Source organism: Marinobacter sp. LV10R510-11A (assembly GCF_900215155.1).
Classification (GTDB): domain Bacteria; phylum Pseudomonadota; class Gammaproteobacteria; order Pseudomonadales; family Oleiphilaceae; genus Marinobacter.
The window spans coordinates 1,489,384-1,547,054 of record NZ_LT907980.1 but is presented as its reverse complement, the minus strand read 5'-3'; the positions used below and the strand labels follow the sequence as shown (position 1 = coordinate 1,547,054).

51 protein-coding genes, 2 tRNA genes, 1 pseudogene and 1 CRISPR repeat array (2 of these 55 only partly in view) are annotated in these 57,671 nt (G+C 53.8%); of the genes and pseudogenes, 25 read left to right on the top strand and 29 right to left on the bottom strand.

Features of this window, described 5'->3' with window-relative positions:
• Positions 1-495, top strand: the 3' portion of a protein-coding gene (locus CPH80_RS07400; protein WP_096276545.1) for an MbcA/ParS/Xre antitoxin family protein. 186 nt of this gene lie to the left of the window's left edge; the window shows 495 of its 681 coding nt (coding positions 187-681); its start codon lies beyond the left edge, outside the window; its stop codon occupies positions 493-495.
• Positions 496-842: 347 nt separating this feature from the next.
• Here the strand turns inward: CPH80_RS07400 and CPH80_RS07395 are convergent, their stop codons facing one another.
• The 4 genes from CPH80_RS07395 to CPH80_RS07380 all read right to left on the bottom strand — a co-directional run bounded on the left by CPH80_RS07395 (position 843) and on the right by CPH80_RS07380 (position 4,708).
• Positions 843-1,160: a helix-turn-helix domain-containing protein gene (locus CPH80_RS07395; RefSeq protein WP_227520395.1), complete on the bottom strand. Its 318-nt coding sequence runs from the start codon at positions 1,158-1,160 to the stop codon at positions 843-845.
• 36 nt (positions 1,161-1,196) lie between these two features.
• Positions 1,197-1,526 (bottom strand): type II toxin-antitoxin system RelE/ParE family toxin, encoded by a 330-nt coding sequence (locus tag CPH80_RS07390; RefSeq protein ID WP_096276541.1) that lies wholly within the window; start codon positions 1,524-1,526, stop codon positions 1,197-1,199.
• A gap of 326 nt (positions 1,527-1,852) precedes the next feature.
• Positions 1,853-4,198: direct repeats of the CRISPR family, unit length 28 nt; unit sequence GAAACACCCCCACGGGCGTGGGGAAGAC.
• Between the two features lie 47 nt (positions 4,199-4,245).
• The gene (gene cas2e / locus CPH80_RS07385; protein ID WP_096276539.1) at positions 4,246-4,533 is read right to left on the bottom strand and encodes a type I-E CRISPR-associated endoribonuclease Cas2e; all 288 of its coding nucleotides are present in this window, start codon (positions 4,531-4,533) and stop codon (positions 4,246-4,248) included.
• Entirely contained in the window at positions 4,511-4,708 is a 198-nt protein-coding gene (locus tag CPH80_RS07380) for a hypothetical protein (RefSeq protein ID WP_197703622.1), read from the bottom strand. Before CPH80_RS07380 ends, cas2e begins: the two co-directional genes overlap by 23 nt.
• A 96-nt stretch (positions 4,709-4,804) precedes the next feature.
• Between CPH80_RS07380 and CPH80_RS07375 the strand changes: the two genes are divergently transcribed.
• On the top strand, positions 4,805-5,746 hold the full coding sequence (locus CPH80_RS07375) for an IS1595-like element ISMrsp2 family transposase (RefSeq protein WP_096276537.1): 942 nt from the start codon (positions 4,805-4,807) through the stop codon (positions 5,744-5,746).
• Here CPH80_RS07375 and cas1e read toward each other — a convergent pair.
• The 10 genes and pseudogenes from cas1e to CPH80_RS07325 all read right to left on the bottom strand — a co-directional run bounded on the left by cas1e (position 5,703) and on the right by CPH80_RS07325 (position 14,715).
• Positions 5,703-6,419, bottom strand: coding sequence for a type I-E CRISPR-associated endonuclease Cas1e (gene cas1e / locus CPH80_RS07370; RefSeq protein ID WP_096276535.1), 717 nt, complete (start codon positions 6,417-6,419; stop codon positions 5,703-5,705). The genes CPH80_RS07375 and cas1e overlap by 44 nt on opposite strands.
• A 4-nt stretch (positions 6,420-6,423) precedes the next feature.
• Positions 6,424-7,134: a type I-E CRISPR-associated protein Cas5/CasD gene (gene cas5e, locus CPH80_RS07365; RefSeq protein ID WP_096276533.1), complete on the bottom strand. Its 711-nt coding sequence runs from the start codon at positions 7,132-7,134 to the stop codon at positions 6,424-6,426.
• 8 nt (positions 7,135-7,142) lie between these two features.
• Positions 7,143-8,171: a type I-E CRISPR-associated protein Cas7/Cse4/CasC gene (gene cas7e, locus CPH80_RS07360; protein ID WP_096276531.1), complete on the bottom strand. Its 1,029-nt coding sequence runs from the start codon at positions 8,169-8,171 to the stop codon at positions 7,143-7,145.
• A 14-nt stretch (positions 8,172-8,185) separates the two neighbouring features.
• The gene (gene cas6e, locus CPH80_RS07355; RefSeq protein WP_096276529.1) at positions 8,186-8,830 is read right to left on the bottom strand and encodes a type I-E CRISPR-associated protein Cas6/Cse3/CasE; all 645 of its coding nucleotides are present in this window, start codon (positions 8,828-8,830) and stop codon (positions 8,186-8,188) included.
• Positions 8,827-9,372 carry a type I-E CRISPR-associated protein Cse2/CasB gene (gene casB, locus CPH80_RS07350; RefSeq protein ID WP_096276527.1) on the bottom strand — a complete coding sequence of 182 codons (546 nt, stop codon included), beginning with the start codon at positions 9,370-9,372 and terminating at the stop codon, positions 8,827-8,829. Before casB ends, cas6e begins: the two co-directional genes overlap by 4 nt.
• Positions 9,373-9,376: 4 nt before the next feature.
• The gene (gene casA / locus CPH80_RS07345; protein WP_096276525.1) at positions 9,377-10,873 is read right to left on the bottom strand and encodes a type I-E CRISPR-associated protein Cse1/CasA; all 1,497 of its coding nucleotides are present in this window, start codon (positions 10,871-10,873) and stop codon (positions 9,377-9,379) included.
• A gap of 12 nt (positions 10,874-10,885) precedes the next feature.
• Complete coding sequence (cas3, locus tag CPH80_RS07340) at positions 10,886-13,345, bottom strand: CRISPR-associated helicase Cas3' (RefSeq protein WP_197703621.1); 2,460 nt, start codon at positions 13,343-13,345, stop codon at positions 10,886-10,888.
• A 152-nt stretch (positions 13,346-13,497) separates the two neighbouring features.
• Positions 13,498-14,058, bottom strand: a complete 561-nt coding sequence (locus CPH80_RS07335; RefSeq protein ID WP_096276523.1) for a recombinase family protein — start codon at positions 14,056-14,058, stop codon at positions 13,498-13,500.
• A gap of 124 nt (positions 14,059-14,182) precedes the next feature.
• A pseudogene (locus tag CPH80_RS07330) lies at positions 14,183-14,465 on the bottom strand (type II toxin-antitoxin system YafQ family toxin).
• Positions 14,452-14,715, bottom strand: coding sequence for a type II toxin-antitoxin system RelB/DinJ family antitoxin (locus CPH80_RS07325; protein WP_096276521.1), 264 nt, complete (start codon positions 14,713-14,715; stop codon positions 14,452-14,454). The pseudogene CPH80_RS07330 and the gene CPH80_RS07325 overlap by 14 nt, the downstream one beginning before the upstream one ends.
• Before the next feature lie 198 nt (positions 14,716-14,913).
• Between CPH80_RS07325 and CPH80_RS07320 the strand changes: the two genes are divergently transcribed.
• Both CPH80_RS07320 and CPH80_RS07315 read left to right on the top strand, forming a co-directional pair.
• Positions 14,914-15,483, top strand: coding sequence for a recombinase family protein (locus tag CPH80_RS07320; RefSeq protein ID WP_096276519.1), 570 nt, complete (start codon positions 14,914-14,916; stop codon positions 15,481-15,483).
• Between the two features lie 336 nt (positions 15,484-15,819).
• Complete coding sequence (locus CPH80_RS07315) at positions 15,820-16,773, top strand: ankyrin repeat domain-containing protein (RefSeq protein ID WP_096276517.1); 954 nt, start codon at positions 15,820-15,822, stop codon at positions 16,771-16,773.
• A 462-nt stretch (positions 16,774-17,235) separates the two neighbouring features.
• On the opposite strand, the gene CPH80_RS07310 is transcribed toward CPH80_RS07315, so the two are convergent.
• Positions 17,236-17,484: a YkoF family thiamine/hydroxymethylpyrimidine-binding protein gene (locus tag CPH80_RS07310; RefSeq protein ID WP_096276516.1), complete on the bottom strand. Its 249-nt coding sequence runs from the start codon at positions 17,482-17,484 to the stop codon at positions 17,236-17,238.
• 39 nt (positions 17,485-17,523) lie between these two features.
• Positions 17,524-19,290, bottom strand: coding sequence for a gamma-glutamyltransferase (gene ggt / locus CPH80_RS07305; RefSeq protein WP_096276514.1), 1,767 nt, complete (start codon positions 19,288-19,290; stop codon positions 17,524-17,526).
• A 157-nt stretch (positions 19,291-19,447) separates the two neighbouring features.
• Here ggt and purU point away from each other — a divergent pair, with 157 nt between their 5' ends.
• From purU to pyrF, 12 genes are all read left to right on the top strand, one after another.
• Positions 19,448-20,302 (top strand): formyltetrahydrofolate deformylase, encoded by an 855-nt coding sequence (purU, locus tag CPH80_RS07300; RefSeq protein ID WP_096276512.1) that lies wholly within the window; start codon positions 19,448-19,450, stop codon positions 20,300-20,302.
• Positions 20,303-20,428: 126 nt separating this feature from the next.
• On the top strand, positions 20,429-23,071 hold the full coding sequence (gyrA, locus tag CPH80_RS07295; RefSeq protein ID WP_096276510.1) for a DNA gyrase subunit A: 2,643 nt from the start codon (positions 20,429-20,431) through the stop codon (positions 23,069-23,071).
• A 50-nt stretch (positions 23,072-23,121) separates the two neighbouring features.
• A complete protein-coding gene (serC, locus tag CPH80_RS07290) occupies positions 23,122-24,204 on the top strand; it encodes a 3-phosphoserine/phosphohydroxythreonine transaminase (RefSeq protein ID WP_096276509.1) in 1,083 nt (360 codons plus the stop codon).
• A gap of 2 nt (positions 24,205-24,206) precedes the next feature.
• Positions 24,207-25,304: a prephenate dehydratase gene (gene pheA / locus CPH80_RS07285; RefSeq protein ID WP_096276507.1), complete on the top strand. Its 1,098-nt coding sequence runs from the start codon at positions 24,207-24,209 to the stop codon at positions 25,302-25,304.
• A 57-nt stretch (positions 25,305-25,361) separates the two neighbouring features.
• On the top strand, positions 25,362-26,486 hold the full coding sequence (hisC, locus tag CPH80_RS07280) for a histidinol-phosphate transaminase (RefSeq protein WP_096276505.1): 1,125 nt from the start codon (positions 25,362-25,364) through the stop codon (positions 26,484-26,486).
• A 1-nt stretch (position 26,487) separates the two neighbouring features.
• Entirely contained in the window at positions 26,488-28,749 is a 2,262-nt protein-coding gene (locus tag CPH80_RS07275; RefSeq protein ID WP_096276503.1) for a bifunctional prephenate dehydrogenase/3-phosphoshikimate 1-carboxyvinyltransferase, read from the top strand.
• Positions 28,749-29,429, top strand: a complete 681-nt coding sequence (gene cmk / locus CPH80_RS07270) for a (d)CMP kinase (protein ID WP_096276501.1) — start codon at positions 28,749-28,751, stop codon at positions 29,427-29,429. The genes CPH80_RS07275 and cmk overlap by 1 nt, the downstream gene beginning before the upstream one ends.
• A 130-nt stretch (positions 29,430-29,559) precedes the next feature.
• A complete protein-coding gene (rpsA, locus tag CPH80_RS07265) occupies positions 29,560-31,254 on the top strand; it encodes a 30S ribosomal protein S1 (protein WP_096276499.1) in 1,695 nt (564 codons plus the stop codon).
• A gap of 132 nt (positions 31,255-31,386) precedes the next feature.
• Positions 31,387-31,683 (top strand): integration host factor subunit beta, encoded by a 297-nt coding sequence (locus CPH80_RS07260; protein WP_096276497.1) that lies wholly within the window; start codon positions 31,387-31,389, stop codon positions 31,681-31,683.
• A 68-nt stretch (positions 31,684-31,751) separates the two neighbouring features.
• A complete protein-coding gene (locus CPH80_RS07255) occupies positions 31,752-32,054 on the top strand; it encodes a LapA family protein (protein ID WP_096276495.1) in 303 nt (100 codons plus the stop codon).
• Entirely contained in the window at positions 32,054-33,223 is a 1,170-nt protein-coding gene (gene lapB / locus CPH80_RS07250; RefSeq protein WP_096276493.1) for a lipopolysaccharide assembly protein LapB, read from the top strand. Before CPH80_RS07255 ends, lapB begins: the two co-directional genes overlap by 1 nt.
• Before the next feature lie 56 nt (positions 33,224-33,279).
• Positions 33,280-33,990: an orotidine-5'-phosphate decarboxylase gene (pyrF, locus tag CPH80_RS07245; RefSeq protein WP_096276491.1), complete on the top strand. Its 711-nt coding sequence runs from the start codon at positions 33,280-33,282 to the stop codon at positions 33,988-33,990.
• A 55-nt stretch (positions 33,991-34,045) separates the two neighbouring features.
• On the opposite strand, the gene CPH80_RS07240 is transcribed toward pyrF, so the two are convergent.
• Positions 34,046-34,121, bottom strand: a tRNA-Asn gene (locus CPH80_RS07240).
• 69 nt (positions 34,122-34,190) lie between these two features.
• Positions 34,191-35,375, bottom strand: coding sequence for a pyridoxal phosphate-dependent aminotransferase (locus CPH80_RS07235; RefSeq protein WP_096276489.1), 1,185 nt, complete (start codon positions 35,373-35,375; stop codon positions 34,191-34,193).
• A 213-nt stretch (positions 35,376-35,588) separates the two neighbouring features.
• Here CPH80_RS07235 and uvrB point away from each other — a divergent pair, with 213 nt between their 5' ends.
• On the top strand, positions 35,589-37,643 hold the full coding sequence (uvrB, locus tag CPH80_RS07230; RefSeq protein WP_096276487.1) for an excinuclease ABC subunit UvrB: 2,055 nt from the start codon (positions 35,589-35,591) through the stop codon (positions 37,641-37,643).
• A gap of 7 nt (positions 37,644-37,650) precedes the next feature.
• Here the strand turns inward: uvrB and CPH80_RS07225 are convergent, their stop codons facing one another.
• Complete coding sequence (locus CPH80_RS07225) at positions 37,651-38,793, bottom strand: GNAT family N-acetyltransferase/peptidase C39 family protein (RefSeq protein WP_096276485.1); 1,143 nt, start codon at positions 38,791-38,793, stop codon at positions 37,651-37,653.
• Positions 38,794-38,995: 202 nt separating this feature from the next.
• On the opposite strand from CPH80_RS07225, the gene CPH80_RS07220 reads away from it, so the two are divergent.
• Complete coding sequence (locus tag CPH80_RS07220; protein ID WP_096276484.1) at positions 38,996-40,495, top strand: RimK family protein; 1,500 nt, start codon at positions 38,996-38,998, stop codon at positions 40,493-40,495.
• A 26-nt stretch (positions 40,496-40,521) separates the two neighbouring features.
• Here the strand turns inward: CPH80_RS07220 and CPH80_RS07215 are convergent, their stop codons facing one another.
• Positions 40,522-41,682: a cation diffusion facilitator family transporter gene (locus CPH80_RS07215; protein WP_096276482.1), complete on the bottom strand. Its 1,161-nt coding sequence runs from the start codon at positions 41,680-41,682 to the stop codon at positions 40,522-40,524.
• A gap of 352 nt (positions 41,683-42,034) precedes the next feature.
• Here CPH80_RS07215 and CPH80_RS07210 point away from each other — a divergent pair, with 352 nt between their 5' ends.
• On the top strand, positions 42,035-43,054 hold the full coding sequence (locus CPH80_RS07210) for a quinone-dependent dihydroorotate dehydrogenase (RefSeq protein ID WP_096276480.1): 1,020 nt from the start codon (positions 42,035-42,037) through the stop codon (positions 43,052-43,054).
• A 114-nt stretch (positions 43,055-43,168) separates the two neighbouring features.
• On the opposite strand, the gene rmf is transcribed toward CPH80_RS07210, so the two are convergent.
• Positions 43,169-43,381 carry a ribosome modulation factor gene (rmf, locus tag CPH80_RS07205; RefSeq protein WP_096276478.1) on the bottom strand — a complete coding sequence of 71 codons (213 nt, stop codon included), beginning with the start codon at positions 43,379-43,381 and terminating at the stop codon, positions 43,169-43,171.
• Positions 43,382-43,698: 317 nt separating this feature from the next.
• Between rmf and rlmKL the strand changes: the two genes are divergently transcribed.
• The gene (rlmKL, locus tag CPH80_RS07200) at positions 43,699-45,873 is read left to right on the top strand and encodes a bifunctional 23S rRNA (guanine(2069)-N(7))-methyltransferase RlmK/23S rRNA (guanine(2445)-N(2))-methyltransferase RlmL (protein WP_096281472.1); all 2,175 of its coding nucleotides are present in this window, start codon (positions 43,699-43,701) and stop codon (positions 45,871-45,873) included.
• Between the two features lie 30 nt (positions 45,874-45,903).
• Here rlmKL and CPH80_RS07195 read toward each other — a convergent pair whose 3' ends face one another.
• The gene (locus CPH80_RS07195; RefSeq protein WP_096276476.1) at positions 45,904-46,512 is read right to left on the bottom strand and encodes an outer membrane beta-barrel protein; all 609 of its coding nucleotides are present in this window, start codon (positions 46,510-46,512) and stop codon (positions 45,904-45,906) included.
• Between the two features lie 107 nt (positions 46,513-46,619).
• Positions 46,620-47,105 carry a hypothetical protein gene (locus tag CPH80_RS07190; RefSeq protein ID WP_096276474.1) on the bottom strand — a complete coding sequence of 162 codons (486 nt, stop codon included), beginning with the start codon at positions 47,103-47,105 and terminating at the stop codon, positions 46,620-46,622.
• A 123-nt stretch (positions 47,106-47,228) separates the two neighbouring features.
• On the opposite strand from CPH80_RS07190, the gene CPH80_RS07185 reads away from it, so the two are divergent.
• Positions 47,229-48,518, top strand: a complete 1,290-nt coding sequence (locus CPH80_RS07185) for a M18 family aminopeptidase (protein ID WP_096276472.1) — start codon at positions 47,229-47,231, stop codon at positions 48,516-48,518.
• Between the two features lie 5 nt (positions 48,519-48,523).
• Here the strand turns inward: CPH80_RS07185 and CPH80_RS07180 are convergent.
• Positions 48,524-48,599, bottom strand: a tRNA-Asn gene (locus tag CPH80_RS07180).
• 85 nt (positions 48,600-48,684) lie between these two features.
• Here CPH80_RS07180 and CPH80_RS07175 point away from each other — a divergent pair.
• Positions 48,685-49,650, top strand: coding sequence for a YheT family hydrolase (locus tag CPH80_RS07175; protein ID WP_096281470.1), 966 nt, complete (start codon positions 48,685-48,687; stop codon positions 49,648-49,650).
• On the opposite strand, the gene CPH80_RS07170 is transcribed toward CPH80_RS07175, so the two are convergent.
• The gene (locus CPH80_RS07170) at positions 49,631-50,260 is read right to left on the bottom strand and encodes an arylesterase (RefSeq protein WP_096281468.1); all 630 of its coding nucleotides are present in this window, start codon (positions 50,258-50,260) and stop codon (positions 49,631-49,633) included. The genes CPH80_RS07175 and CPH80_RS07170 overlap by 20 nt on opposite strands.
• Positions 50,261-50,317: 57 nt before the next feature.
• Here CPH80_RS07170 and CPH80_RS07165 point away from each other — a divergent pair, with 57 nt between their 5' ends.
• Positions 50,318-51,037 (top strand): ABC transporter ATP-binding protein, encoded by a 720-nt coding sequence (locus CPH80_RS07165; protein WP_096276470.1) that lies wholly within the window; start codon positions 50,318-50,320, stop codon positions 51,035-51,037.
• Entirely contained in the window at positions 51,037-53,523 is a 2,487-nt protein-coding gene (locus CPH80_RS07160; RefSeq protein WP_096276468.1) for an ABC transporter permease, read from the top strand. The genes CPH80_RS07165 and CPH80_RS07160 overlap by 1 nt, the downstream gene beginning before the upstream one ends.
• Positions 53,524-53,544: 21 nt before the next feature.
• On the opposite strand, the gene CPH80_RS07155 is transcribed toward CPH80_RS07160, so the two are convergent.
• The 4 genes from CPH80_RS07155 to CPH80_RS07140 all read right to left on the bottom strand — a co-directional run bounded on the left by CPH80_RS07155 (position 53,545) and on the right by CPH80_RS07140 (position 57,520).
• Positions 53,545-54,237 (bottom strand): substrate-binding periplasmic protein, encoded by a 693-nt coding sequence (locus CPH80_RS07155; protein WP_227520393.1) that lies wholly within the window; start codon positions 54,235-54,237, stop codon positions 53,545-53,547.
• 137 nt (positions 54,238-54,374) lie between these two features.
• Positions 54,375-55,562, bottom strand: a complete 1,188-nt coding sequence (locus CPH80_RS07150; protein WP_096276466.1) for an iron-containing alcohol dehydrogenase — start codon at positions 55,560-55,562, stop codon at positions 54,375-54,377.
• On the bottom strand, positions 55,562-56,107 hold the full coding sequence (locus tag CPH80_RS07145; protein WP_096276465.1) for a hypothetical protein: 546 nt from the start codon (positions 56,105-56,107) through the stop codon (positions 55,562-55,564). Before CPH80_RS07145 ends, CPH80_RS07150 begins: the two co-directional genes overlap by 1 nt.
• Before the next feature lie 171 nt (positions 56,108-56,278).
• Positions 56,279-57,520, bottom strand: coding sequence for a M48 family metalloprotease (locus tag CPH80_RS07140; RefSeq protein ID WP_096281466.1), 1,242 nt, complete (start codon positions 57,518-57,520; stop codon positions 56,279-56,281).
• A gap of 143 nt (positions 57,521-57,663) precedes the next feature.
• Here CPH80_RS07140 and CPH80_RS07135 point away from each other — a divergent pair, with 143 nt between their 5' ends.
• Positions 57,664-57,671 carry the beginning of a PaaI family thioesterase gene (locus CPH80_RS07135; RefSeq protein ID WP_096276463.1) on the top strand. 463 nt of this gene lie beyond the right edge of the window, so only the first 8 of its 471 coding nucleotides appear in the window; its start codon is at positions 57,664-57,666; its stop codon lies beyond the right edge, outside the window.

Genomic DNA, 57,671 nt, shown 5'->3' with positions numbered 1-57,671 from the left:
TATACCCTGACCAGTTGTACGGTAGCCCATGCGGAAATCCCGGGGAACTATCCTCACTACCCATTACCCGCCTTTAAATTAGCTTGGCTAGGTGTTCATACCGATTACCAGGGTACTCCAATGCGCGTTGGTGAAGAACTGTTAGTAGAGGCACTACTTCAGTCCTGGGACCTGTATACCAATACCCAACTGGGTGTCGCGCTAGTCGTTGATCCATTAACCCAAAAAAGTGAAGATTTTTTCCGGAAATACGATTTTCAGGGAATTGGTCGATCGTTCCATGGCAACCAGACCCTTTATTTACCGATGAAAAAGATTCGGCAGATGATTGAGACTGATTTACTCCTTGGGGCTCAAGAGAAGTTTGGCTCCAAAGCGAAGGCTCAGCGGTGGTTTGATACCCCGGATGACCTTTTGGGAGGGTTAACCCCTCGTAAAATGGTCGATGAGGCGGGTGGTGTCGGAGCTCTGGAAGAACTGCTTTACCATAGCTGAATGAGATGAGGGATAAGCTTGTTTCAGGCCTTCCCTAAGTCCACGGTTCGGCAAACCTGGCTGGTTTGCCATAACCGCGACTTAAAACATTGTCCTTGAGCGGATTTCGCATTACTCGCTGTAAACCGAGAATTTCTAATCACGCATGCGTCGATTCAAGGGATGGGTTGCACAGACCAGGAACATAAATACCTCCGGTTTCTCTGCTTATCGTCGCTTCTGCTGTCAGCGGCTGTTGGGGGGGGCGCATGCTTGAGGTTTTTTTGGAGGGGGTATTATAAGACCCGTTAATAGGTCTTTGACCCCTTCGGTTAATGGTTTGCGGAATATCCCCGGAAGGCATGGCATCAGGCCACAGCCACCTCCTCGTCCTTCAGCGTCAGCTCCACGTGGAAGTGCGCCGGACCGGTCAGGTTGACCAAGGCGTCAAGGCCAAACTTGTTGATGCGGCCGTTCAGCAGGTCGTTCAGGCGGGGTTGGGTGATACCCAGGCGCTGCGCCGCCTCTTTCTGAGTGATGCCCCACTCCTTCACGCGCCTGGTGATCTGAATCATCAGTTCGGAGCGCAGGCGCATGTTCAGGGCTTCTTCAGGGGTGTCTTCAATCGCATCCCACACACTTTCGAATCGTTCGTTTGCCATGTCTGTCACCTGGTTAGGTTCCATGTAGTTCTGTTGGGTCTTTCGTTGGTGCCTGGATTCCTAGTCTGGAATCTCGCTGTAACGTTTCTTGCCGATCTCGATGTCTTGCTTGTCGGTCTTCTGGCTCTTCTTCTGGAAGCAATGAAGCACGTAGATCGCATTACCGCGGTTAGCGACGTAGAAGACCCGAAAAGCGCCATCGTCCTCGCGGATCTTGATCTCCACCACACCGCGCCCCACGGACGGCATCGGCCGGTAGTGGGTAGGGTCCTCACCAGTCTGGGTCCTGTCCAGCTGGTAGCCCGCTTCTCGGCGCGCCTCGCCAGGGAAGTCTCGCAGGCTGGCCAGCGCATCCCCGAGGAACTCCAGGGGCTTCTTTTCTCTCGACATCGGCAGCTCCTGAGATCGTCTACCCCGAATAATATATCAGCACTGATATAAAGCAAGGGCGCTGAAATATAATTGATGCAGCCGAATGTGAGTCTATGTCAGAAGTGTTCTTAGTAACCGTGTAGAACCAAGTAAACATAACCGCGATTATGCGCAGCGTAAGGCGGCGCTCCACAATTGCTCGGTCAACCAGAAAACGCGGGCCGTCATTTATAGCCAACGCTCAGATCATCAGAGCGGTTAGTCTGAGTGAACTGAGGCTATGGTAGATTCTACCCCGTTTCCACGGACGGTTTAAAATTTGTGCGGAATTAGTTGACCACTACAAAACACCCCCACAGGCGTGGGGAAGACTTAATCAGCTCATCCTTCTTGCCCATGCGCCGGGAAACACCCCCACGGGCGTGGGGAAGACAGCGGGAGACCCCGCCTCTTTTACCGCCGTAGAGAAACACCCCCACGGGCGTGGGGAAGACTAATAGACACCGAAGAAAAGGCGTACTACTTGGGAAACACCCCCACGGGCGTGGGGAAGACTTTCAAAGTGTGTTGGGCGCTGTGGGTGCTCAAGAAACACCCCCACGGGCGTGGGGAAGACCCGCTGACCCGGGCACACGTCGAGACGTTCCTGGAAACACCCCCACGGGCGTGGGGAAGACTCCTGCATGGTCGTCTTTTTGTAATAGCGGCGAGAAACACCCCCACGGGCGTGGGGAAGACTGTTTCCGCCTCTTCTATAGCGCCTTTGCAGGAGAAACACCCCCACGGGCGTGGGGAAGACTCGCTCAGGCTTAGGCCAAGCGCCTCAACCTCGGAAACACCCCCACGGGCGTGGGGAAGACACACCCCCATCAAGATCTATCTCTAAAAACTTGGAAACACCCCCACGGGCGTGGGGAAGACATCGCTCTTGCGGCTGAATCATCTCGATCTTTGGAAACACCCCCACGGGCGTGGGGAAGACAAAGTGCAAAGAGTGCGGGTCTGTTATCGGCTAGAAACACCCCCACGGGCGTGGGGAAGACCAGGGGAGGCGGCGATTAGATGGGCGTTGTGGAGAAACACCCCCACGGGCGTGGGGAAGACTGCCGGCGATGCCGCAAGAGTGGGAAGCATACGGAAACACCCCCACGGGCGTGGGGAAGACCGGAGGATCCTCGCATAGCTTACAAGTCAGTCAGAAACACCCCCACGGGCGTGGGGAAGACCATAGGGGATGGCAAGAAGGTCACGAATCATTGGAAACACCCCCACGGGCGTGGGGAAGACCAAGATTGTGCCCGCTTATGCGGCCAATCCATAGAAACACCCCCACGGGCGTGGGGAAGACAAACAAGGAGTCGTACAGATATACATGCCTGTAGAAACACCCCCACGGGCGTGGGGAAGACACCTGCTGAAAGGCTGGACGGCTAAGCCTGACAGAAACACCCCCACGGGCGTGGGGAAGACCTAACCTGCCAAAACGGGTGCGCCGTAGCCCTGGAAACACCCCCACGGGCGTGGGGAAGACAGTTGGCCGCCCTTCACTATCACGGCCCATATAGAAACACCCCCACGGGCGTGGGGAAGACTCCCATCATCACGCTGCACCAGTACGCCGATGGGAAACACCCCCACGGGCGTGGGGAAGACTTTCCATTAATTGTGGAGCACACAATGCCGTCGGAAACACCCCCACGGGCGTGGGGAAGACTGCGCAGCTGGACAGACGCCCACAAGATGTCAGGAAACACCCCCACGGGCGTGGGGAAGACTCCGCCGCCTGAGAATATGCAGATACGGTCGTGGAAACACCCCCACGGGCGTGGGGAAGACAATGTCGGCAAGGTATTCGTGCCAGTCTTTCTGGAAACACCCCCACGGGCGTGGGGAAGACGTCACGCTGTTGACTTCGTACGCGTCTTGACCGGAAACACCCCCACGGGCGTGGGGAAGACCGCTATACGCCCAACCTTCGGCGTCCCCTTTTAGAAACACCCCCACGGGCGTGGGGAAGACTAATGGCCTTCCTCCTGGCAAGCGTTGCACCTGGAAACACCCCCACGGGCGTGGGGAAGACGCGGCCAAACGTAGGAGCCAAAGGGCTCAGGTAGAAACACCCCCACGGGCGTGGGGAAGACATAGCACCCCCGAGGCGGCTAGCAGGGCTTATGGAAACACCCCCACGGGCGTGGGGAAGACCGAGCTGATCAGCGAGATAGAGAAGATCAGGGAGAAACACCCCCACGGGCGTGGGGAAGACAGATGACTGTCAGAGTGTGTGGGTTTCTCGGGAGAAACACCCCCACGGGCGTGGGGAAGACGTACCTTGCTTGCCGGGCGTACCCGGCTATGAGGAAACACCCCCACGGGCGTGGGGAAGACGTTTACGCCTAGACCATAGGAGCTTCTAACATAGAAACACCCCCACGGGCGTGGGGAAGACGGAATTCGCACACAAAAAAACAATCTATCCGAGGAAACACCCCCACGGGCGTGGGGAAGACAGATGAATCGCCAGCACGCACTAGGTCATAAGAGAAACACCCCCACGGGCGTGGGGAAGACGCGGGTACAAAACGGTACGGCGCAAAATCCCAGGAAACACCCCCACGGGCGTGGGGAAGACGCGGTATTGGCTGGCAGAAAAAAGGCGCTACCAGAAACACCCCCACGGGCGTGGGGAAGACAACAACAAATTGTGAAAGAACCAGCGCATAAGCACAACATATGCTGTTTAATGAGATTTAAGGGTTTCAATAACCAATTGTAATCCGCTGATGTTGATCATTGCTTTCTTGGTAGGACCTATAGTTCTAATTTCGTAACCGGGCGGCCCAGGCAATGAGCGGAATATCATGACGCCAGACTCAGGTGGGCAGTGCTTATAAAGGTAGTCGATCACCGTAACGGCCACGGAATCCTTGATGCCAGCCACGAATACATTGGGCTTGGGCTCTACAAACCACAGCTTCATCCGGCCGCGAACTGCAGGCGGCAAGTCATTTGCGACGACGACGAGCATGGCCTACCCCCAACATATCGGGAATGTCATCGGCCAGACGCGCCAGCAGATCTATATCGACAACCCGCTCTCGGAAAGCGTCAGAAACCGTAGCTTTATTGTAGCGGCCGGCCATATCGCGGGTCAGCGCAAAGGCTAAATCAATGCACAGCGCTTCTTTGTATAGGTCAGCCATGTCATAGACAAAAGGTAACCTGATTACTCACGTTAATCAGCCACGCTGCCGCCATTCTGGCCTATACTGATTATATACAGTACAGGAGGCAATCTCATGGCACGTAACCCAATCCAGTTCCAGCCCGGCCTGTCGTTGCCGGCTTTTCTCAAGCAATACGGCACAGAAGCACAGTGCCAGGAAGCCCTTTTCCAGCACCGCTGGCCCAAGGGATTTGTGTGCCCTGACTGCGGCAATGCTAACGGCTGCCGGCTATCGAGGGGGCATTACCAGTGCCATCGCTGTCACCATCAGACGTCACTGACCGCCGGCACTCTCTTTCATGCGACTCACCTGCCGTTGACCACCTGGTTCCTGGCCATTTATCTGCTGACCCAGCGTAAGAGCGGTCTCTCGGCATTGCAGCTGTCTCGGGATCTCGGTGTCACTTATAACACGGCCTGGAAGCTCAAACACAAGGTGCTGCAGGTCATGCACGATCGCAACCAGGGAGAGAGGCTCAGCGGCCGCATCGAGATTGATGACGCCTATCTGGGCGGCGAACGGTCGGGAAAACCAGGTCGTGGTGCCGAGCATAAATTCCCCTTTGTCGCTGCGGTACAAACCAATGGCGAGGGCCACCCGATGCGGGTTCAGCTTCGCCGTGTGAGTGGCTTTACCCTGGCCGAGGTGCGTCGCTATAGCCAACAGGCCATTGCGCCCGGAAGCCACGTTGTCAGCGATGGTCTCAACTGTTTCCGAGCCTTTGACACGGCCACCTGCGTCCACGAGCGCCACATCACCGGAGGCGGTCGTGCCAGCGTGGCGAATCCTGAGTTCAACTGGGTCAACACCGTGCTCGGCAACGTCAAGAACGCGATCACTGGAACTTACCACGCTATCCGGGGGCAGCACACCCCTCGCTACCTCGCTGAGTTCGAATACCGCTTCAATCGGCGCTACGATCTCAAAGCCATGCTTCCGCGGTTCCTGACAGTAGCAGCCCGGACACCGCCTATGCCCTATAGGCTGCTAAAGATGGCTGACTCTTATGCGTAATCAGGAAAGGTAATGGACTGCCCGAATGAATAAAACCGATATGCGGTGAATAACCCATGCTGTGTATGGCGGAGCACAATATCCCATACAAGGCGGCATTGGCTGCCGTCATGACCTGATTGGTAATATCACTAAACTCAAACTTGCCGGGTGTAAACTGCCTCCCTTTCCAGCCTACTTGGTATTCGCGAGCTTTTTCCTGATACAGCGAGCGAACCCGATAGCCTTCCATGCCCATCATTTCCTTGAGAGATTTCCCATCCAAATCCGCATCGGGAAAGCGACGGGCGAACAGGCGCCTTGCCACTTCTAAGGACTTGTCCGGATTGGCTGACAGTTCTACCTGCTGCTTAAGGTTTCGCGTATCGGCTGTAGGCAGAAAGCCAGCGGCGTAGAACAGCAAGCTGTCTTCACCCACCCAGCACACCGAGCAGTTCGCAGCCACCGCCGTTTTAATTGCATCATGGGTGACCGTAGTACCCGGCCCAAGTAACAACGTGTTCAAGGTTGCAATAGGAAGAGCTACGACATTAGCCTCAGAATCAATCCATTTGATGCTGCTATCGTCAACCTCCAGCCTGCCGCGTTCAAGATAGATAAAGGGGTACTTGTCTTTGACCTGTGGCAAGGACTCACGGGTGATCTTGACGAATAATCGCTGTCCATCTGCCATGAAACTACTCCATCGTCTGAACGGTAACCCGCCTGTCGCGATATTTTTTGTGCTCACCAAACTGCAATGGCACATCATTAAGGGTTAGCACTTCACCCTCATGCTCTCCCTGACTGACATGAAAGACGCTGGCTCGAATTTTATCAGCAGCAAGCTGCGCACCGGCCCTCAAAGCCTCTTCCGCCGTGGCAAAAACCCCTTGAGCAATGAACTCTGTAGGCACGCAGCTTTTACGCCCCAGGTACAAATCCCATACCGGACTTTTGAGGGCCTCCGCTGCCTGTTCGAGATACGCGGCTGGCGCCTGAATGGCGACGGCATAGGCCATGTCCTGAAGGTAATAGCGATAGGTCATTTTTGAACCACCACCTACAGCTGGTTTGCCATCACTGGTTTTAGGAATCATCAGGCTGGCCCAGGGGTTTTTACTATCGTAACCGCTACCTACCATATGAAAGTCACGCATCAAGGGTAACCGTGGCACTGGCTTCCCTAGCCGGTCTTTTAGAACATAGGCATCCAGTTGCATGTCCAGGTCAGCCCATGCTGCCAACCATGCCTGCTCTTCGCCTCCGGCGCCACGGGCGCTGCACAGCAAGCCCAAAACGCCAGATTTGGTTGGAAAGTCCAGGCTATCACGCCGACCAAATTTTGAATCATGCCCCCAGGATTGGAGCGGGGCTTCGAGCCACAACAGCAAATAAGAATCGCTCATACATCACCTCACTGCACATGGCTTTGTAGGGCTGCTACCAAATCGTCAATGCTGAAGCTTTCGTCTTCGCCCCAGTCATAGCTGGCTAGTTTTCCGAACAAGGAGCCGGACAACTTCTCTTTCTTATCCAGGTAACCTTGCAACGCATCTATGCTTGGTTGCAGATAGCCACCCTCTTTGCCCTTGATAGCTGTCTCGAAAGGCACTTGCAGACGCTGCCCTGTTCGTACTTGCACACGAGCAAATTCCCAAAGACTGGCGCCAGACTGCGTTGTTTGTCGCGCACTAGGCACTGCGACAAACAACGCCTTAGTGAACGCTTCAATGGCTTTCTTCAGGTCGTCTCCGTCCAGACTTTGAGCAAGCTGGCCCAGATCAAGACTGATGTAGCGATAATACGTAGCCGAATTGAATTCCAGGCTGCCCATATGCGCAGAGCCAGGTTCAGTTTGCAGATCATCCAGAGCGGTGAAAAATTCAACTTCATTGCTGACTTTGTGTGTAGAAATGGCATGTGCAAAAGACGCGGCTGCCTGAACATTCATGTCAGCAGCCTTGGCAACCATACGGCCAAACAAGGCGATATCGAGAGCATCAATGGCAGGATTGAGAGCTTTTTTGGCGACTTTAGCGAGGTCCTTATCCTTCAGCTTTGCATCGTCAAAGCCTTGCTCACGGGCATAGGCGGCGAAGGCATTGGCCTCGGTATCGCTGATAAAAAGCAGGGTATCGTCAATTAACTGATCAGCTATTTTCTTACCGCAGGCTTGCGCGCTGGCTTCATCTGCGCCCGCAGCCAGACAGGCTTTAACAAACAACTCTTCTGATTTTTTGGTGCGGGATGCCAGCTTGATGCCGAAATCTTGCATGGCCAACCGTACTTGCCGTTTCCAGCACTGTGAACTGACGCGAGCCCGACTCACTCCGCCAATAATGGCCGTTTTGGGCGCACCTACATCATCGCGATTAAGGCAGGTTACCGGGAAAGATTGCAGAATATGAAACTCGATACGAGTGTTGGTGTAAGTATTGTGCATATTGAATTTCCTTTTCAGGCGAAGGGATTATCGATTATTGGAACGATTTGCAGCAGACCACAGCCGAATGTGCGAGCCCGGCCTATGCCCTGTTTAAAGCTGCGTTGAAACTGTGCAGGATCGGTAACGCTGAACTCACCCTGAACATGCGCCTGACAGATAGTGACTAAATGATCGTGTTTGTCTTTGAAACGCAGAACATCCACGTTATCCACCTGCAGGTGCTGCCGCGATACCGTAAAGCCCCAGCTTTGTGGGCCTCGGGCGGCAAACCATTCCGCAATGGCCTCACGGCCTTTGACCGGCAGCAACTTGCGGCTAGCGCTGTCACGTCGTGTGGGATTAACGACGACCTTGAATCGATAGCGAGCATGGCTGAGAAAATCGTCAGGGATGGTCTTGCTTTGTACCTCGCCGAATTGACCATCAATGCATTCTGCCGGGCTGCGGTTTGCCAGCATCAGAATGCGCCGGCTCCGGAAATCACCTCCCTGATCAGCAAAGAGTATCCCGCTGCCCTCGCTGGCAGACTTTTGCCCAGCATCGCGAACATCGTCATACAGGCTGTAAACCACTCGGTGTAGGGAGTAAATGTCGGTAATGCGTAGCGCCTGGATCGCTTTACGATCCAGGTGCAGCACGCTGGCAATCATGCTCATGCGCCTGTCTCCCCAGCTTGCGATTGGGCTGGTTGACCATAAAACTCTTGCGCCCACTGAGCTTTGATCTGAGTGCGCGCATCATCAAAAGAAAAACGCCGAAGCTGCTTAAGCAGCCTGACAAAATCGAGCGGCTGATTGGCTTTGCTGTCGATCAACGAAAAGAGCGAGCGCAAAATACGACAGGCTTCCGGCGTGTCCTCGCAGGCCAGTAAGCGACGTAGGCGAGCCTTGGCCTGGTTGCTGTCGCGGCCGTCTTCATAGCAGGCAGCAATAGCGCGCCCAAGGGACAGACGGCCATTGTGTTCAGCCTTGGTCTTGGCTATCGCGGCGGCAAGGGTAACAAACGGCAGCCGTTCATAGTCTTTTTCCAGATCAACTCCCAAAGAGGCCAACAACTCCCAGCTCTGATATTCCGTTGCGGGGTTGTCCCCGCGTCGCAGCCGGGCTGCAAGGCCTTTATCTTCCTGGCAGCGTTTTATCACGCTGGTCACAAAGCGCTCTTCCCTTGTTGATTTTAGCTTTTCAGTTGCTGCGTCCATCCGCTCAGGCCTCCTGTTTTAGATATTTGCTGTTATTCGGTTGGCATTTGGCCCAGGCATCGAGTTGGCGGGCGGTTTCCTTCGGGCAAAACTGGTCGTAGGCTTGATGAACGTAGCCTGCAAATTGGCGGCGTAATTCGCGGCGCTGCTGGTTTGACCGCTCGTCCTGATCGCAGCTATCAACCAGTGTTTGAAAGTTGCGTTCGCTGAGCTGCCAGAATAATCGGCTTGCTTGCCCGGCAAGCTTGCTACCATCAACTTTTTGTTCCTTGCAAAATGCCATTACCCGCCCGTATAAGTTCCGGGCGAGCACGTCCATTTCGTCCATCTCTGTTTTGAGTTGAGCAAACCAAGACGCCCCCAAAAAATCGGAATGCAGCCATACCTGAGATTCAACAAAATCATCACTACCGGACACGTATTGCTCACCCGCATTGCTGCTTACCCGAAGGCCCCCAGACCACAGAGCGAAACTATCTATTGCATCCCGCGCACGATCGAGTCCGCCTTTAATCTGCCAACTCTGGAAGCCCTGGCTACCGTTTTGACCAAAAAAGCCGAGCAAGGCGGTGAGTTCACGCCAAGGCCGTTTTTCTGGGTCAACCCAAAGTGCCTTGGGTTCTTTGCCTGAATAATTAACTGCGACAGAGGGGTCAGCGCCACCCTCTTTGTATCCACTGTGCGCGAGCCCTTCAGAATAATGCACCCCGTCGGTTGTTAGCAGGCAAAATCGACAAATAGGCAAGAGTCGACCCATCAGGGACTGTTTCAAGCCCTTTGCCACGGAACAATCTTCTCCTGCTGGCATTTGCTCCCACGGCGCGACACCTATGCCTTGTGGATACATATTGGTTTGAGCAATAAGTCGGGTAGTCAGGAGATTCAGCCAAACCGTCTCTTGAAGACTGCTGCCTATCAGAAAACTATGCAGTAAGCCCATGTGGGCCACCGAAGGACCCGGTTTACTCGACGAGGGTTTGCCTTTGTCGTTACGTTTCCCCTGGTAACCTGGTGATAACACGACATGGTTATCAGCCTTCTTTCCTGCCAAAGCAAAACCCATCAAACTGACGATCAATAGTGTTTTATCCGCCTCATCTAGCGAACGCTGGACCTGGATCTGACTAAGCACGGTGGTATTGCCAGACGAAACCTCGGGAATAACGGCACCATAAGCCTGAACTCTAGCGGCAGCCACAGCCGGCATCTGCAAGAAAGGCCGATCCCCATAGAGATAAAAACGGTCGTGCCACTTATCCAGATATTCACAGCATTGTTGAGCCAACCCGTTACAACCTAAAGCCTTCCACTCGCCATCATCCTCCGGCGTTGCTGCCGCCTGAGCGATGGCCTGCAGCAGTTTTAGTAAGGCTATTTTCTGCACCGGGTTGCCACCGAGGCTGCGGTATTCAGACTGGTTAAACACTTGCCGCAAACTGACTCGGCCATAATCCGCGACAGGTATCCACGGTTCATCTATTAAGTTGTAACGGTTTTCCATGAGCGTAGGTCCTTAGGGTTTGATAACCCGGTAGCCAAGGTCATCGCGGTAGTTGAGGCTGTATTTATCGTGCAGTGGCGCACCCTGTAAGCCGCTCAACCTGCCAGTTTCGTCCACCAGTGCTACTCGCAAGATGGCTTCTTCGTGTGCTGGATTACCCAGATAGAAACAATACTGCAAACGAAACCTTTCGAGCGTTTGGAGGGGTATTTGCAAGGGTGCGTCCTGTATACGCAGCGCCACCACCTGGCGCATAAGCGTAGCACTCAATTTCCGCCACTGTGCTTTGCTATACACTCGCCACTGCCAAGGTAGCGAATGCTGTTCACCATTCAACAATGTAATTCGCGTTACCCGGTCTTCTGGCACCAGCTTTATGTGCCGCAATAACAAAACGTCAAAACTGTCCGTTTCGCTATATCGTGTTTGCGCTTTGCTTTCCGGTAACGTATTACCCGCATCCGCAAGCGTGATGCGGGCAAGCTGCCGCATAGCCTTGCGTCCGGTACGCCAGCGAGTGCCGTTATCCAGGTCCGTCAGCATTCCGGCCAGTTCTGCAGACTCGTCACGAGTGGCATAGGTTCGTTCGATCAATGAACGAATGTCAGTCGATAATTGAATTTTAGCCACAGCCTGCCACACCTCCAGGCTGCGACACAGCACAAAGGGGCTGTATACGAAAGCGCTGTTGCCAAAGGCCTTTTCAGGAGCGCCGGTGGCGTACTGCAACTCAGGTGCCAGTACCCAGGCTTCACAGACTGCCGTGGTCGGTCTGGGGGTGTGCTCGTGTCGCCAGAGACGACCAAGGCGTTGCAGCAGCATATCTGTGGGCGCAAAGCGGCTCACCATAAAGTCTGCGTCTATATCCAGCGACTGTTCCAGTACTTGCGTACCAACCAGAATGCAGCCTTGCTCTGCTCTGTTTGACCAGCCCGCTTTGCCGAACCTGTTCACCCACAGCGACTCAAGCGCTTGTCGATCATCCGGCGTGTAGCGTGAGTGCAGCAAGCCACAAGCAACGCCCCTGTCTACTGCTCTCGCTGCCAGGTCAAGGTAACGCTGCTGAGCTTCCAAAACGGTATTTTCAATCCACAATACGTGCTGACCGTCCTCGGCGCGGTCAAGAGCTTCCTCAAGAGCCGTTTGCTCCGGCTCCAGCAAACGAATGGCCACACGCTGACCCACCGGGGCGGGCATGGAGACTTCCGCAACCAATCCGGCATTGGGCACGGCAGTGATCAAGGGGTATGCATCGCTCACCAGCTTACAGCCCAAAAGCTGTTCACGGCGATCACGATTGAGGGTAGCGCTGAGAATAATGACTGTGCATTGCAGTGCTTTCAATAACTCTATCAGCGCATCCAGCAAAGTGCCGGTGTAGGCATCGTAGGTATGCACCTCGTCAAGAATCACCACTTTACCGGCGAGCCCGAACGCCCGCACAAAGCCATGTTTGACGTTCATTGCGGCCATCAGCGCCTGATCAATGGTACCTACCGCAAAGGGCGCTAGCAGACCACGCTTGGCCTGATTGAACCAGGCACCACCGGGCCTGCCTTCTTCGCCCATATCAGTGTCTAGCAACCAAGCATTTCCATGTAGCAACAATGAACGGTGTTCACAATCATCGGCGAGTACACTGGCAAGAAACTCATTGAATCGCTCGAATATCTTGTTGGAAGTCAGTTGAGTCGGCAGCGCAAAGTAAATCCCGCTGGCTTGTTTGGTTTCCAGCATGCGATAGGCGACGTAAAGCGCCGCTTCGGTCTTGCCCAACCCCATAGGTGCTTCCAGCACATAGACCCCGGGACCCTTTACCTGGTCAATCAATTGTTGCTGGGCTGCGTGGGGTTGAAAAGAAAATACCTGCTCAAAACTCATACTTTGCCGGTAAGTAGCCGGCACGAAACCGGCTGCATCCAGGGCACGACCAATATTCTCCTGCCAGGGTGAATCTGGGTCTTCAAAAAACTGACCCGAGCCAATCCAGTCCGATACCGATGTGAGCCCCGCCAACAAACGTGCCTGTGGCATAGAATCTATGTGCGGCCAATTCATGCCCAGTCGTGATTTGAGTTCAACTACCAGAGCTTCGCGTTCATGCTGCCAGGCAGGCCCACCAAAAACACCATCATTTGCCCGCTTGCCGTCAACCGGCGGGGCAAAACCGTGGTGCTGGCCGAGAATTTCAGCTAAATATTCCGGTGTGTTGATTGCTTTCGCTGTTACTTGGCTGACACCCGCGTGACCGCCCCATTGGCTCTCCATTTTCGGGTTGATGTCGGGTATTGAAGCAATCCGTGCCATACCAGGCGTACAGGCCTGTCGTATCTTCTCTGCAAAATACGGGCTTACTTTGCCTATATCATGAGCTGCTGCTGCTAATGGAGCACCGGCAGGAAACAAGCCGCTAACCGGCATCCGGGCGATTATTTCGCGGGCAACTTCACCGACAATCTGGCAATGGTTCAACACTGACCTACCTTGAACAACATCGCCATTGACCTTTTTGAAGGTCTTCGCGGGACATTCACCAGATAATATTACTGGGTGGTCTACATTTGTTGTTGTTTTCGTTCTTCTTAGCATGCTCTCGCCCAAAATTACTTATGCAGCAAGCTGAACTAATTCGAGCCGATCCTCGATAGCGCAGCATTTAAAGTGGTTCTGGATACTTGGAAAAATTCAGCAACTTCTTTCGTGGTGATGTGAATGTCAGAGAGCATTGCCGCAGCCTTTCTCACATCAGCATCCGACATTGCGCGTTTTCGCCCACCCTTTCGTCCCCTTGCTCTGGCTGCCTGGAGTCCTGCTATCGTCCGCTCCCGAATCAGGTCGTGTTCAAACTCAGCCAAGGCACCGAAGATATGGAACACCAAGCGGCCACCGGAACTGGTGGTGTCGATGGATTCCGTCAGTGACTTGAAGCCGATTTCTCGATCATGGAGCTCCTGGACTATTTCAACCAGGTCTTTCAGCGAACGGGCAAGCCGATCCAGTTTCCAGACAACCAGAATATCCCCCTTTCGGAGGGTACGCAGACACTGCGACAGCTCAGGTCGTTCCCGGAGCTTGCCGGTAAACTTTTCTTGAAAGATCTGTTCGCAACCGGCTTTCTCCAGAGCATCGACCTGGAACTCCGGATTTTGATCTTGGGTACTGACACGTGCATATCCTATGATCATCAAACGAGCGTTTATTGATCGCACAAAGGGGTCAACTCACGAAACGGCAAATAAAACACGTCAAGGTCCGGTCAGTGCTAGATCAACATTGTTGATGGTCCGATGCTGCATTCGGTTTTGCCCATTAAAGACCGAGTTCGCTGTGAGGGCCTAAACGCACGAGCTGTAGCACCCCGACATTAGGCGTTCGATAAATCAACACTAGGTCGGGCTTGACGTGACAGTCGCGGTAATCTTTCCAGTCGCCGATCAGCGCGTGGTCGCGATGCTTCTCGGCCAAGGGTTGATCGTTCGCCAGCGCGACCACGACCTCGATGAAATTGCGCTCCAGCGTCGCCCTGTGGGCGCCTTTGGCTTCACGCTTAGTAGTCGCGTTTGAATTTCCCGGTACGCTCAATCGTCCGCATTCAAATCCGCCATCAGTCCCTCGACGGTGGCGAACGAAGGCAAGTTGCCACGGCGCGCTTCCTTCATCGCTGCGATGGTTTCGTCATTTGGGACCAACGGCTCAAAAGGTAGCGCCTTTTCGCGGGCAACGCGGGTGAGCAGGATGCGAAAAGCATCCGACACGGTAAGCCCCATGGCCGCCAATACAACGGTCGCTTCCTCCTTGATGTGCTCGTCGATCCGAGCACGCACAACAGCATTCGCTGACATAGTTCAATCCTCCACCTTGTTGAGCTACATTGTAGCCCAGTGTCCGAAATTAGGCAATAGAAAAACTTGAGCCGATGTCAAGCTGAACTATACCCTTAGGGGATGGTTTGATGTGACACGCAAAAGTGTCACTATTGGGTATAAAATTATTTTTGTGACAGTATCTTTTTTCTAACCACCCTAATGTGACAAAACACTATGCCCCTCATCGGATATGCACGCGTTAGCAGTGCAAGTCAGGATCTCGACATTCAAATCGGAAAACTGACCGACGCAGGCTGCGAAGTCATTCGATCCGAGACGGTGTCTGGCGCTTCGCGCGATGGGCGAGGCGAGCTAGAGACTGTGCTTGAGTTCTTGCGTCGAGGTGATGAGCTCGTTGTTCATCGCCTCGATCGTCTGGGTCGCTCTACCCGTGACGTACTGAATTTGGTCCATGAGCTGGATGCTCGGGGCGCCTCGTTACGCGTTCTTGAACCCGATATAACAACCAAGGGTGACATGGGTCGCATGATGATCACTGTCTTGGGCATGGTCGCGGACATGGAACTGAAGTTTATAAAGGATCGGCAGCGTGCCGGCATTGAGGTCGCGAAAGGCAAAGGGGCCTACAAGGGCCGCCGAAAAACTGTCGATGAAGCCGAAATCTACACACGCATGGCAAGTGGAAACACAAAGGCCCAGGTTGCCAGGGACATGGGCTTATCACGAATGACAGTTTATCGTGCTTTACAAAAGCTGCGATCTAATGAGGATAAGCCTGCTTAAAGCCTCGTCAGCAAAGCAATGCTGGGGGGCATTGGAACAACGCTATCTGTGTGCGTCGACAACTAAAACGAAATCGGCGACGGGTATGTATAATACACGCAACGAATAATGTGACTGCGAGGGGAAGCTTAGATTCGCGTACTCTTGAAACTCCGTTAAACATGAGGTCAAATAAGTAGTATTAGCGCTCGTTCGGAACGAACATTCATAATTATTGGACATATGCGTTTTTTCAAGATTAGTCTATTTTTTATTAATACGGGCTTAATCGACTGACTACTTGATATGCAAATTTAATTTATGTTGTGCATTTCACAAGAGGATGAAGTACAAGTTATGTCAGATCTCCAACTATTGATTGATATTATTAACGTCGCCCTTGTTCTGGTTTTAATTTACTGTTTTTTTTCAGTGCCTGCACAATTTATACGAAGGTTCCGCCGAAAAAGGCAGGGCCTTGCAGTTTCCCCCGCCTTTTTAGTACTTCGGAATATTTTAAAGTATTGGCTATTAACTGCACTGATTATTATTCCCGCATCTTGCGGACTAATATTTATGTTGGGTCAATCGGCTGGCCTCGATGGTGAAACAATATATGCTGTTATGGTTACGCAAGGGGTCGCCGGAAACATCCTTACATCACTGTTATTGGGGTATGTTTTCATGAAGGCAAATAAAGAAAATTGGAGTGAACCAGAGGCAGAAATTAAAAATTCTGTTAATAAATTGAGTTTTATTAAAAATTTGACGATTGTTGGCAATGATCGCATTAAGAAAGCCAAAGATAAGGCTCTAAAAAATACTGTGGGTTTCTATACAAAAATAGAAACAGAGGCGAGATCAATAGAAGGAAAACGTAACCACACGCCTGAAGAAGATGCTAGGTTAAAGCTCGAACGGGAAATATCTGACGAAGCTTCTAAAGAAGAAGTGTCTAGGTTAAAGCGAGAACACGAAAAAGCATTGGAAGATGCTGACATATGCAATAGAATTGATATTGAAAGCATAATGACAAGAGAAAAATGGGCCGATTTTCAAGAAAAACACTTTAAACCAATAAAAAGCTTAAAACAAAGGCGCCTACTAACTCAGTTTATAAGACGTTATGAACGTGAAGCCTTCCCCCTGCATAAGGCGATTTGGAACAATGATTATAATCTTACCAAAACCCTCATATTTTTTGGCTGTGATATCACACTCAAAAACTCTGAGGAAAGATCGGTAAGAGATATGGCTGCTGGTAATGTTAAAATAATTGCGCTAGTGGAACAAGCAATTAGGGAAACCTAATTTTCCGCTGAATCGCCCCCCCCAACTCGAAAAGCGAGCCAAGCTGGATTTAGGTGTTATCACCTTTTTCGTAGTTTATTTTTTTTCCATTTCCCGCGATTTTGGCGGAATTCAAGCGCACTGGTCTTAATCTGTTAGGTGTTTTTTACCAAGCCGCAGTAATGCATGTTGCTGCGGCCAGAGTCTTGCTTGGTGTACCGTATCGGAATGGATGCTCCCTCGGATGCTTCTTGCGAGTGCCAGGGGGGGAGCTGCACTATTGGAACCGCATTCCATGACCTGGTGGTTAACCACCTAAAATTCTCTCACTCAAAACCTACGATCAAAAAAGATACCTTTCCTGCTCGTAGATTGTTGTACGGAATAGTTGGGCGCCTAAGCGAGCCAAAACAGTACTTTTTGAGTAGCTGTTAAGAGCGTCCAGAAAACGACCCTTAAGCATGTGTCTCTATGCGAAATCCATCACTTCGGCCTCCGATCCCCCTCCATAATCTTAGCCACGAAAACCGATTTCCCATAAGTCTCGAAAGACCACTTCAGGGTATCGGAAAGAACGCTCATAACCTCGTCGTACTCACCGAAAATTTCCGTGCTCATGCGGCCGGCGACAACTTCCAGATTGGTCTCTTTCAGCCGGGCGATCAAATCCCAAATGGGTTGCTTGTAGTCATCCTTCAGGGGATAAAAACTCAGTTGCACAGACAGGAACATAAATACCTCCGGTTTCTCTGTTTATTGTCGCTTCTGCTGTCAGTAGCCCATGGCCGAGGAAGTGCTGCGCCTCGGGTCTGCGCCGCCGTACAGGGTGCCGTCTTCTCCTATCATGATACTCTGAATGGCCCCCATAGCCGAGTTGGTCACCACCTTGTGACCGCGCCTTTCGAGTAAGCGCACCGTGTCTGCGCTAATGCCTTGTTCAATGCGAATTTCATCCGGCAGCCACTGATGATGAATGCGGGGCGCGCTGACGGCTGTTTGTATGTTCATGCCGTGATCGATCACGTTCATGATTACCTGCAGGGTGGTGGTAATAATACGCGAGCCGCCCGGGCTGCCGGTTACCAGATAGTTGCGGTCGCCTTTGCGAACGATGGTCGGCGACATGGAGCTGAGCATGCGCTTACCGGGTTCCACCTTATTTGCCTCACCGCCAATCAAACCGTAGGCATTGGGCACGCCTGGCTTGGCGCTGAAATCATCCATTTCGTTATTGAGCAGAAAACCGGCGCCTTGCACGGTAATGCCTGAGCCGTAGCTGAAGTTGATGGTGTAGGTGTTCGATACCGAGTTGCCCCATTTATCGACAACCGAAAAATGCGTGGTTTCTGGGCTTTCGTAGCCTGGGGGCTGGCCGTAACGAATCTCGCCTGCGGGGCGGGCTTTGTTAGGCTTTATGTCTTGCCGCAGTTCTTCAGCATAAGCCTTGCTGGTCAGGCCTTTTAGCGGCACATCCACATAATCCGTATCGCCCAAATATTCTGAGCGATCGGCATAGGCAAGTTTCATGGCTTCCGCCATGTAGTGAATCGTATCGGCTGAGTTGTGGCCCAGCTCCTGAATTGGAAAACCTTCAAGAATGTTCAGTATCTGGACGATGTGTGTGCCGCCGGAGGAGGGTGGTGACATGGAGTAGATATCGTAACCCCGGTAGCTTCCATGCACCGGAGCGCGCACAACCGGCTCGTAGTCTTCTAGATCCTGTCGGGTTATAAGCCCTCCGTGTCTCTCCATCTCCTCGACTATCAGTTGTGCGGTTTCACCTTCATAAAAACCTTTCACGCCCTCGTCAGCAATGCGCTGCAGAGTGTCTGCCAATTCCGGCTGACGAAAGCGCTCGCCGGCTTGCCAGGCAGAGCCGTCTTCTTTATAGAAGGTCTCAAGAGTTGCGGGCCAGCGCTGAAGTCGTTCCTTCGCCTGCTCAAGGCCTTCGCTGAAGCGTTGCGGAACAATAAAGCCTTCTCTGGCGAGTTTGATGGCCGGGGCAAGCGCCTGTTTTAGGGGTAGGGTGCCGTGGCGTTCCAGTGCCATGGCAAAACCGGCAACCGTACCGGGAACGCCTGCGGCTAGATGGGTAAACCGGCTGCGGTTCTGCACCACTTCGCCGGATTCATCCTGATACATCGTTTCGGTGGCGCCCGAGGGTGCTTTTTCCCGGTAATCGATGGCTTCTGGCTCGGAGCCGTCGCCTTTGGATATCAGCATAAAACCGCCGCCGCCGATGTTACCTGATCTTGGCTGAGTAACGGCTAGCGCGAACCCGGCGGTTACGGCCGCATCCACCGCATTACCGCCGTCCTGCAGTACCTTCAGGGCGACCTCTGTTGCCAAAGTGTGACTGGTTGCTACCATGCCTTGGCGGGCACTGGCAGGATGAAATCGTTCGCCTTCAAGAATGGCTTGGCTGAAAACCGGCGTTGCCAGAGTTGTAAGGCATGCAGTCAGGATGAGTACACACAGGCCACCTGAGCGCCCAGTGAATCGGGTTTTCCAAGATTGCTGGTGTAGGCCTCTGTCCATGTCCCTGTTCCTCGTTTCTGGTGTTCAGATAGGCTATGATAGCCCGTCATTTTATAGGGTGCGTACCGCTAACCTTAGCACCTGTTCGGGCTGCCGTTTCCGACAATGGTTCCCGGCGCACCTGCTTTCCCGTTTGTCAGTTAAGGAAAGGCTTTACATGGAGCATACCTACCGTCTTGTGATTTCCTGCCCCGACAGGGTTGGAATCGTTGCCAAGGTGAGTAATTTTCTACAGACCTACAATGGCTGGATCACTGAAGCGAGCCACCATTCGGATACCTACACCGACTGGTTTTTCATGCGCCACGAGATCAAAGCCAAATCTATTCCTTTTGGCCTTGAACAGTTCCGCGCCGCATTTGCGCCGATCGCCCAAGAGTTCGATATGCAGTGGCATATTGCGGATTCGGCCCAGCCCAAAAAAGTGATTCTGATGTGCAGTAAGGAGTCCCACTGTGTGGCCGATCTCCTGTACCGCTGGCACAGCAATGACATCAACGCTGAGATTGTTGCGGTTATTTCTAATCACGACGATTTGCGTCGCATGGTGGAATGGCACGAAATCCCGTATCACCATATTCCGATGAGCAAGGAAAATCGTGAAGAGGCGTTCGCCCACGTCGACGAGCTTTTTCAGACCTACGAGGCCGATGTGGTGGTGCTCGCACGGTATATGCAAATCCTTCCAGCGGAGCTTTGTGCAAAGTACGCGGGCAAAGTGATCAACATTCACCACAGCTTTTTGCCATCCTTCGCTGGAGCGCGGCCGTACCATCAGGCATACAGCCGTGGGGTCAAGCTGATCGGTGCTACTTGCCATTACGTGACCCAGGATCTTGATGAAGGGCCGATAATTGAGCAGGACGTTATCCGCATTACCCACAGTGATAGCATTGAGGACATGGTGCGCCTCGGTAAAGATGTGGAGAAAAATGTTCTTGCCCGGGGATTGCGCTCTCATGTTGAGGATCGAGTGATCACTTACGAAAACAAGACGGTGGTATTTGATTAAGGCTGCCTCACAGATGCCCCTGAAAGGGTGCGACTGTGGTAGAATCGGCGGCTTGTTGAAGAATAACTACGGGGCCGAGAAGCGGCCCTGAAACGACTTCCAGATAACGCAAAGGAACTTTTCTCGATGGGTGAATTAGCCAAAGAGATCCTGCCGGTCAATATTGAAGATGAACTGAAGCAGTCTTACCTAGATTACGCGATGAGCGTAATCGTTGGGCGAGCGCTTCCGGACGTGCGGGATGGCCTCAAGCCGGTTCACCGTCGTGTTCTGTTCGCAATGTCCGAACTGAATAACGACTGGAACAAGGCCTACAAGAAGTCTGCCCGTGTGGTGGGTGATGTTATTGGTAAGTATCACCCTCACGGTGACTCTGCTGTTTACGACACCATCGTACGTATGGCTCAGCCATTCTCCCTGCGTTACCCGCTGGTAAACGGCCAGGGTAACTTCGGTTCTATCGACGGCGATAACGCGGCAGCCATGCGTTACACCGAAATTCGCATGGAGAAAATTGCACACTCCTTGTTGGCGGATCTCGAGAAAGAAACCGTAGACTTTGTCGATAACTACGATGGCACAGAGCGAATTCCTGAGGTAATGCCTACCCGGGTTCCTAACCTGCTGGTGAACGGCTCCTCGGGTATTGCGGTGGGCATGGCGACGAATATTCCGCCCCACAACCTGACCGAAGTGGTCACGGGTTGCTTGGCGCTGATTGATAATCCGGATCTCACCTGCGATGAGTTGATGGAGTACATTCCAGGCCCGGATTTCCCGACCGATGGCATCATCAACGGCCGTGCCGGCATTGTTGAGGCTTATCGTACCGGTCGTGGCCGCATCTACATTCGCGCTCGTCACGAGATTGAAACCGACAAGAAAACCAACCGCGTTGCCATCATCATCACCGAGCTGCCGTATCAGCTTAACAAAGCCCGTCTGATCGAAAAGATCGCCGAGCTGGTGAAGGAAAAGCGCCTGGAAGGCATCACCGAACTGCGGGATGAGTCCAACAAGGAAGGTATCCGCGTTTTTATCGAGTTGCGCCGCGGCGAGAACCCGGAAGTTGTGGTCAATAATCTGTTTAAGCAGACCCAGCTGCAGACGGTATTCGGTATTAACATGGTTGCGCTGATCAACGGCGAGCCGAGAATTCTTAATCTCAAAGAAATGCTGGATGCGTTCGTGCGTCACCGCCGTGAAGTGGTGACACGTCGTACCCTATTTGAATTGCGTAAAGCCCGCGAGCGAGGCCATATTCTTGAAGGCCTGACCGTCGCATTGGCCAACATCGATGAGATGATTGAGCTGATCAAAGCTTCTCCAAGCTCTTTGGAGGCTAAAGAAAAGCTGATGGCCAGAGGCTGGGCGCCTGGTAACGTCATGGCGATGCTTGAGCGTGCTGGCGAAGATGCCTGCCGCCCAGACGATCTGCCAGAAGCCTACGGCCTGCGCGGTGGTCTGTACTTCATGTCTCCAGAGCAGACTCAAGCTATCCTGGACATGCGACTGCACCGTTTGACCGGTCTGGAGACTGAAAAACTCCAGAACGAGTACAAGGAAATTCTAGCAAAAATTGCCGGCCTGCTGGAAATTCTGGGCGATCCAGATCGCCTGATGCAGGTTATCCGTGAAGAGCTAGAAGCTGTGGTAGAAGAGTTCGGTGACAAGCGTCGCACGGAAATAACCAGCTCCCAGCGCGACCTCACGGTTGCCGACCTGATTGATGAAGAAGATTTGGTTGTAACCATTTCCCACAGCGGTTACGCCAAGACTCAGGCAGTTGAAGACTATCAGGCTCAGCGCCGTGGTGGCCGCGGTAAAGCTGCGACCTCCATGAAAGACGAAGATTTCGTTGAGAAGCTGCTAGTTGCCAACTCCCACGACACCATTCTGTGCTTCTCTAACCGAGGCAAAGTTTACTGGTTGCGTGTATTCGAGATTCCCCGTGCCAGCCGCGCGTCCCGTGGTCGGCCAATGGTGAACATTCTGCCCCTGGATGAAAGTGAGCGCATCACAACTTTCCTGCCAGTGCGGGATTATCCAGAAAACCAGTTTGTTCTGATGGCAACGTCTGCGGGCGTTGTTAAGAAAACGCGTTTGCCGAACTTCTCCCGTCCGCGTAGCAGTGGCCTGATTGCCTTGTCTCTGGACGAAGGCGATACGTTGATCGGTGCTGCGATAACGGAAGGCGATGCTGAAATCATGCTGTTCTCCACAGCTGGCAAAGCGGTTCGCTTCAACGAAGAGGCGGTTCGCCCGCTGAGCCGGACGGCGCGTGGCGTACGTGGTATCAGAATGCCCGAGGGCCATCACGTGGTCTCCCTGATCATTCCTCAGGAAGGCTGCGTTATTCTGACCGCCAGTGAGAACGGTTATGGCAAGCGCACCGCGATTGATGAGTTCCCGACGTACAATCGTGGCAGCCAGGGCGTTATCGCCATGCAGTGCTCCGAGCGTAACGGCAACCTAGTAACCGCGTTGCAGCTGTTCGATGGCGACGAAATGATGCTGATTTCCGATAAGGGCACGCTGGTTCGTACCCGCACGGATGAAGTATCGGTTCTTAGCCGGAACACCCAGGGCGTGCGTTTGATCAGGCTGAGCCAAGAAGACGAGCGCCTGGTGGGCGTGGAGCGGATTGCTGAAACCGACGATGAAGACATCGAAGGCGAAGTTGTAGACGGCGAAGCTATCGAGGGCGAAGACGCTTCAACAGATGAAAGCGAAGACAACAGTCCGGAGCAGGATGCTGGCGAGGAATAAGCCAGCACTGCCGAACACCGAATCCGCCAGACGTGAGAGACCACAGGAACATGAGCAGGGCGTATAACTTTTGTGCAGGTCCGGCAACGCTGCCGGAAAGTGTGCTGGCACAGGCACGGGATGAAATGTTGGACTGGCGTGGCACGGGCATGTCGGTAATGGAAATGAGCCATCGTGGCGATGCGTTCATGGAAATTGCCGAAACCGCTGAGCGAGACCTGCGCGAATTGGCGGGCGTATCAGACGATTACGCCGTTCTCTTTATGCAGGGTGGAGCTTCCAGTCAGTTCTCCACGATTCCCTTGAACTTGCTTGGCGACAAAACGTCTGCGGATTATGTAAACACCGGCATTTGGTCGAAAAAGGCCATTGCGGAAGCCAATCGTTATGCCGATGTGAACGTCGTCGCTAGCTCGGAAGAGGGCGGCTTCGCCAGCATTCCGGATCAAGCGACTTGGCAGACTCATGCCGATGCGGCGTACCTGCATTACACGCCGAACGAAACCATCGGCGGCCTAGAGTTTGATTTTGTTCCCGACAGCGGCGATGTGCCGCTGGTGGCGGACATGTCTTCTACCATGCTTTCTCGCCCGGTAGATGTGTCCAAGTTCGGGCTGATTTACGCAGGCGCTCAGAAAAATATCGGTCCCTCTGGGCTAGTCGTGGTCATTATTCGGAAAGACCTTCTGGGCAAAGCCCGCAAGGAAACGCCAACCATGATGAACTACCAGGTTATTGCGGATAACGGTTCTATGTACAACACGCCGGCGACGTATTCTTGGTATCTCGCGGGCTTGGTATTTAAGTGGTTGAAAGCCCAAGGCGGCGTGAAAGCCATGGGTGAGACGAACTTAAGGAAGGCGCAAAAGCTGTACGGCTTTATCGATACCAACGAGTTTTACGCCAACCCTATTGAGCCACGCTTCCGCTCTTGGATGAATATTCCATTCACTCTGCGTGATGATGCTCTGAACAGTGCCTTCCTTGAAGGAGCCGACGCCCGGGGTTTGCTGAACCTGGCCGGTCACCGCTCTGTAGGCGGCATGCGTGCTAGTATTTATAACGCCATGCCAGAGGCCGGTGTGGATGCGTTGATTCAGTACATGACAGAATTTGCCAAGGAGCGGGGCTGATCATGAGTGATGAGCAGGCCCGCCTTGGAGAGCTACGGGAAGAGATAGACAGCCTTGATCAGAGAATCTTGGAGCTGATCAGCGCTCGGGCGAAATGCGCCCAGGAAGTGGCTCATGTGAAAACGGCTGCCAACCCCGAGCAGAACGTGTTTTTCTACCGACCCGAGCGGGAAGCTCAGGTTCTTCGCCGCATTAAAGAGGCCAATCCAGGCCCTCTGCCTGGCGAGGAAATGGCCCGGCTGTTTCGCGAAATAATGTCGGCCTGCCTGGCGCTGGAAAAGCCCATGCATATAGCCTTTCTTGGGCCTGTCGGCACGTTTACTCAGGCGGCCGCTCTCAAGCATTTCGGGCATTCTGTAGTCAGCGTGCCGTTACCGGCGATTGATGCGGTGTTCCGCGAGGTGGAATCCGGAGCTGCCCATTACGGTGTGGTGCCGGTGGAAAACTCCACAGAGGGCATGATCAACCATACGCTTGATATGTTTATGACGTCTCCGCTGAAAATCTGCGGTGAAGTACAGTTAAGAATTCATCACCATCTTCTGGTTTCACCGGAGTTCCGGGATCAGGAAATAACCCGCATCTACTCGCACCAGCAGTCGTTTGCCCAGTGTCGTCAGTGGCTGGATACCCATCGCTATGGCATTGAGCGAGTGACTGTATCCAGTAATGCCGAAGCGGCACGCCGGGCCGCCAAAGAACCAGGCACCGCCGCGATTGCCGGTGATATGGCAGAAGAGCTTTACGGTTTGGAGAAGCTGGCCAACAGCATTGAAGACAGGCCAGACAACACCACCCGATTCCTGATTATCGGCCGCGAAGAAGTGCAGTCGAGCGGGCATGACAAATCATCGATCGTTGTTTCCATGAGAAACAAACCGGGTGCGTTGTATCAATTGTTGGAGCCGTTTCACCGCCATGGAATAAGTCTTACGCGGCTAGAGACCCGGCCCTCGCCCAGTGGCACCTGGACGTATGTGTTCTATATCGATTTTGAAGGGCATATAGACGATGAGCAGGCACATAAAGCGCTTGCTGAGGTAGAAGAAGAAGCCGTTGAGCTCAAGCGGTTGGGTTCCTACCCCATCGGTGTTCTCTAGTACTTATCACGAGAGCTTAGCATTAGAGCTTCGCGACAGATAATTAAAGGAAGGTATATGGCCATTGATTATCAAAGCCTTGCTGTAGAGGGCGTTCAGGCCTTGTCTCCCTATCAGCCGGGCAAGCCAATCAGCGAGTTGGCCCGTGAATTGGGTCTGGATCCGGCTGAGGTGGTCAAGCTTGCCAGCAATGAAAACCCTTTGGGCCCCAGCAAAAAAGCGACCGCTGCGGTTGAAAGCGCACTGACCGATCTTTGTCTGTATCCCGATGGCAATGGCTTTGATTTAAAGCAGAAGCTGTCTGGGCGCCTTGGTGTTGAGGCTGACCAGATCACGCTTGGGAATGGCTCAAACGACGTACTCGAAGTGATCGCCCGTTGCTTTGCTGATGCAAATTCCGAGGTTGTGTTCTCCCAGTATGCGTTTGCTATTTACCCGATCGTTACTCAAGTTATTGGCGCGAAGGCTGTTGCTGTGCCGGCCAAAGATTGGGGGCACGATCTGGATGCCATGGCCGCGGCCGTAACAGAGCGCACTCGTCTGATATTCGTAGCCAACCCGAACAACCCTACGGGAACTGTACACAACTCGGGCGCCATTGAAGCGTTTCTGAGTAAGATTCCTGAAGATGTACTGGTGGTTCTAGATGAAGCCTACTGCGAGTACATGACCGGGGAGAGCGATCCCGACGGGGTTGCCTTGTTAACCCGTTTTCCGAACTTAATTGTGTGCCGCACGTTTTCCAAAGCCTGGGGTCTTGCGGCCCTGCGCGTTGGCTACAGCGTAAGCTCACCGGCTATTGCCGATATCCTGAACCGTGTTCGTCAACCCTTTAACGTAAGCGCCGTGGCACTGGCAGCCGCTGCGGCAGTGCTGGATGATGAAGACTACCTGCAGCGCTCCCGCGAGATCAATACCGCAGGATTGAAGCAGCTAGAAGAGGCCTTTGATCAGATGGGCCTTCGGTATATTCCGTCATCCGGGAACTTTGTGGCTGTTGAAATAGGGCCCCAAGCCATGGGCGTTTACCAAGTTTTGTTGGCCCAAGGTGTTATTGTGCGCCCGATTGCGGGTTACGGTATGCCCAACCACCTACGGGTTTCGGTGGGTTTGCGCGAGCAAAACGAACACTTTATCGACGCGCTCTCGAAGGCGCTGGCAGCAGCCGGGCAGGGAGCCTAAGGTGCCATCCCGCGAACCGCTTTTTCAGCGTGTTGCCATTATTGGGTTAGGCTTAATAGGTGGTTCGCTGGCCGGCGCTATTCGCAAACACGGTTTGGCGCATGAGGTCGTTGCTGCGGATCAACGCAAAGAAGACCTGCTGCTAGGCGAGTCCCAGGGTGTGATTGATACGATTGCGCAAACGGTTGCCGAAGCGGTGCAGGGCGCAGACCTTGTTGTGCTGGCCGTGCCGGTACAGGCGACCCGCAAGGTGCTTGAAGAAATACGCCCGCATCTTGCGGCAGATGCCATTCTTACAGACGTTGGCAGTACCAAGTCCGGTTTCGTGAAGGACGTTGAGGCTGTCTTCGGCGAGTTTTTGCCCTGTATTATTCCGGGGCATCCCATTGCGGGTTCGGAGAGAAGTGGCATCCGTGCGGCTAATTCGGATTTGTTCAGAAACCACAAAGTTATACTGACTCCCCCAGATAACGTCAGCAGTAATGATCTCGCCAAGCTTCAAGCTTTGTGGGAGGCGTGCGGCGCTACCGTACTCACCATGTCTGTGGCTTATCACGATGAAGTGCTGGCGGCGACCAGCCATCTACCCCATCTGATTGCCTTCTCGCTGGTTGATACGCTGGCCGGGGAAGGCCAGAACATGGATATATTCCGGTATGCAGCAGGCGGGTTCCGTGACTTTACTCGCATTGCCGCAAGCGATCCGGTTATGTGGCACGATATCTTTCTTTCCAACAGCGACGCCGTTCTTCGGGTGATTGATCATTTCACCCATGATCTGGATCAGTTGCGCACAGCAATTGCCGAGCAAGACGGCGCCATGCTGTTGCGGGTATTTAGCCGCGCCAAGGCGGCCCGCGAACACTTTTCAAAAATGCTTTCAGGACAGGCCTACGTGACAAATAACAGTGAAAAGCAGGTAACGTTCCGCCTCCAGCCCGGTGGCTCAGTAACCGGCGACATACGGGTGCCCGGTGATAAATCCATTTCCCATCGCTCAATTATGCTCGGCGCTCTCGCCGACGGCATAACCGAAGTGAAAGGCTTTCTCGAGGGCGAAGACAGTCTCGCCACGATACAGGCGTTCCGGGATATGGGCGTTACGATTGAGGGGCCAGATAACGGCTTTGTGCGCATCCACGGTGTTGGAATGCATGGTTTACAGGCACCGCGTAGCCCGATATATCTCGGTAACTCTGGCACAGGCATGAGGTTGTTCACCGGTCTGTTGGCCGCGCAGCCTTTTGAATCTGAACTTACGGGTGATGCCAGTCTTTCAGTGCGACCTATGAATCGGGTCGCTGACCCGCTTCGGTCTATGGGTGCAGTGATCGACACGGCAGAGGGTGGACGTCCGCCTTTGAAAATTCGGGGCAGCCAGAACAAGAAGCTTACCGGTATTCACTACGATATGCCGGTTGCCAGTGCTCAGGTGAAATCCTGTCTGTTACTTGCAGGTTTGTATGCTGAGGGAACAACCTCTGTTACTGAGCCAGCGCCGACTCGTGATCATACCGAGCGTATGCTGGCAGGGTTTGGCTATAAGGTAGAGCGGGATGGCCCAACGGCCAGCGTTACAGGTGGTGGCAAGCTGACGGCTAATGCCATTGATGTTCCCGCAGACATATCGTCGGCCGCTTTTTTCATGGTTGCCGCTAGTATTGCTCCGGGTTCCGATCTGACTCTGCGCCATGTAGGTATGAACCCAACACGGATAGGCGTGATCAACATTCTGCAGCAAATGGGCGGAAATATTGAAATCATGGCCGAGCGTGAGATCGGTGGCGAGCCGGTTGCCGATCTGCGCGTTCGCTTCGCTGAGCTCAAGGGTATCAATATCCCAGAAGACCAGGTGGCATTGGCTATCGATGAGTTCCCGGCGCTGTTTATTGCGGCGGCTTGCGCCACCGGCCGAACTGTTCTGACCGGTGCTGAGGAGCTGCGGGTAAAAGAAAGCGACCGTATTCAAGTAATGGCAGACGGCCTTGCAACACTGGGTATAGAAACCACGGTTACGGAAGATGGCATTGTGATCGAAGGCGGCCAAACTATTAAGGGTGGCACTGTTTACAGCCATGACGACCACCGCATTGCCATGTCTTTTGCGGCGGCCTCTTTGCGCGCCACCGAAGAGATTGAAATAACTGACTGCGCCGTTGTGGCGACATCCTTCCCGGGCTTCGTAGAGCTTGCCCGAGAAACAGGCATCAATATTTCAGCCGAAGTGTCTGGCGGCGCGAGCGCTGAACAGGGAGCACGTTAATGTCGGAAGGCAGCGCACCAGTCATCGCGGTTGACGGCCCGGGTGGTTCAGGCAAGGGTACAGTTACCCAAATGCTGGCGAAAAAACTGGGCTGGCACCTGCTCGACAGTGGTGCGCTCTACCGGCTAACGGCTCTTGCGGCAACGCGCCAAAACGTATCGCTAGATGATGAAGCCGCGTTGATCCGTGTTGCTGCGTCTCTGGATGTGGCCTTCGAACCCACGCCCGAGGGCGAGCCTGTAAAAGTGATTTTGGCCGGGGAGGATGTTACCGGTGACATCCGCACGGAAACCTGCGGCAACAACGCATCTAAGATTGCCGTAATGCAACCGGTGCGTGATGCGCTTCTGCAACGCCAGCGTGACTTCCAGCAGAAACCAGGGTTGGTAGCCGATGGCCGCGATATGGGCACGGTTGTGTTCCCGAATGCACCGGTTAAGATTTTCCTAACAGCCAGTGCGCAAGAGCGTGCCCGGCGGCGTTTCGGCCAGTTGAACGCTGCGGGAGTCGATGTTAGTATTGACGCCGTTTTAGAGGAGATACGGGTTCGTGATGAACGAGATATGAACCGTTCCGCAGCCCCTCTCAAGCCTGCAGATGATGCGCAAGTCATTGATTCTACGGGTTTGAGTATAAAGGAGGTGCTCGACAGATGTATGGCTGTAGTAGGTCAGATCTGACTTCGCCTTTTTGTCGTTGAAATGCCGGAAACAGCGAAACCTGCCAGCCGCTGGCTGATTCCGGAACTTATTAACAGACCGTGTTGCTGGTGGCACGGAGCATACTTGCGTTGAACCTATAGGACTCATAATGAGCGAAAGCTTTGCGGATCTTTTTGAAGAAAGCCTAAAAGAAATTGACATGAAACCAGGTTCCATCGTCCAGGGAACCGTAGTTGATGTTGATAGCGACTGGGTCACAGTTAACGCCGGGCTGAAGTCCGAAGGTGTTATCCCCGCCTCCCAGTTCCTGAACGAAAAAGGCGAGTTAGAAGTAGCTATCGGCGACGTTGTCGACGTAGCACTGGATGCAGTGGAAGATGGTTTCGGTGAAACCCGTCTTTCCCGTGAAAAGGCCAAGCGCGCAGAATCTTGGAAGGTACTCGAGAAGTCCTTCGAAGCTGAAGAAGTGGTCAAAGGTATTATTAATGGCAAGGTCAAAGGTGGTTTCACCGTTGATCTGGCTGGTATTCGTGCCTTCCTGCCAGGTTCACTGGTAGACGTTCGTCCGGTTCGCGACACCGCGCACCTAGAGAACAAAGAGCTCGAATTTAAGGTTATCAAGCTAGACCAGAAGCGTAACAACGTGGTTGTTTCTCGCCGCGCCGTTCTGGAAGCTGAAAACAGTGCTGAGCGCGAAGCTCTGCTGGAAACCCTGACCGAAGGTCTAACAATCAAGGGTATCGTCAAGAACCTGACCGACTACGGCGCGTTCGTAGATCTGGGTGGTGTTGACGGCCTGCTGCACATTACCGATATGGCTTGGAAGCGCATCAAGCATCCAAGTGAAATCGTGAATGTTGGCGATGAGATCGACGTTAAGGTTCTGAAATTTGACCGTGAGCGCAACCGCGTATCTCTGGGTCTGAAGCAGCTGGGCGAAGATCCCTGGGTTGATATCAAAGGTCGTTACCCAGAAAGCACACGGGTTATAGCCCGTGTAACCAACCTGACCGATTACGGCTGCTTTGCTGAGCTGGAAGAAGGTGTTGAAGGTCTGGTTCACGTATCCGAAATGGATTGGACCAACAAGAACATCCATCCTTCTAAAGTCGTTAACGTTGGCGACGAAGTAGAAGTGATGATTCTGGACATCGATGAAGAGCGTCGTCGTATCTCACTGGGTATCAAGCAATGCGTTTCCAACCCATGGGAAGACTTCTCCGGCAACTTCAACAAGGGCGACCGCATCTCCGGTAAGATCAAGTCAATCACTGACTTTGGTATCTTCATCGGTCTGGACGGTGGCATCGATGGTCTGGTTCACCTGTCAGATATCAGCTGGAACGAAACAGGCGAAGAAGCCGTTCGTGAATACAAGAAGGGCGACGATGTTGATACCGTTATCCTGTCTGTAGATCCCGAGCGTGAGCGCATCTCGCTGGGTATCAAGCAGCTTGAGAGCGATCCGTTCGCCGAGTTTGTTCAGCTGAACGACAAGGGCTCCATCGTTAAGGGCACTGTTTCCGCTGTTGATGCGAAGGCAGCTACTATCGCTCTGAATGAAGAAGTTGAAGCGGTATTGAAAGCCTCTGAAATCAGCCGTGATCGCGTTGAAGATGCGCGTAACGCTCTGAAAGAAGGCGAAGAAGTCGAAGCTAAGATCATCAGCATCGATCGCAAAAATCGCGTTATCAACCTGTCTGTTAAGTCTAAGGATGTAGAAGACGACAAGCAGGCGATTGATACCGTGCGCACCAAAACTGCAGAAACCTCCTCTAGTGCGACCACCATTGGTGATCTCATCAAGGAACAAATGCAGCAGCAAAACACCAACAAGGACTAATCTCCGGTTGGTTCGAAAAAAAACGGGCTCTAAGAGCCCGTTTTTTTTGTGTTTTTTTCTGATTTGGCTAAACTAGGGGTTGGGAATTCGGTAACCAATGGTCGAACAAAAAAGAAAAGAGGAAAGTGCCTCATGACGAAGTCTGAACTGGTCGAATTAATTGCCTCAAAACAAACACAGCTTTCGGTTAAAGACGTTGAGCTGGCAGTAAAAACAGTTATTGAGCATATGTCTCAATCGCTAGCTAATGGGCAGCGAATTGAAATAAGGGGGTTTGGCAGCTTTTCCCTTCATCATCGGGCGGCCCGCACAGGCCGGAACCCGAAAACCGGTGAAGCCGTACAGTTACCCGCTAAGCATGTTCCTCACTTCAAACCCGGCAAGGAACTGCGAGAACAGGTTAACGAGAGTTTGAAACAGGGGTTTTAACAGCTTTTATCCCTGAAGAAAAACATCAATAATTCGGGCACTTATCAGCGTTTGGGAGAGCTAAGGTTATGGCAGGATTACAGAAGATCCTATTGATTCTGTTGGTACTGGTCCTGGTATTGCTGGCGCTCGTATTCTCGCTGAACAATCAGATGGCTGTCGGACTTAACTTTTTGGTGTTTGAGACTAAGCCCCACGGTATCGCCGTGTGGATTATCATGTCTTTTGTTATTGGCGCGCTGGTTGGGATTTTAATGACCATTCTCGCCACATTTCGCGCGTCGGTTTCCCGTCGCACCCTTCAGAAACGACTTGATCGCGCCGAGCAGGCATTGGAGAAATCCAGGGCCCAGAACGACCAGGCTATTTAATGGATATAGTGTTTCAGTGGCTGCTGTTGACGGTTGCAGTTGCCGTTGGCTGGTTTGTTGGACGGCTGGGTGGTGGTCGTAACCAAACCCGAACGAAGATCTCAGACGAAGAGTCTGTTAAAGACCGGCTACAGTTTCTGTTTACGAACTACTCAGATCAGGCAGTCGACAACTTTGTGCAGTCATTGGCTGTCAACAAAGAGACCGTAAGCCTGCATCTTTCTATTGGCCGGCATTTCCGCAATAAAGGCGAAACCGACCGCGCCATTTTGGTTCATCAGAACCTGCTCGCAAGGCCCGAACTGCCTCCTCGATTTTCCCCTCAAGTAACGCTTGAGCTTGCCATGGACTTTCTTAACGCCGGCTTGCTGGATCGCGCTGAAGCGTTGTTGCAACAGTTAATGGGGGATCGGGAGTACGGGCGAAAAGCGGCTCAGCAGCTCATCGAGCTTTACCAGCAGGAAAGTGAGTGGGGCAAAGCGGCCGATGTCGCCCGAACCCTGACCAAGAACGATGCGGACCCGGCGATGTTCAAGGATCTTGCGTACCTGACCTGTGAACTGGCAGAACGAGCCCTTGGGCAGGATGATCGCTGGGGTGCCCAGAAACTTGCCAAAGAAGCGCTAGGCTACGATCGTTCTTGCGTTCGGGCAACGCTGATACTGATGAAGATTCTGATCCGGCAGGGCAGTTACCGAGAAGCGGGTAATCAAGGTTTGAAAGTTTTTGACCAGAACTCGGATTTTGGGCCGGAATCCGTTGATCGCCTGATGAAGCTGGAACACGAGCACGGCGATATCGGCCGGCTGGTCAAAAAATTGCGTAAGCTTTACCAGGTTTATCCAAGCACTAGTTTGCTTTTGGCCCTAGTGGAATCTGTTGAACGAGTCTCCGGCCGCCCGGCTGCTATTGATCTGCTGCGCCAAGAGCTCGAAATCCGCCCCAGCGTGGGAGCGCTTTTGCGGCTGGTGGAAATGGCAGGCTATGAAAAGGGCATGACCACCGACGAAGGTCGCTTGGTCAGCCGTATCGGCCTTCTGATCCTTGCTAATCGGCCGGTTTACCGCTGTGTGAGCTGTGGTTTCTCTGGCCAGCAGCTCCACTGGCGATGCCCCAGCTGCAAGCAGTGGGAAACCGTTCGCCCGATTCAGGGCGTTGAGGCTGAATAATCATTTATCGACACTCTTGTCGACACTCCTAACGACATTCTGCAGGACATTCCAGCGTGCAAACTTCTAACGACCTCAAAATCATCGTGGCCCTCGACTTCCCGGCTGAAAATGCGGCGCTCGCGTTGGCAGATAAACTAGACCCTGCCAAATGTCGGCTGAAAGTTGGCAAAGAGCTCTTTACTCGTTCCGGCCCCCAGCTTGTTGAAGGTTTGCAGAAGCGCGGGTTTGAGGTTTTCCTGGATCTGAAATTCCACGACATCCCCAACACGGCGTCAGCCGCCGTGGCTGCAGCTGCCGATCTGGGGGTGTGGATGGTGAACGTACACGCCTCTGGTGGCGAAAAGATGATGCTGGCCTGCCGTGAGCGCCTGGACACATTTGGGGCGGATAAACCCCTGCTGATCGCCGTTACGGTGCTCACCAGCATGGGTGCCGAGGATCTTGCAGGTATAGGCATTACCGATTCGCCAGAAGCTCAGGTTTCCCGTTTGGCCACACTAACCCGAAACTGCGGCCTGGACGGCGTAGTCTGCTCCGCGCAGGAAGCCTCAAAACTTAAAACAGAGCAGGGCAGCGACTTCAAACTGGTAACACCTGGCATTCGCCCGCTAACCGCCGACAAAGGCGACCAACAACGCATCATGACTCCCAGTGACGCACTCAAGGCTGGTTCCGACTACCTTGTTATAGGTCGGCCCATTACCCAGGCTGCTGACCCTCTCGCGGCGTTGGAAGCAATTCATTCTGAAGTGATCGGTTTTTAGGTTTTTTAAACGAAAAAACCCGCTAACTCAGAGAATTAGCGGGCTTTCGGAATAATGGCTCCCCGAGCTGGGCTCGAACCAGCGACAAACGGATTAACAGTCCGTTGCTCTACCAACTGAGCTATCAGGGAACGACGTCATATGACGAGGCGCGTATAATAAGATTACCTCACCGCCTCGTCAACCCCTTGCTGTAATTTTTAGCTCAGAGCCTTCTGCAAACGCTCAACGGCCTGCTCCAGATTTTCCATGCTCGTCGCAAAGCTCAGGCGCATGTGGCCGGGGCAACCGAACGCAGAGCCCGGAACCAGAGCAACGCCGGCTTCGCTTAGCAGCTTCTCTGCGAACTCCACATCATTGCTGACGCTGGAATCTGCATCAATTGCGCTCTGGAAGCTCGGGAACACGTAGAAGGTACCGTCGCCTGTGAGACATTCAACACCGGGCAGTTTGTTCAGCGCCTCCACTAGCCAGTCGTGGCGCTCTTTGAACGCCTTAACCATGACGCCAATACATTCCTGCGGGCCATCCAGAGCAGCCTGTGCGGCAGCTTGGGAGATGGAGCAAGGGTTAGAGGTGCTCTGAGACTGGATCTTCTTCATGGCACCGATGATCTTGGCTGGGCCTGCGGCATAGCCGATGCGCCAGCCAGTCATCGAGTAAGCCTTGGATACACCGTTGAGAACAAATGTACGGTCGTAAAGCTCTGGGGTAGCGTTCAGGATGTTGCAGAACGGCTTACCCGTCCAGAGGATAGGCTCGTACATGTCATCCGTGGCGATCATGATGTTCGGATATTTCTTCAGCACGTCGCCAATCGCTTGCAGCTCTTCTAGGGTGTATGCCATACCACTAGGGTTAGAAGGGCTGTTGATCACAAACAGGCGGGTACGCTCAGTAATCGCGTTTTCCAGCTGCTCTGGTGTGATTTTAAAGCGGGTTTCTGGGCCGGTTTGGAGGATGACCGGCTTGCCTTCAGCAACCAGAACCATATCCGGGTAGGATACCCAGTAGGGCGCAGGAATGATGGCTTCATCACCCGCGTTAAGGGTAGCTAGCGCGAGGTTGAAAAAGCTTTGTTTGCCACCACTTGATACCAATACCTGGTTTGCTTCGTATTCCAGGTTATTGTCCCGCTTGAATTTCGCAATAATCGCTTTCTTAAGAGCCGGCGTACCATCAACAGCGGTGTACTTTGTCTGGCCGTTTTTGATGGCCTCGATGGCTGCCTGTTTGATGTGTTCTGGGGTATCGAAGTCCGGTTCGCCCGCACCAAGACCAATGATATCTTGGCCGGCTGCGCGTAATTCGGCAGCTTTGTTAGTGACTGCGAGGGTGGGGGATGGCTTGATTGCCTGTACTCGGCTAGAAAGTTGAAGGTCCAAACTTGCGCTCCTTAAAGCTGCGTCTGATAGGTCTGTGACCGGCGGGGTGTCTGAATCCTTGCCATATGGCGGCTGATTTCCGCCCAGCCGTCGATCGAGTTGATGGTACCATGAAGCCAGCGCAACAATAAATTTCTCTCTCCGGCCCAGTCCTGTAAAATCGGGATCTGGCTTGGATACACATGTTGAGTCAGCGGAGGTTGTCTGCCAATTATGGCCAGTAACGATTCCAGCAGTTCAGGTAAGGGCGGTGTTTTCAAGGTTGTTTCACCGTTTCAGCCTGCGGGCGACCAGCCCAAGGCTATAGAGGGCCTGATCGATGGTATTCATTCCGGCCTGGCGCACCAGACATTGCTGGGTGTTACCGGTTCGGGCAAAACCTTTACCATCGCCAAAGTGATTGAAGCGGTGCAGCGGCCAACCATTGTCATGGCCCATAATAAAACCTTGGCCGCACAATTGTACGGCGAGTTCCGCGAGTTCTTTCCGGACAACGCCGTTGAATATTTCGTGTCCTACTACGATTACTACCAACCAGAGGCTTACGTACCCTCGTCTGATACGTTCATTGAGAAAGACGCCTCAGTTAACGAGCACATCGAACAGATGCGGCTGTCTGCAACCAAGGCACTGCTGGAGCGCCCGGATGCGATAATTGTGGCAACGGTGTCGGCCATTTACGGCTTGGGTGATCCGAAGTCCTATCTGAAAATGATGCTGCACCTGGACCGAGGCGACAAAATTGATCAGCGACAGGTTGTGCGCCGGCTGGCTGAATTGCAGTACATCCGCAACGATATTGAATTTCACCGTGCCAATTACCGGGTTCGCGGTGATGTGATTGATGTGTTCCCTGCGGAATCTGAGAAAGAAGCCGTTCGCATTGAGCTGTTTGATGACGAAGTGGAAAACCTTAGTTACTTTGATCCGCTTACCGGCGAAGTGCTCCGGCGCGTTCCCAGGATTACGATTTACCCTAAGTCGCACTATGTAACGCCGCGCCAGACGGTGCTGGATGCCGTTGAGCACATAAAGGCAGAACTGGATGAACGTTTGCCGCAGCTGCGTGATAACAGCCGCTTGGTTGAAGCCCAGCGGTTGGAAGAGCGCACTCGCTACGATATGGAAATGATGAACGAGCTGGGCTACTGCAACGGCATCGAGAACTACTCGCGCTATCTTTCGGGCCGGCGACCGGGGGAAGCACCACCCACGTTGTTTGATTACCTACCAGCGGACGCGCTGCTGATTGTTGATGAGTCCCACGTGACCATTCCACAGATTGGCGCCATGTATAAAGGCGATCGCTCGAGAAAGGAAACCCTCGTTCAGTATGGCTTTCGCCTGCCGTCTGCTCTGGATAACCGCCCCATGCGGTTTGATGAGTGGGAACGGATTGCGCCCCAGATGATTTTTGTTTCGGCGACGCCCGGTAACTACGAAGCCGAGCACGCGGGGCAGGTGGTGGAGCAGGTCGTCCGGCCAACCGGTCTGCTGGACCCGATAATTGAAGTACGCCCTGCGTCTACACAGATAGACGACTTGCTTTCGGAGATTCATTCCCGGGTGAAGGTTAAAGAGCGGGTTCTGGTGACCACGCTCACCAAACGCATGGCCGAAGACCTCACGGACTTTTTGATGGAGCACGATATTCACGTGCGCTACCTGCATTCAGACATTGATACGATTGAGCGGGTAGAGATTATCCGCGATCTGCGCCGGGGCGAGTTTGATGTGCTTGTCGGCATCAACCTGCTGCGAGAAGGCTTGGATATGCCGGAGGTGTCGCTTGTCACCATTCTGGATGCCGATAAGGAAGGTTTCCTGCGTTCCGAGCGCGCACTGATCCAGACTATTGGCCGCGCGGCGCGGAACCTCAACGGCAAGGCGATCCTTTACGGTGACCGGATAACTGGCTCCATGCAGCGCGCGATTGACGTGACCGACAGCCGGCGGGCACATCAGGCCGAACACAACGAAACCCACGGTATTACCCCGCAAGGGCTCAACAAAAAGGTTGGAGATATCATGGAAGGCGCAGGTCGCGTTGGCCGGCGCAAAGGCGGGCGACCTGGTGACAGAGCGGCCGAAGAAGCTGAGCGCTATCGCGCAAAGGTTGGTGGCCGATCGCCGGCAGAGTTGCTTAAAGAGCTTTCGCGCCTTGAGGATGAAATGTACAAGGCCGCATCTAATCTGGATTTCGAGACTGCCGCCCGCCTGCGGGATGATGTCTCAGATCTAAAAGAAGCAGTCATGCGAACTGGATAATCCTGCCTCAACGCTTCGGGCCAACAATCACCGCGGCCTGAAGCGGCTGGTTGCTACCGTATCGTGAAATTTGGCTAAACACACGCCTGTCCACCGGAAGGTACTGCTTGTCTGCCACGGTTTCTCCATCGGCTACATCTATTTCTGGGTCGTGCAGATACACAAACTGTTCGTCGATGGCGCATACGGTCACCCAGTGGGGTACACGGCTTCGGTTCAGCTGCCAGGTGCTGATCAAAATCACCGGAATCTTGCCTTTAAGTAGCGCTTGCTCCATGGCCTCAAGAGTGAGCGGGTTATGGTGTAACTGGATGCCCGTCCGGCCAATGTCTTGCAAAAACCCTTCATGCACAAGTTCAAGAACTCGCTTTTTGTCGTCGCTGCGTACGGTATCTCGAAATAACGGTCCCTCTGTACTGAGCCATGCACTGGTTTCAAACCCGCGGTTCCAGGCCGAGAGCGCAAGCCCGTGAGGCCCGCAACCACCATGACCGGCTAGCATGAAAATCGTCGTTGCCTCACGCCAGATTTTGAGTTCTTCCAAGGTGCTCAGCGGTTGTTGTTCATCAAGTGCCGCCATGGCCATAATCAGCGCCGCCGGGCCACAGGAGAAATCCGTGGTCTGGGGATAATAGGGCACGGGAGTGAACTCAGGTATGGGTTCGTAAAACAGAATGCGACGCTCAAAGCGCAGAGCCGTCCCGTGGTCTTCATAATAGTCCCGGTATGTACCAAACTGGCGATACCCTAGGCGTTTGTAGAGCGCAATGGCGCCACTGTTATCTTCTCTGACTTCGAGGCGCATGAGGATACGACCGGCATCTGCCGCCTCACGTTCTGCCACCTTAACCAGCTTCTCACCAATGCCACGACCGCGGGCCGTTGGCAGAACCGCAATGGAGTAAATTCGAGCCATCCGTGTTGCTGCGCTCATCAGCACTAAGCAGTAGCCCAGCAACTCGCTCTCACCCTCTCCATCACCCTCTCCATAACACCCAGCCTCGGCCACAATCAGCCTGTCCCGGGGCATGTCCAGAAATCGTCGGAAGCTGCGGCGTGATAGTCGATCTTCCGTAAAGCAGCGATGCTCAAGGTGCAGAAGTGCGTTCAGATCATCGCTGGTAGCTTGCCGGAGGTGTAGATCAGACATGTATAAAGCGGCCTTGAGAATATCGGCAGGGACATGCTGGTGGGCTTCCCGTATGCAGCTATTATGGTAGAGAGTTGAGTGTGGGAATATAAGCCTATTATGCGTAAAAGCACGCATTAGCAGCCGATTGTTCCAAACCCCGCAGCGGCGTATTGTTGCGGCGGGTTCTGTTGGCAATTATCTCCAGGGAGGAGCGCCTTTAATGTCCCGTTTGCTTATTGTTGTGGATCGTACCAAAGACTGGGCTCCGTATTACCCCAGCGAAGATGTACTGAGCTTTGATCAGTACCTGCAGTTTTCCGCTCCGGCAGCCAGCCGCGTGCGCGTTATTAACTTGTGCCAGAGCGCCAAATATTTGAGCCGTGGCTACTACTGCTCCTTGCTGGCTGAAGCCCGTGGGCACCACGTAGTGCCGTCGGTTATGACTCTGAACGACCTGAGCCGAAAGGGGCTGTTTTCGCTTGAGTTGGAAGAGCTGGAAGCCAGCGTAATCCATTGGCTGGAGGCCGCCGGTTCAGCCATCGATCCCGCCAGCGATAAGCGCAATGCGACCCACGAGGTGCGAATCCGCACGTATTTTGGTCAAACCGAACACCCGGATCTCAAACCAGTGGCGCGGGCCTTGTTTGAGCGGTTCCCCTGTCCGATTCTTGAGATTGTGTTCCGGCGCCGGAAAGCCTGGCAGATTGAATCCATGAAGCCGGCGGCACCTGTTGATCTGGATGAACGTGAGCAGGATGCCTTTGCCTCCGCGCTGGATCGCTTTAGCAGCATGGTTTGGCGCAAGCCAAGAACCCGCCGCCGGTACCGGTTCGACCTTGCGATTCTAGTGAACCCGGATGAAGAAATGCCGCCCAGCGATGCGGTGGCGCTGAAACGCTTTGAAAAAGCCGGTCGAAAACTGGGTATCAACGTGGAGCAGATTACGCGTCGGGATTACATGCGCCTGCCCGAGTACGATGGCCTGTTTATCCGTGAAACCACCGCCATCGACCATCACACATATCGTTTTGCCCGCAAAGCAGAGGCAGAAGGCATGGTAGTGATTGACGATCCAGCGTCGATTCTTAAGTGCACCAACAAGGTTTTTCTGGCCGACCTGCTGAAAAACAACAAAATACCGACCCCGAAAACCCTGATTCTTTCTAAAGATCAGAAAGACGCCGTGGAACAGGTGGTTCAGGAACTTGGCTTTCCGGTGGTTATTAAGATACCGGATGGCGCCTTTTCTCGGGGTGTTAACAAAGCGGAAGATGAGAAATCTCTGCGGGCGGGATTAAAGGAGTTGTTCCAGCAGTCTGCGCTGGTGTTGGCTCAGGAGTATCTATACACCGATTACGACTGGCGCATTGGCGTGCTGGGCGGCCGGGCTATCTACGCTTGCAAATACATGATGGTGAAAGGCCATTGGCAGATCTATCAGCACGGCGAGTCAAAGAGCGAGAGCGGTGGCTTCGAAACCATGCCCACCTACGAAGTGCCCAGAAACGTTATACAAGCGGCACTGAACTCCACGCGGCTGATTGGTAACGGCCTTTACGGCGTGGATATCAAGCAGAGCGGAAACCGGGTTGCAGTGATCGAAGTGAATGATAACCCGAGCATTGATGCGGGTGTTGAAGACCTTTTTCTCGGCGGCGAGCTCTATACGCTGATCATGCAGGAGTTTCTTTCTAGGATGGAAGAGAACCGCCGCCGCTGATCCCCAATAGAGCAAAGAACGCCGGCCTAAGGGCCGGCAACCCAGACTCGGGCACTGCCAAACCAAGGGTAGCCTTCTAAGTGATGCCGGACGTTTTCGGGGGTAAACACCGCTTCAGGGTCGGGCTCGTCCAAAAATATCTCTAGGTGCAGCTTGTTTTTGAGGTAGTGCAGCCGCAAACGACTGCGCTGGGGAATCTCTCCCAGGTTCTGTGCAATAAGGTTTTTCACTTCCGCGCGGGACGGCAGCTTCTCGGTCGTCGGGAACTCATCCTCGTCGTTTTCGGCATCAATGTGGAAGTTGATATCGAGAATGTTTTCCAGTGCATCGCGCATGCCGGCCACCACCTGCATGCCAATCTGGTGTCCCTCCGACACGCTGATTTCCGGTCGCACCACAAGGTGAATGTCTAGCAGAATATCCTGCCCCATCCGCCGGCTGCGAAGCTCATGCACGTTGAGCACCCCCTCGGTATTGCGGGCTATGGTTTTCAGCATGTCGGTATCGACAGGGGAGAGCCCCGTGTCCACCAGCTCCTGAACACTGTCCCAGGTAAATTTCCAGCCGATGTGGACGATGATGCCCGCGACCACCACCGCAGCAAGCACGTCTAGCCATACAAAGCCCAGCATTGCGCCAGCCGTTGATACCAGAACCACAATGGACGAGAACGCATCGGTGCGACTGTGCCAGGCATTGGCAATAATAAGATCCGAACGTATGGCTTGGCCGACATGGCGGGTGTAGCGGAAAATCCACTCCTTGCCTACAACAGAGACCGCAGCAGCCACCAAAACCGGCCACTGCGGAATGGTATCAATGCTGCCTTCAATCAGGCGGAGGGTATTTTCCCAAGCAAGGGCTGCGCCTACGGCAATCAGAATGCTGCCTAGGACCAGGGTGCCAAAGGTTTCGATGCGCTGATGACCGTACGGATGATTTTCATCCGGCTCCTGGCGGGACAGCTTCATTGCGCCGAGCACGACAAGATCGGAGGCTACATCGGTAAAGGAGTGTATACCGTCGACGAGAAGAGCCTGGGAGTGGAAAAGGACACCGCCAATAACTTTGATGATTCCCAAGAAGATATCAAGAATCATTCCAATAATGGTAACCCGCGAGGCCGCTTTCACCTCCATTGCTAGATTTTCACGATGACGCTGGGCCGGTGAGTCGGGTTTCTGCATTAAAAAACTCCGGATTTTCCGCATTTTTGCTTGATTTATACACATCATAGCAGTATTGCTTTTGAATGACAGATCGTTCAGGTTTTCTTTCGTTCAAAGCGAAAATATAATAACTAATTGAAAGTAAAGGGAAAATAAACTGATCAAAAAATGATCAATCTGTAGATCTGCGCAGATTACAAGGGATTGGCAACGTTGCCCCGCAATTTTCAACAGGGTTATCCACAGATTCCGTGGACAAGCTCCCGAGAGCTCTATAATACAGATGTTTAGCTCTGTTTTTTTTGTGTAACTGGGCCGCTGTGGAAAACTTCCGGTATACTCGCGCTCACGTTTTTTGGGGAGTTTTGAGATGTACGGCGTTATCCGTAACCTGCTTTTCCGGTTATCACCCGAACAAGCCCATTCCGTTGCGTTAAGCGGTCTGGATTTAGCGCACCGTTTGCGGGTGCTGGGTGCTTTTTTACCGAAAACAGATGCGCTGCCGGTAAAGGTTATGGGGCTGGATTTCCCTAACCCGGTGGGGCTTGCGGCAGGGTTGGATAAAAACGCAGACCATCTCGACGCTCTAGGCGCACTTGGCTTCGGGTTTATAGAGGTTGGAACTGTTACGCCTCTTGCTCAGCCTGGTAACCCTAAACCCCGCATGTTCCGGTTGCAGGAACATCAGGCCATCATTAACCGTATGGGTTTCAATAATGAGGGCTTGGCACACATGCTGGAGCGTGTGGACAAGCGCCGCTACCGGGGAATTCTTGGTATTAATGTGGGCAAGAACAAAGACACGCCAAATGCGGCGTCTGAGTCAGATTACCGCAAGGGTATTTCGGCGGTATACACCCGCGCTGACTATATTACGGTGAACGTGTCCTCGCCCAACACGCCCGGCCTGCGGGATCTGCAGTTTGGTGATTCTCTGAAAGGCCTGCTTCATGCCATCAAGGATGAACAGCTTAAGTGTCAGAGTCAGTTTGGCCGTTACGTGCCCATTGCCGTCAAAATCGCCCCGGATATGGACGATGAAGGTATTCGGTTCGTTGCATTGGCCATGAGAGAGGCTGGTATGGACGGTGTTATTGCTACGAACACCACCATAAGCCGCGATGCCGTTGCCGGCCATGTTCATGCTGATGAGGCGGGAGGGCTAAGCGGTGCCCCAGTGCGTAAGGCATCGTTGAGAGTTATTCAGGGGCTATATGCAGAGCTCGGTGACGATCTGCCGATTATCGGTGTGGGCGGCATTACAGAGGGTGAGAGTGCGGCTGAAAAGATCCGCGCGGGCGCAAAGCTGGTTCAGCTTTATACCGGCTTTATATACCGGGGGCCTGAACTGATCGGTGAAGCGGTTGAGGCGATTCGAGGGCTCAAGTAGTTTCGCGGGTATTAGAACGAAGATGGGCCCGCTGAGCGGGCCCTTGCGGGGAGTGAACCCCGTAACGTTTGTATATTAAAAGATCAGATTAAGATAACGGGGTTTCGACAAACATCACGCTGTGGTGACGTTTGCCAGTTTATGAATACCGGAGACGCCGGTCATGCCATCCCATTGATCCGTGCGGCCTTCACGCCACCCGCTCAACCATTCTTGGCGAACCTCTGCCTGCTCGAGCGGGCAGCTGTCTTTGGATTTGCCGGAAATGCCAGCGAGGTATCCCCGCTTGAATGCCCGAGCGAACATGTCTCTTTTCTGTCTTTTCATGCCGTTCCTCACTAATGGATTAACAGAACAAGCGTGTACACTTCTGCAGTGGCCATGGCATGTGGAATCCTCTCCGGGATAACCCACTATTGCCAGCTTCAGCCAGAGCAGTCAGGATCCTGTTACTGAAAGGGAGTTACCCTTCCCGAACGACGCGTCACCTACAAGGTAAGCTTAACCTCGAGCAGAAGTACACTATCATTTTGGTCTATAAACTATATTTAATAGATCAATAGTGAATATTAGAATGACCTAAACCTATGAACGCCGCGATTCCCGTGACTTACCGCGAATTGCCAAAGAACCTGGAGTTGAACTTGTCCAAATCTGTCTTTTTTGTAACCTGCCCAAAGGGGGTTGAATACCTTCTGGCGGACGAGCTCAGCACGTTAGGTCTTGGGCTGGTAAGAAACGCACCTGCGGGCGCTTGGGTAGAGGGGCCGCTGGAAGCCGGTTACCGGGCTTGTCTCTGGTCGCGCCTGGCAAACCGGGTGATCCTCCACCTTGATGAAGTGGCCGCTACCAGTGCCGATGAGCTTTACGATGGTGTGGTTCACCTCGACTGGCAGCAGCACATCCCCGTTGATGGCAGCTTTCGCGTCAATTTTATTGGCGAGAACGAGGCGATCCGCAACACCCAATTTGGCGCCCAGCGTGTAAAAGACGGCATTGTGGATCGTTTTACCGTGGGCGGTGGAAAACGCCCGACGGTGGAAGCGAAGATGCCAGATGTAACTGTGTCGGCGCGGCTGCATCGTGGCCGGCTTGCGGTGGGTATAGATATCAGTGGTCACAGTTTGCACCAGCGTGGCTACCGCACCGAGCAGGGCCTAGCGCCTCTGAAGGAAAACCTTGCGGCCGCACTGCTGATGCGCGCCGGTTGGCCCGAAATCGCGGCCGCAGGCGGCGATTTTGTCGACCCCATGTGTGGCTCCGGTACGCTGGTAATTGAAGCAGCCCTAATGGCATTGGATATTGCACCGGGCCGTCGTCGGGAACGTTTTGGTTTTGAAAATTGGCTGGGGCACCAGCCAGAGACTTGGCTATCCGTGCGTCAGGAGGCAGAAAAACGCGCCTACGAGGGTAAGCAGGGCAGAATGCCGACATTCTTAGGTTTCGATCACGACAGGCGAGTCATTGCCACCGCGCGCAATAATGCGCAGCGAGCGGGTCTTGATGGCCTGATCGAGTTCCAGGATCAGCCGATTGAAGAACTTACACTGGGAGACGATCGGGCGGAGACTGGCCTGGTTTTGGTAAACCCTCCTTACGGCGAGCGCCTGAGCGACAGAAAAGCCCTTGCAGGCCTGTACGAATCACTTGGCGATGCCGTAAAGATCGCCGCATCAGGCTGGCGCCTCGGCGTGTTTACCGGTGCCCCGGAGTTCGGCAAATCCATTGGCCTGCGCAGCTTTAAACAATACAAGCTATTCAACGGTAAGCTGCCCGCGCAACTTTTACTGTTCACAATAGACGAAGCCAGTGTGCGTACCCCTCGGGAACCCGCAGCGCCAGGCGAAGTGCTGCCTCGAATCGCAAATGAAGAGCGCGCGGCCATGCTGCGCAATCGTCTGAAGAAAAACATGAAAACCATTGGCCAGTGGGCGCGCAAGCAGCAAATAAGCTGTTATCGCCTGTACGACGCAGACATGCCAGAGTTTGCGTTAGCCATTGATATCTATGAGGGCTGGGTGCACGTGCAAGAATACGTCGCACCTAAAACCATCGACGAGCGCTCCGCTAAAGAGCGCCTGGCGGAAGCGCTGGCCGTTATTCCAGAGGCGTTGGGCATCGAGCGGGGTCAGATGGTCTGCAAGCAGAGGCTGCGCCAGACGGGCACCAACCAGTACGAAAAACAAGATGTCAGCGGTGAGTTCTTTCAGGTGCAGGAGCACGGCTGCACACTGAAGGTAAACCTCAAAGATTACCTGGATACCGGGTTGTTTTTGGATCACCGCCCTGTGCGCCACTGGATTCAGCAGAACGCTCACGGCAAGCGTTTCCTGAACCTGTTCTGCTACACAGGTACAGCCACGGTGCATGCAGTAGCCGGCGGTGCCAGCCGCTCGCTGAGCCTGGACCTATCGAACACCTATGTAGGTTGGGCTGAGGATAACTTGGCGCTGAACCGGGCAGACCCTCGCAAACATAAAGTGGAGGCGATGGATTGTCTGGCTTGGCTGGCAGCAAAGCCAAAGCCTGATCAGGTTTACGATCTGATTTTTATGGATCCGCCAACCTTCTCCAACTCTGCTCGTATGGCAGGCGTTTTGGATGTTCAGAAGGACCACGCGAAGTTGATCCGGCAAGCAGTGGCTAGGTTAAGCTCAGACGGTGTGTTGATTTTTTCCACTAACTTTCGGCGCTTCAAGCTTGATGAAGAGCTAGCCTCGGAATTTGAGGTTGAGGAAGTAAGCGCCAGCACGCTGGATAAGGATTTTCAGAGGAACGCGCGGATTCACCGGTGCTGGCACATCCGGAAAAACGCCTAGCATTCCAGAAGAGCGCACATATCGGGTGCTTTAGAACTCGTATTTTAGGCCGGTGGAAAACTGGAAAGTATTGGCGTCTGTGCCTGTGTCTTTGAACAGTTTTCCACCCTCAAATACAAGGTAGGTGTCGCTCAGCACTTCGAAATCCATGCCAAATACCCAGCTTACGCTGAAGCTGCTGTCTGGAAAGTCGCCTTCCAGATCCCTGAATTGGGCGTTTCCCTGTCCGTTTGTATCTGTGATTTCGGCAGTGCCGTGAATGAAAGAAAATCCGGCCTGAGCATAGACATTGGCGTAGTCCGTAACAGGGTAGTGCAAGCCCATGTACCAGCTGGCGAAGTAATCGATGGAAAGGGTCAGGTCGCCTCTGGGCACCTTGGCATCCCGGTATCCTCCACCTGCACGCAGCTCAGCGTGAAATAGATGATTGATGTGACTGCCCACAATAAGTGCGGCACCGCTTCCCGTAGCCTGCTCCTTTGAGGCCTCACCTATAGTGCGGTGGTTGAAAGCCGATACCAGCAAGCCTAAGTAGTGCTTATCTTCCCGGGGCGTTTCCTGAGCCAGGGCAGTCTGGGCGGAAAGCAGACAAGCAGGCATCAAAGCAAGTAGTAGGTGTGTTCGCACAACCTTATTCATTGTTATCGGGCTTCCTGACGTGAGCGGTTACGGGCTGAGTTTGCCTTGTGTAACCAATTGTTACGTCGACCCATGTCACACTTCCCTGTGTCGGTTCAGCGGAGGGGTCAATCCTCGTCGAACAGGCCTTGTTCCTGCGCCATCAATAGCAGGGCGTAAACACCGTTCTCGGGCAGTTGGGGTTCAAGACCCTCTTCAAACAGCAGCTGGCGGCGACGGTCTTCCAGCATTTCGCTGCTCATGCCGGTGATCAGCTCGGTAATTGGCGCTACTTCAAACGGTGCTTCTTGATCCAGAGCGCTGAAAATCAGATCTACCAGAATCTCGTCCGGATCCAGGCCGTCTACGTATACTGTCTGGTCTGGCAGATCTTGGTGCAGCTCATGAATCAGCTCAATCAGTGGCACGCCCTGTTCGTCCAGGTATTGCAGATCCAGGTCGCCAATATCGCCGTCTTCGGGCAGCCATTCATCTGCCGGTACAATCACGACAGTTTTCATCTGGCCATTTTCCAGCGACCAAGCCATGGCAATCGGGAACAGAGCATCGTCGGTCTGGCAGTATTCGATGTCGAGAAATCTTGGTGCAGCCATGTCGGGCTCCGAGTAATGGGTGGCAGATCGTGAGGGAAGGTGAGTAATGTCGGCCGCCCCGGTATGAGGTATTAAGGCTTCATGCCATACTGTTGTGGTAATTTTCATTCTATCAGGGACATCATGGAACACGCTGAATTCAACAAAGATTTACTGAAGTTTCTGAACGCATCACCCACGCCTTGGCACGCCGTGGCAACCATGAAGCAACGGCTGGATGCGGCCGGGTTTGAAGAACTGGACGAAAAGGACGACTGGTCAATTGAGCAGAGTCGTGGCTATTACGTCATCCGTAATGGCTCCTCTATCGTGGCATTTCGCACCGGTGCCCAAGACGCCACAGTATCGGGCATTCGCATGGTGGGTGCGCACACCGATAGCCCATGCCTAAAAGTAAAACCCAACCCAGAGCTGCGCCGCAAAGGCTTTTTTCAGCTTGGTGTTGAAGTTTACGGTGGTGCTTTGTTGAACCCCTGGTTCGACCGGGATCTTTCGTTGGCGGGCAGAGTGACGTTTCTCGACGGCCATGACAAGGTCAGCGACACGCTGGTCGATTTCCGCAAACCCGTCGCGTTTATTCCTAGCCTCGCAATCCATCTGGATAGGGAGGCCAACAGTGGCCGTACGGTGAATCCCCAAACGGATCTTCCGCCGGTACTGATGCAGGTTGCAGAAGACGATGCGACCAGTTTTAACGACCTGCTTAGCCAGCAGATCGCCAGTGAATCCGGCACCAAAGTTCATAAGATTTTGGGCTATGAGTTGGGCTTTTACGATGCCCAAGAAGCCGGCTTTGTTGGCTTGCGTGAAGAGTTTATTGCCGCCGCACGGCTGGACAACCTGCTGAGCTGTTACATCGGGCTGCAGGCTTTGTTGAACACTTCCGGCGACGAGGCTGCGCTGCTGGTATGTAACGATCACGAAGAGGTGGGCAGCGTGTCTGCCGAGGGCGCCCAGGGGCCATTTCTAACGGCGGTTCTCGATCGCTGGTGTGGCACAGGCAAGGCCAGAGCCATTGCCCGCTCTATGATGATTTCAGCCGACAATGCCCACGGCGTGCACCCGAATTACATAGACAAGCACGATGAAAATCATGGCCCCATTCTGAACAAGGGGCCGGTCATCAAGGTGAACCATAACCAGCGCTACGCAACCAACAGTCGTTCAGCCGCTGTTTACCGACACATCAGTGATGAGCTGGGCCTGCCACATCAAACCTTTGTAGTACGCAGTGATATGGGCTGTGGCAGTACAATCGGGCCGTTGACGGCAGCAAATCTGGGCGTTACAACACTGGATATTGGCGTGCCGCAGTTTGGTATGCATTCGATACGTGAGCTGATTGGTACTGAGGATGGTTTTACGATGTTTCGTGTGCTGGCAGAGTTCATGCAGCGTGAGCAGGTGTTCTGAATAAATGGCTCCCCGAGCTGGGCTCGAACCAGCGACAAACGGATTAACAGTCCGTTGCTCTACCAACTGAGCTATCGGGGAACAGCATCAAGCCGGGCGGCATATTAAGCGCTTTGAATTAGCTGGTCAACCCCCTGATATAAAAGGTCAAAATTTGTACCGCAGTATGGCTCATCAATATCGTCCTCCTCCCTGGTTGCGCAACGGTCATGTTCAGTCTGTGTGGCCGTCATTGTTCCGCAAGGTACGGGTGGAAGTTCCGGAAGCAGAAGTGCTTCCGACAGCCGACAACGATGAGCTGCACCTGGACTGGTACCGTCAGGGCAGCAATCGCTTGGCCGTTGTCTCTCACGGGTTGGAAGGGCACAGCCGACGCCCGTATGTACTGGGGCTAACAAAGGCATTGCTGGCAGAAGGCTGGGATGTTCTAGCCTGGAACTTCCGCTCCTGCGGCGGAGTAATGAACCGGCAGCCGAGGTTTTATCACAGCGGCGCCACCGAAGATCTGCGTCAAGTGGTGGATCATGGCCTGGCGCAAAACTACCAAACGGTGTTTCTTTCTGGTTTCAGTATGGGGGGCAACCTCACGCTACTGTATCTCGGTGAGCAAGGTGAGCGCGTTGACAGCAGAATCTGCGGCGCGGTGGCCTACTCAGTACCCTGCGACCTAGCGGGCAGTGCGGATATGCTGGCGCTGCCCAGCCGGAAGATTTACATGCAGCGGTTTTTGAAGGATCTTGGCGCAAAAATGGGCGAAAAAGCCCAAAAGTTTCCCGATTTAATAGATGTCTCCGATTTTGACGCAATTCGGAGTTTTCACGAATTTGATGACCGCTACACAGCGCCGCTGCACGGATTCAAGGATGCCGCGGATTACTGGGCCCAGTGTTCCGCGTTGGGCCGGCTGAAAGATATTCGGGTACCGGCCCTGATGGTTAACGCAGCGGACGATCCGTTTCTGTCACCAACGTGTTTCCCGGAGTCGCCTTCCGTGCTCGGTGCACACGTGCGCCTGGACGCGCCTAAGTGGGGTGGCCATGTCGGGTTTGTGGAACATAGCCACGACGGGCATTACTGGTCTGAGCGCCGGGCTCTCGCGTTTCTGCAGAATCTTATTCAAGGAGAGGCTTGAGCACCGGCCATACGTTCTCGAGCAGTCTGGGCTGGCCTTCGGCAGTCGGATGAATACCGTCCCCCTGCATCAGGTTCTCTTGGTCGTAGATTCCGTCTAAAAAGAAGGGAACCAGAGCGGTGTTATAGCTGTCTGAGAGCGCTGGAAAGATGTCGGCGAACATCTGCGTGTAGCGCTGGCCGTAGTTCGGGGGTATCTGCATACCAACCAGGATAGCTTGGGCGCCGGAGCTCTGAACGTTTTTAACCATAGATACAAGATTCGATTTGATCACGCCAGGGGGAAAGCCGCGAAGGCCGTCGTTACCGCCTAACTCGATAATAACCACGGAGGGATTATTTTTCTCGAGCAAGTCAGGCAACCGGCGGGCGCCGCCGTCTGTGGTTTCGCCGCTTATGCTGGCATTTACCACACGCCAGTTGCTCAGGCCGTTGTCTTGCAAGCGTTCACGCAGGAGTTGTACCCACGCTGTTTCTGAGGGTACGCCGTAGGCGGCACTGAGGCTGTCACCTACAACTAGGAGCGTTTTTTGGCCAGCCAACACAGGCACGGCAATGAACGCTACCAGAAGGAATACAATTGATCTGATGTACAGCAATACCGTATGCATAAACACCCGTAACCCTTGATAAATGAACATGCTTTTTCCGGGAGCCCCGTGAGCAACATGCAGACTACAAATCCTGACAGCCAGCGACCCATGCTGCGCGTTGAAAACCTGACCCATCGCGTGAGCCTAGAAACAGATACGCTGACGATTTTGAAGGGGGTCAGCCTTGAAATCAATCGGGGAGAATCCGTAGCCATTGTTGGCCGCTCTGGTTCCGGGAAAACCACCTTGCTGGGATTGCTTGCCGGTCTCGACACACCCACCGAAGGCACCGTTGAACTCGACGGTTCGATCATCAGCCAGCTAAGCGAAGATGAGCGGGCCAAATTGCGTGCCCACCGGGTAGGGTTTGTATTCCAGTCATTCCAACTGCTACCGGCCCTCACCGCGCTGGAAAACGTGATGCTGCCGCTGGAACTTGCGGGCATGGAGGCGCCGGAAAAACGTGCCCGGGAACTTCTTGAACGGGTAGGGCTGGGTGAGCGGCTTACCCACACGCCGCGACAGTTGTCGGGCGGCGAACAGCAGCGGGTTGCCATTGCCCGGGCGTTTGCTTCCGATCCGGCCATTCTGTTTGCAGACGAACCCACCGGCAACCTAGATAACCGCACCGGCCAGGAAATCTCAGATTTGCTGATGGCGCTGAACCAGGAGCAGGGCACCACGTTGGTTATGGTCACCCACGATGAACAGCTGGCGGCCCGGTGCGCTCGGCAGTTCAATATTGAAGCAGGCGAGTTAACCGAACCGGTTATCGAAATGGAGCTCGTTGACTGATGGGTGCTGCAAAAAAATTGATGTCTGTGCGCCGCGACTGGCGTGAACGCGATGTGCGTGTAGTGCTTGCGGCACTGATTATCGCGGTTGCCACGGTCGCCACTATTGCTCTGTTCGCTAGCCAGTTACAACACACGCTGGTGACTTCTGCCAGTTCCTTCTTAGCGGCAGACCGGCAACTGGAATCGGAAAATGGCCAACCTGTGCCTGAGCCATGGATCACCGAGGCGGTGGAGCGTGGGCTGGAAACCGGCCGCATGGTTGAGTTCTCCACCATGGTGTTTGGCAGCGATGCGTTTCAGCTTGTATCCGTGAAAGCTGTGAGCAACGAATACCCCTTGCGCGGGGAACTCGAAATCCAGGGGGATTCCGAAGGCTCCCGGTTACAGGTGCAACACGGGCCGGCCCCCAGTGAAGTTTGGATTAATCCGAGGCTTTTAAAGCTGCTGGATATCCGCATGGGTGACACGCTGGAAGTAGGCAGCCGCAACCTGACGGTATCCGGTTTGCTGCTCCGCGAGCCAGATGGCGGGTTCAGCCTCTCCGCACTCGCGCCCCGGGTGATGATGCACGTGGATGACGTGGCGTCTACTGGCGTTATCAAAGAGGGCAGTCGAGTAGAGTACGTTTATCTGTTTGCGGGCGATGAAGCGGTGCTTGAGGGCTACTACCAGTGGTTGCAGCCGCAGCTCGGGCCCAGCCACGAATGGGAAGGCGTTCGCGATGGCGAAACCTTTTCACGTTCTCTGGATCGCGCTGAAAGCTTCTTGTTGCTGGGGGGTAGTTTAGCGGTGTTGCTAGCCGCCGTGGCGGTCGCTGTTGCCAGCCGACAGTATGCGTTATCCCAGCGCGACACCGTTGCATTGCTCAAAACCCTGGGCCTCGGCAGCTCTGGAATTGGGCAGCTTTATCTGAAACGCCTCGCACTTTGGGGCGTGACCGGTATGGTGGGTGGCCTTTTGGTTGCCGTGCCGCTGTTTTGGGTGCTCACCCAGCTGTTGAGTGAGGCGCTGGACAGGCCGGTAGAGTTTCAGCTGGATCCATTGGCACTTACACCGGCGCTTCTTACTGCGGTGGTTTCACTGTTTGCTTTCGCCTACCCGCCCATCCGGCGCTTAAGAAACGTCCCTGCAATGCGCGTGTTACGCAGCCAGCCTGGCGAAACAGGCCGAGAAGCTCTACCGGATGTGCTGATCGCCATTGTGGCAGTGTTCGGACTGGTTTGGCTGTATGCGGGCGAACTGTCATTGGTGGTTTCCCTGTTGGGCGGCTTGGCGCTTTTGCTCGGCGCCTTGGGCCTCTTGGGCGGGATTCTGATAGCCGCATTACGAAAGGTGAGAGGTGGTGGGCATTCCTGGCGCTTGGCCTTGGTAGGGCTTTATCGCCACCGCCGGGCCAGCCTGTCGCAGATTGCAGTTTTTGCCATGACATTGATGCTGGCAACGACTCTAATTCTGGTTCGCACGTCCTTGTTAGACGACTGGCAGGCGCAGCTTCCTGACGACGCACCCAATCACTTCCTGATCAACATAGCGCCAGATGCGGTGGATGAAGTTGCAGGCTTCTGGCAAGAGCGCGGCCAGCCGCTGGATCAGCTTTACCCCATGGTGCGTGGCCGGCTGACAGAACTGAACGGCCAGCCAGTAAAAGAAGTGGTGAGCAAAGACCAGAGAGTGGGCGCGCTTAACCGGGAATTGAACCTCACTTGGATGCCCACGCTCCCCGAGGACAATGAAATTGTCGAGGGTAGCTGGTTTAAGGATGGCGAGAAAGCAGGCGTATCCGTGGAGTCTGAGCTGGCGGGCAAGCTTGGCCTGGCCCTAGGTGATGAACTCACATTTACCATCGGTTCCGACAAGGTCACCGAAACCGTTACCAGTACTCGCACGGTTCAGTGGGACAGCATGAAGCCCAATTTCTACATGGCCTTCCCACCGGGAGGTGGCCTTACGGATATGCCAGCCACCTGGATAACCAGCTTTTACCTGCCACGAGACCAAAAAAGCGCGCTGAACGAGTTCTCACGGCGTTTCCCGACGGTTTCGTTGCTGGAAATCGATAACATTATCGAGCGCATACAGGAGATCGTGCGGCAGGTTACCCAAGCCATAGAAGCCATTCTTGTACTGATATTAGCGGCGGCGCTTGTAGTGATGGCCGCGGTTGTTAGTGCCACGCTTCAGGATCGCCAGAGGGAAGGAGCGCTGCTGCGCACGCTTGGCGGTCGCCAGAGCTTGCTGGTACGAAGCACCATGCTGGAGTTTGCTTTGCTTGGGGGCTTTGCCGGGTTTTTGGGTGTTGCATCTGCCGAGGCGGCAGTCTGGGCTTTGCAGTTCCGGATGTTTGAAGGGGAGTTCAGCTGGCACTGGCAGGTTGTGTTGCCTATACCTATCATCAGCGCAGTGGTACTGGCGTTGTTTGGGCGCTGGCAGCTTAGGCCGGTGCTGAGTGTATCGCCCATGCTTCTATTGCGGCGGCTCGAATAAAGCGGAATTGTGGGTAGGCAGCTACAGCTGCTTACCGGTAGTTCGCGAGGATGGCTTCCAGTTCGCCGTTCTCGCGAATGCGCGCAACATCACCCGAAAGCCGTAGGAGCTCATGCCTCCGGAAGATACCGTAAACTGGTCCCGCAACCCTTCGTTTTTAAGAATCCATTTACCCACGAGCAAGTCCACCACAGCTGCGTCAAAGCGGTCACCGTGAAGTAAAAAACGAAAGATGTCCCTATCTTGGGAAACGTCAAAACGCTTTATGTCACCGGATTCAAAGTGCGGTTGCAGCTCCGGATACAGATAGCCTAAGTGAGTGACTACTGTTTTTGAAAAGAGCTCTTCGGGAGAGTGGTATGTCTGGCCTGTGTGTTTCGGTGTGAAAAACACTTCTTGAACCTCGACCACAGGCTCTGTGAACAGGAAATTCTCCGGCTCGTGCGTCCACGCTATTGCCCGGGAAGTGCCGTCTATATAGCCATCCAACAACATCTGATCCACGCGCTTGTGCGGGATTTTTTTAGCAACAGTTTGGTATCCAAGGCGTTCCGAAATCAGCGAAACAACGTCCCACATAATGCCAGTGGGCGCTTCCTGATCCACAATCATGTAGGGCGGGTAGCCGTTGGGCGAAATGTTGAAGCGGAACACTTTTCGATCGCTTGCGGGGGCTGCACTTGTGCTAAATGCAAAGGCGAAAAGAAAGGGCATGCAAACAAAACGTTTTGCGAAAGCTATGAGCCAGCGATGTTTTGGATGTTTCGTCAAGAGGGACTCTTTGAGCGTAACATTTGGTTGTTAAACCCAAGGCTCGGTGCCGAACCCTGGGTCTAACTTGTAGGCGAGACTTAGGCCCAGGCGCGCTGAAGAACCGCTCGCGCGTCTTTCAGAGACACCTCTTTTGGGTTGAACATGATGGAGCCGTCGTTCAACGCCATTTCTGCAATCAAATCCAGCTGGTCTTCACTCACTTTACCTGCTTCTCTCAACGTTCGGGGCAGCTGGCAGCGCTTGTAAAGCGCATCTCTGAGTGTGCGAAGGGCTGAAATGCTGGCTTCTGCACGGCGGCTGGCGGGCGTGGCTGAGTAAACCTCTGGCCCTTCCAAGTACAGCAACAGCTCACCCAGCGGCTCGCGTATGGTTTCCAAGTTGTACTCAAGCACGTAGGGCAGGTACAGGCTCATGCACAAACCGTGGGGCAGGTGGCAGATAGCGCCGGTGGCGTGGCCAAGGGAGTGCACCAGCCCAACCATGGAATTGGAGAATGCGATGCCCGCCATGGTGGAAGCTTGCGCCAGTTCCAGCCTGCCGTCGCTGTCTTTCGGGTTGTCCATTACCTGCAACAGCGACTTGCTGACTTTCTTGATAGCCGCAGTGGCGTAAGCGTCGCTCAGCGGGTTTTTTGCAATGCAGGTGAAGGATTCGATGGCATGGGTCATGGCATCCATGGCCGTTGCAGCCGTAATGTGAGGCGGCAGCGTGAGGGTCATACGCGGGTCGATAATGGCGGCGTTAGGCAGCAGGAAAGACGAGGTAAAGGGCAGCTTTATGCCTTTGGTCTCGTCGGTAATCACGGCAATGGAGGTGACTTCTGAGCCGGTTCCCGCGGTAGTGGGCACTACAAAAAATGGCTTGAGTGCGCGCTTTAGCACACCTGCACCTACATATTTGGCAATATCAGTGCCGCCTTCGGAGACCAGTATATTGACGGCTTTGCCCGTGTCTATGGCGGAACCACCACCTACGGCAATGATGGAATCGCATTTTTCTTTGCGGTAAATAGCGGCGATATCACGCACCACCGATGTTGAAGAATCTGGCGGCACATCGTCGTAAATGCTGATGATGTCTAGGCCACTTTCCTCGCAGGCTGCAATCACTGGCTCTAGCAGGCCGGCGGCACGAACGCCCTTATCGGTCACGATCATCGGGCGCTTGGCGGCCAGCCCGCTCAGCTCATAGGGGATGTGCTCTAGGGCAGCTTTGCCGGCAATGACTTTTACCGGGCAGAAGAACTCATAGTAAGTGTTGGACATTAGGCTCTCGCTGTCTGGACAAAATGAGTGGCAACCTTCAGGTAAATCTGTGCAGCACTGATCAATTTTTCCGGGAGGTGAAGGTGTGCCGGATATTCTTTCACCGCACGCTTGGCGATAATTTTGGGTAAAATGAACGATTCTAGGCGGTTGAGTACGCGGGTCATGCGCACGGCGTAGCTCACGTCGCCGTCTACCAGCATGCGATCGTTGGCAAAAGCGACCGCGGTCTTTTCTTGAAATGACAGCACCAAAAAGGCGTGGGCAACGTGCTTGAACTTGATGGAGACATCCACCGGGCGGTGAGCTGAGTCGCCGTGATAATGGAGGCGGCCTTCACCGATATGCTCCACGATTAGCTTCGGGCCATCGGGCATCACCATCATTTCAAACAAGAACCCTTTTGGCAGGGCTTGCGCTTCTCCCTGCACCTCGCTATCAACTTCGCTAACCGCCTGCAGAGCCCGCCCCATTACCTGGAACATAAGCTCTACATACAAGCGGCGCGCCTGGGAAGCCATAGGCTGGATACGTTTCGCTAACATGACCGTCATCCGATATTGGTTATTGATATCTGATCTTTAGAGTTATTGCTCTAAAAGTCAATGTTCACGGCGACGATAAAACTGTGCTTTAACGGCAAGTCTTTGACCAGAAACGAAAAAAGGCCGAAATCTCTAGGATTTCAGCCTCCTCAGATATGCGCATCGGCGTTGTTACCGAGTGAGCGCAGTCAGTTTTCGGCGTGCTTCTTCAGCTACGTCGCCGCTGGATTCAGCCGCGGTGCTGTAATAAGCGATGGCTTCCTTGCGATTGTTCTCTTTTGCTGCAATATCCCCCAGGCGTAGGAAGGCGATTGAGGTAGGCACAACTTCATTCGCTCGAGTCAGGTTTTCTCGCGCCTTGTCCAGATTATTGAGCTGCAGTGCGGTCAGGCCGTTGTGAATGCGATACATGAACATCTCGGGGTACATGGATACCGCTTTCTCGAAATCGGCCGAGGCCTTTTCGTGTTTTTTCTGTTCCTGGTAGATACGGCCACGCAAGGAGTAAAACATGGCTTCGCGGGGCAACAGGTTGATCGCTTCGTTGACCTTTTTAAGAGCCGCGTTCATGTCGCCCTCAGAAGCAAGCTTCATGGCTTTGTCGTGGGCGTCGTAGGCAGGCTGAACCTTGCGCAGCGTAGCGGTTTTTTTCTTGTAAACATCGGCACCTCGGTAGCCACCGCCGCCTATTTTATCAACCAGTTCGCTGTTTTCGCGGACACGCTTGGCGGAAGGTGGATGTGTGGCAAAAAGACCGTCCACAAATCCTGACTGCTGGCCCTCGGAAAGCTGGAGAAAAATCTCCTGTAGCTCCACCGCGGCTTGCGGATCATAGCCGGCCTCTTTCATGTAAAGCATGCCGTAGTGGTCCGATTCCAGTTCATCGCCCTGGCCGTATTGAGCCAGAGCAAGCTGTGCGCCTACGGCAGCACCGCCCATAAGCAGGCCAGCCCACTCGTTATCTGACAGTGCAAAACCAAGGCCGGCCACGCCAGCGTTGATAAGCATTCCTTTCTGCATACGTTGAACGCTGTGGCGCGCCGCCGCGTGAACAATCTCGTGGCCGAGCACAGAGGCCAGTTGCGCCTCATCTTCAAGCTCTGTCAGCAGCCCCCGGTTAACGGCAATCTTGCCGCCGGGCAAAGCCCAAGCATTGGGCACGCCACTATTCAGCACAACAAACTCGTAGGGCAGGTCGGGCCTATCACTCACTCGGGCCAGCTTGTTACCCACTTCCCGAACGTACAGAGTCAACTCAGGATCGATGTAAAACTGCCCACCCTGAGTTTGTTGGGTGGGAGTGTATTGTTCCGCACCCATGGCGAGTTCTTGGCTCTCACCAATCAGCGAAAGCTGTTTTTCGCCAGTTACTGGGTTTACAGAACACCCGGTAAACAGCAGCATAAGTGCCATAATGGGGGCACAGCGTTGCAAGATGGCGTTTTTCACTCTCGACTCCTGTAATTGAATATCCTGACAGATATAATTACACGGCTACCGCCGGCTTGAAATACCGATGGGCCAAAACCAACACACGAAACACAGGTTTGTTCTGAATGAACGA

Coding starts and splice junctions, on each gene's coding strand:
- CPH80_RS07210 (WP_096276480.1), top strand. CDS start 42,035: ATGTACGGCGTTATCCGTAACCTGCTTTTCCGGTTATCACCCGAACAA.
- ggt (WP_096276514.1), bottom strand. CDS start 19,290: ATGGACAGAGGCCTACACCAGCAATCTTGGAAAACCCGATTCACTGGG.
- CPH80_RS07185 (WP_096276472.1), top strand. CDS start 47,229: ATGGAACACGCTGAATTCAACAAAGATTTACTGAAGTTTCTGAACGCA.
- CPH80_RS07220 (WP_096276484.1), top strand. CDS start 38,996: ATGTCCCGTTTGCTTATTGTTGTGGATCGTACCAAAGACTGGGCTCCG.
- CPH80_RS07170 (WP_096281468.1), bottom strand. CDS start 50,260: ATGCATACGGTATTGCTGTACATCAGATCAATTGTATTCCTTCTGGTA.
- CPH80_RS07155 (WP_227520393.1), bottom strand. CDS start 54,237: ATGCCCTTTCTTTTCGCCTTTGCATTTAGCACAAGTGCAGCCCCCGCA.
- CPH80_RS07160 (WP_096276468.1), top strand. CDS start 51,037: ATGGGTGCTGCAAAAAAATTGATGTCTGTGCGCCGCGACTGGCGTGAA.
- hisC (WP_096276505.1), top strand. CDS start 25,362: ATGGCCATTGATTATCAAAGCCTTGCTGTAGAGGGCGTTCAGGCCTTG.
- serC (WP_096276509.1), top strand. CDS start 23,122: ATGAGCAGGGCGTATAACTTTTGTGCAGGTCCGGCAACGCTGCCGGAA.
- CPH80_RS07260 (WP_096276497.1), top strand. CDS start 31,387: ATGACGAAGTCTGAACTGGTCGAATTAATTGCCTCAAAACAAACACAG.
- CPH80_RS07215 (WP_096276482.1), bottom strand. CDS start 41,682: ATGCAGAAACCCGACTCACCGGCCCAGCGTCATCGTGAAAATCTAGCA.
- rpsA (WP_096276499.1), top strand. CDS start 29,560: ATGAGCGAAAGCTTTGCGGATCTTTTTGAAGAAAGCCTAAAAGAAATT.
- CPH80_RS07380 (WP_197703622.1), bottom strand. CDS start 4,708: ATGGCTGACCTATACAAAGAAGCGCTGTGCATTGATTTAGCCTTTGCG.
- CPH80_RS07390 (WP_096276541.1), bottom strand. CDS start 1,526: ATGTCGAGAGAAAAGAAGCCCCTGGAGTTCCTCGGGGATGCGCTGGCC.
- cas2e (WP_096276539.1), bottom strand. CDS start 4,533: ATGCTCGTCGTCGTCGCAAATGACTTGCCGCCTGCAGTTCGCGGCCGG.
- CPH80_RS07395 (WP_227520395.1), bottom strand. CDS start 1,160: ATGGAACCTAACCAGGTGACAGACATGGCAAACGAACGATTCGAAAGT.
- CPH80_RS07310 (WP_096276516.1), bottom strand. CDS start 17,484: ATGTTCCTGTCTGTGCAACTGAGTTTTTATCCCCTGAAGGATGACTAC.
- cas5e (WP_096276533.1), bottom strand. CDS start 7,134: ATGAGCGATTCTTATTTGCTGTTGTGGCTCGAAGCCCCGCTCCAATCC.
- CPH80_RS07165 (WP_096276470.1), top strand. CDS start 50,318: ATGCAGACTACAAATCCTGACAGCCAGCGACCCATGCTGCGCGTTGAA.
- pheA (WP_096276507.1), top strand. CDS start 24,207: ATGAGTGATGAGCAGGCCCGCCTTGGAGAGCTACGGGAAGAGATAGAC.
- CPH80_RS07190 (WP_096276474.1), bottom strand. CDS start 47,105: ATGGCTGCACCAAGATTTCTCGACATCGAATACTGCCAGACCGACGAT.
- rmf (WP_096276478.1), bottom strand. CDS start 43,381: ATGAAAAGACAGAAAAGAGACATGTTCGCTCGGGCATTCAAGCGGGGA.
- lapB (WP_096276493.1), top strand. CDS start 32,054: ATGGATATAGTGTTTCAGTGGCTGCTGTTGACGGTTGCAGTTGCCGTT.
- CPH80_RS07225 (WP_096276485.1), bottom strand. CDS start 38,793: ATGTCTGATCTACACCTCCGGCAAGCTACCAGCGATGATCTGAACGCA.
- CPH80_RS07335 (WP_096276523.1), bottom strand. CDS start 14,058: ATGATCATAGGATATGCACGTGTCAGTACCCAAGATCAAAATCCGGAG.
- CPH80_RS07195 (WP_096276476.1), bottom strand. CDS start 46,512: ATGAATAAGGTTGTGCGAACACACCTACTACTTGCTTTGATGCCTGCT.
- gyrA (WP_096276510.1), top strand. CDS start 20,429: ATGGGTGAATTAGCCAAAGAGATCCTGCCGGTCAATATTGAAGATGAA.
- cmk (WP_096276501.1), top strand. CDS start 28,749: ATGTCGGAAGGCAGCGCACCAGTCATCGCGGTTGACGGCCCGGGTGGT.
- cas6e (WP_096276529.1), bottom strand. CDS start 8,830: ATGAGCATGATTGCCAGCGTGCTGCACCTGGATCGTAAAGCGATCCAG.
- CPH80_RS07315 (WP_096276517.1), top strand. CDS start 15,820: ATGTCAGATCTCCAACTATTGATTGATATTATTAACGTCGCCCTTGTT.
- uvrB (WP_096276487.1), top strand. CDS start 35,589: ATGGCCAGTAACGATTCCAGCAGTTCAGGTAAGGGCGGTGTTTTCAAG.
- casA (WP_096276525.1), bottom strand. CDS start 10,873: ATGGAAAACCGTTACAACTTAATAGATGAACCGTGGATACCTGTCGCG.
- CPH80_RS07145 (WP_096276465.1), bottom strand. CDS start 56,107: ATGTTAGCGAAACGTATCCAGCCTATGGCTTCCCAGGCGCGCCGCTTG.
- cas1e (WP_096276535.1), bottom strand. CDS start 6,419: ATGGCAGATGGACAGCGATTATTCGTCAAGATCACCCGTGAGTCCTTG.
- CPH80_RS07175 (WP_096281470.1), top strand. CDS start 48,685: ATGGCTCATCAATATCGTCCTCCTCCCTGGTTGCGCAACGGTCATGTT.
- CPH80_RS07375 (WP_096276537.1), top strand. CDS start 4,805: ATGGCACGTAACCCAATCCAGTTCCAGCCCGGCCTGTCGTTGCCGGCT.
- CPH80_RS07325 (WP_096276521.1), bottom strand. CDS start 14,715: ATGTCAGCGAATGCTGTTGTGCGTGCTCGGATCGACGAGCACATCAAG.
- cas7e (WP_096276531.1), bottom strand. CDS start 8,171: ATGCACAATACTTACACCAACACTCGTATCGAGTTTCATATTCTGCAA.
- purU (WP_096276512.1), top strand. CDS start 19,448: ATGGAGCATACCTACCGTCTTGTGATTTCCTGCCCCGACAGGGTTGGA.
- CPH80_RS07255 (WP_096276495.1), top strand. CDS start 31,752: ATGGCAGGATTACAGAAGATCCTATTGATTCTGTTGGTACTGGTCCTG.
- casB (WP_096276527.1), bottom strand. CDS start 9,372: ATGGACGCAGCAACTGAAAAGCTAAAATCAACAAGGGAAGAGCGCTTT.
- CPH80_RS07320 (WP_096276519.1), top strand. CDS start 14,914: ATGCCCCTCATCGGATATGCACGCGTTAGCAGTGCAAGTCAGGATCTC.
- CPH80_RS07150 (WP_096276466.1), bottom strand. CDS start 55,562: ATGTCCAACACTTACTATGAGTTCTTCTGCCCGGTAAAAGTCATTGCC.
- CPH80_RS07140 (WP_096281466.1), bottom strand. CDS start 57,520: ATGGCACTTATGCTGCTGTTTACCGGGTGTTCTGTAAACCCAGTAACT.